Annotated in this window: 52 protein-coding genes (1 of these 52 only partly in view); 13 read left to right on the top strand and 39 right to left on the bottom strand. The window is 60.1% G+C overall.

The features are described 5' to 3' along the window. The 19 genes from ACKVY0_RS08285 to ACKVY0_RS08195 all read right to left on the bottom strand — a co-directional run. Positions 1–366, bottom strand: partial view of a polysaccharide pyruvyl transferase family protein gene (locus ACKVY0_RS08285; protein WP_409214415.1) — the beginning only. 885 nt of this gene lie to the left of the window's left edge; the window shows 366 of its 1251 coding nt (coding positions 1–366); it begins with the start codon at positions 364–366; its stop codon lies off the left edge, out of view. After that, positions 363–1745, bottom strand: a complete 1383-nt coding sequence (locus tag ACKVY0_RS08280; RefSeq protein WP_409214333.1) for a Coenzyme F420 hydrogenase/dehydrogenase, beta subunit C-terminal domain — start codon at positions 1743–1745, stop codon at positions 363–365. The genes ACKVY0_RS08285 and ACKVY0_RS08280 overlap by 4 nt, the downstream gene beginning before the upstream one ends. After that, positions 1742–3064 carry an ABC transporter ATP-binding protein gene (locus ACKVY0_RS08275; RefSeq protein ID WP_409214332.1) on the bottom strand — a complete coding sequence of 441 codons (1323 nt, stop codon included), beginning with the start codon at positions 3062–3064 and terminating at the stop codon, positions 1742–1744. Before ACKVY0_RS08275 ends, ACKVY0_RS08280 begins: the two co-directional genes overlap by 4 nt. A 6-nt stretch (positions 3065–3070) precedes the next feature. After that, complete coding sequence (locus ACKVY0_RS08270; protein WP_409214331.1) at positions 3071–3925, bottom strand: AAC(3) family N-acetyltransferase; 855 nt, start codon at positions 3923–3925, stop codon at positions 3071–3073. Further along, positions 3922–5082: an N-acetyl sugar amidotransferase gene (locus tag ACKVY0_RS08265; RefSeq protein WP_409214330.1), complete on the bottom strand. Its 1161-nt coding sequence runs from the start codon at positions 5080–5082 to the stop codon at positions 3922–3924. Before ACKVY0_RS08265 ends, ACKVY0_RS08270 begins: the two co-directional genes overlap by 4 nt. Next, a complete protein-coding gene (locus tag ACKVY0_RS08260; protein WP_409214329.1) occupies positions 5079–5846 on the bottom strand; it encodes an AglZ/HisF2 family acetamidino modification protein in 768 nt (255 codons plus the stop codon). The genes ACKVY0_RS08265 and ACKVY0_RS08260 overlap by 4 nt, the downstream gene beginning before the upstream one ends. Beyond that, entirely contained in the window at positions 5847–6470 is a 624-nt protein-coding gene (gene hisH, locus ACKVY0_RS08255; protein ID WP_409214328.1) for an imidazole glycerol phosphate synthase subunit HisH, read from the bottom strand. It abuts the gene before it with no gap. Between the two features lie 17 nt (positions 6471–6487). Further along, positions 6488–7201, bottom strand: coding sequence for a class I SAM-dependent methyltransferase (locus ACKVY0_RS08250; protein ID WP_409214327.1), 714 nt, complete (start codon positions 7199–7201; stop codon positions 6488–6490). Continuing rightward, a complete protein-coding gene (locus ACKVY0_RS08245) occupies positions 7198–8484 on the bottom strand; it encodes an ABC transporter ATP-binding protein (protein ID WP_409214326.1) in 1287 nt (428 codons plus the stop codon). Before ACKVY0_RS08245 ends, ACKVY0_RS08250 begins: the two co-directional genes overlap by 4 nt. 194 nt (positions 8485–8678) lie before the next feature. After that, entirely contained in the window at positions 8679–8933 is a 255-nt protein-coding gene (locus tag ACKVY0_RS08240) for a HEPN domain-containing protein (RefSeq protein WP_409214325.1), read from the bottom strand. Further along, entirely contained in the window at positions 8930–9307 is a 378-nt protein-coding gene (locus ACKVY0_RS08235) for a nucleotidyltransferase domain-containing protein (protein WP_409214324.1), read from the bottom strand. Before ACKVY0_RS08235 ends, ACKVY0_RS08240 begins: the two co-directional genes overlap by 4 nt. Beyond that, positions 9304–10560, bottom strand: a complete 1257-nt coding sequence (locus ACKVY0_RS08230; protein WP_409214323.1) for a hypothetical protein — start codon at positions 10558–10560, stop codon at positions 9304–9306. The genes ACKVY0_RS08235 and ACKVY0_RS08230 overlap by 4 nt, the downstream gene beginning before the upstream one ends. An 86-nt stretch (positions 10561–10646) precedes the next feature. Beyond that, the gene (locus tag ACKVY0_RS08225) at positions 10647–11474 is read right to left on the bottom strand and encodes an ABC transporter permease (RefSeq protein WP_409214322.1); all 828 of its coding nucleotides are present in this window, start codon (positions 11472–11474) and stop codon (positions 10647–10649) included. Positions 11475–11512: 38 nt separating this feature from the next. After that, on the bottom strand, positions 11513–11986 hold the full coding sequence (locus ACKVY0_RS08220; protein ID WP_409214321.1) for a hypothetical protein: 474 nt from the start codon (positions 11984–11986) through the stop codon (positions 11513–11515). After that, complete coding sequence (locus ACKVY0_RS08215) at positions 11974–12303, bottom strand: nucleotidyltransferase family protein (protein WP_409214320.1); 330 nt, start codon at positions 12301–12303, stop codon at positions 11974–11976. Before ACKVY0_RS08215 ends, ACKVY0_RS08220 begins: the two co-directional genes overlap by 13 nt. A gap of 11 nt (positions 12304–12314) precedes the next feature. Then, a complete protein-coding gene (gene rfbB, locus ACKVY0_RS08210; protein ID WP_409214319.1) occupies positions 12315–13343 on the bottom strand; it encodes a dTDP-glucose 4,6-dehydratase in 1029 nt (342 codons plus the stop codon). Continuing rightward, positions 13340–14227, bottom strand: a complete 888-nt coding sequence (gene rfbA, locus ACKVY0_RS08205) for a glucose-1-phosphate thymidylyltransferase RfbA (RefSeq protein WP_409214318.1) — start codon at positions 14225–14227, stop codon at positions 13340–13342. The genes rfbB and rfbA overlap by 4 nt, the downstream gene beginning before the upstream one ends. After that, entirely contained in the window at positions 14224–15336 is a 1113-nt protein-coding gene (locus ACKVY0_RS08200) for an SGNH/GDSL hydrolase family protein (protein WP_409214317.1), read from the bottom strand. Before ACKVY0_RS08200 ends, rfbA begins: the two co-directional genes overlap by 4 nt. 22 nt (positions 15337–15358) lie before the next feature. Then, a complete protein-coding gene (locus tag ACKVY0_RS08195; protein ID WP_409214316.1) occupies positions 15359–17098 on the bottom strand; it encodes a carbamoyltransferase in 1740 nt (579 codons plus the stop codon). A 250-nt stretch (positions 17099–17348) separates the two neighbouring features. Between ACKVY0_RS08195 and ACKVY0_RS08190 the strand changes: the two genes are divergently transcribed. Next, positions 17349–19031 carry a formylglycine-generating enzyme family protein gene (locus tag ACKVY0_RS08190; RefSeq protein ID WP_409214315.1) on the top strand — a complete coding sequence of 561 codons (1683 nt, stop codon included), beginning with the start codon at positions 17349–17351 and terminating at the stop codon, positions 19029–19031. Positions 19032–19047: 16 nt separating this feature from the next. Continuing rightward, positions 19048–20844: a tetratricopeptide repeat protein gene (locus ACKVY0_RS08185; RefSeq protein WP_409214314.1), complete on the top strand. Its 1797-nt coding sequence runs from the start codon at positions 19048–19050 to the stop codon at positions 20842–20844. A gap of 52 nt (positions 20845–20896) precedes the next feature. On the opposite strand, the gene ACKVY0_RS08180 is transcribed toward ACKVY0_RS08185, so the two are convergent. Together ACKVY0_RS08180 and ACKVY0_RS08175 are read right to left on the bottom strand one after the other, a co-directional pair. Continuing rightward, positions 20897–23929 carry a YfbK domain-containing protein gene (locus ACKVY0_RS08180; RefSeq protein ID WP_409214313.1) on the bottom strand — a complete coding sequence of 1011 codons (3033 nt, stop codon included), beginning with the start codon at positions 23927–23929 and terminating at the stop codon, positions 20897–20899. A gap of 24 nt (positions 23930–23953) precedes the next feature. After that, entirely contained in the window at positions 23954–24493 is a 540-nt protein-coding gene (locus tag ACKVY0_RS08175) for an RNA polymerase sigma factor (protein WP_409214312.1), read from the bottom strand. 383 nt (positions 24494–24876) lie between these two features. Here ACKVY0_RS08175 and ACKVY0_RS08170 point away from each other — a divergent pair, with 383 nt between their 5' ends. Beyond that, on the top strand, positions 24877–25464 hold the full coding sequence (locus tag ACKVY0_RS08170) for a sulfocyanin-like copper-binding protein (protein WP_409214311.1): 588 nt from the start codon (positions 24877–24879) through the stop codon (positions 25462–25464). Between the two features lie 76 nt (positions 25465–25540). Here the strand turns inward: ACKVY0_RS08170 and ACKVY0_RS08165 are convergent, their stop codons facing one another. Next, on the bottom strand, positions 25541–26578 hold the full coding sequence (locus ACKVY0_RS08165) for a P-loop NTPase (RefSeq protein ID WP_409214310.1): 1038 nt from the start codon (positions 26576–26578) through the stop codon (positions 25541–25543). Between the two features lie 120 nt (positions 26579–26698). Then, a complete protein-coding gene (locus ACKVY0_RS08160; RefSeq protein ID WP_409214309.1) occupies positions 26699–27712 on the bottom strand; it encodes a glutamine synthetase beta-grasp domain-containing protein in 1014 nt (337 codons plus the stop codon). Positions 27713–27872: 160 nt separating this feature from the next. Between ACKVY0_RS08160 and ACKVY0_RS08155 the strand changes: the two genes are divergently transcribed. After that, complete coding sequence (locus tag ACKVY0_RS08155) at positions 27873–28274, top strand: serine/threonine protein phosphatase (RefSeq protein ID WP_409214308.1); 402 nt, start codon at positions 27873–27875, stop codon at positions 28272–28274. Beyond that, on the top strand, positions 28271–29104 hold the full coding sequence (locus tag ACKVY0_RS08150; protein ID WP_409214307.1) for a PP2C family protein-serine/threonine phosphatase: 834 nt from the start codon (positions 28271–28273) through the stop codon (positions 29102–29104). Before ACKVY0_RS08155 ends, ACKVY0_RS08150 begins: the two co-directional genes overlap by 4 nt. A gap of 2 nt (positions 29105–29106) precedes the next feature. Here the strand turns inward: ACKVY0_RS08150 and hemW are convergent, their stop codons facing one another. Further along, a complete protein-coding gene (gene hemW / locus ACKVY0_RS08145; RefSeq protein ID WP_409214306.1) occupies positions 29107–30195 on the bottom strand; it encodes a radical SAM family heme chaperone HemW in 1089 nt (362 codons plus the stop codon). A 91-nt stretch (positions 30196–30286) separates the two neighbouring features. Here hemW and ACKVY0_RS08140 point away from each other — a divergent pair, with 91 nt between their 5' ends. Next, positions 30287–31261, top strand: coding sequence for a phytoene/squalene synthase family protein (locus tag ACKVY0_RS08140; protein ID WP_409214305.1), 975 nt, complete (start codon positions 30287–30289; stop codon positions 31259–31261). Between the two features lie 115 nt (positions 31262–31376). On the opposite strand, the gene ACKVY0_RS08135 is transcribed toward ACKVY0_RS08140, so the two are convergent. Genes ACKVY0_RS08135 through ACKVY0_RS08120 form a run of 4 tightly spaced genes read right to left on the bottom strand, consistent with a single transcriptional unit; the run spans position 31377 to position 33667 of the window. Beyond that, positions 31377–31649 carry a hypothetical protein gene (locus ACKVY0_RS08135; protein WP_409214304.1) on the bottom strand — a complete coding sequence of 91 codons (273 nt, stop codon included), beginning with the start codon at positions 31647–31649 and terminating at the stop codon, positions 31377–31379. Between the two features lie 48 nt (positions 31650–31697). Further along, positions 31698–31919, bottom strand: a complete 222-nt coding sequence (locus ACKVY0_RS08130; protein ID WP_409214303.1) for a hypothetical protein — start codon at positions 31917–31919, stop codon at positions 31698–31700. After that, positions 31916–32113, bottom strand: a complete 198-nt coding sequence (locus tag ACKVY0_RS08125) for a hypothetical protein (RefSeq protein ID WP_409214302.1) — start codon at positions 32111–32113, stop codon at positions 31916–31918. The genes ACKVY0_RS08130 and ACKVY0_RS08125 overlap by 4 nt, the downstream gene beginning before the upstream one ends. A 45-nt stretch (positions 32114–32158) precedes the next feature. Continuing rightward, positions 32159–33667 (bottom strand): efflux transporter outer membrane subunit, encoded by a 1509-nt coding sequence (locus ACKVY0_RS08120; RefSeq protein WP_409214301.1) that lies wholly within the window; start codon positions 33665–33667, stop codon positions 32159–32161. Between the two features lie 52 nt (positions 33668–33719). On the opposite strand from ACKVY0_RS08120, the gene ACKVY0_RS08115 reads away from it, so the two are divergent. Both ACKVY0_RS08115 and ACKVY0_RS08110 read left to right on the top strand, forming a co-directional pair. After that, on the top strand, positions 33720–33941 hold the full coding sequence (locus ACKVY0_RS08115; RefSeq protein ID WP_409214300.1) for a UPF0175 family protein: 222 nt from the start codon (positions 33720–33722) through the stop codon (positions 33939–33941). Next, a complete protein-coding gene (locus ACKVY0_RS08110; protein ID WP_409214299.1) occupies positions 33934–34416 on the top strand; it encodes a DUF3368 domain-containing protein in 483 nt (160 codons plus the stop codon). The genes ACKVY0_RS08115 and ACKVY0_RS08110 overlap by 8 nt, the downstream gene beginning before the upstream one ends. Position 34417: 1 nt before the next feature. Here ACKVY0_RS08110 and ACKVY0_RS08105 read toward each other — a convergent pair whose 3' ends face one another. The 5 genes from ACKVY0_RS08105 to ACKVY0_RS08085 all read right to left on the bottom strand — a co-directional run bounded on the left by ACKVY0_RS08105 (position 34418) and on the right by ACKVY0_RS08085 (position 41451). Then, positions 34418–37591: an efflux RND transporter permease subunit gene (locus ACKVY0_RS08105; RefSeq protein WP_409214298.1), complete on the bottom strand. Its 3174-nt coding sequence runs from the start codon at positions 37589–37591 to the stop codon at positions 34418–34420. 23 nt (positions 37592–37614) lie between these two features. Continuing rightward, positions 37615–38517, bottom strand: a complete 903-nt coding sequence (locus ACKVY0_RS08100; RefSeq protein WP_409214297.1) for a hypothetical protein — start codon at positions 38515–38517, stop codon at positions 37615–37617. After that, positions 38514–39560, bottom strand: a complete 1047-nt coding sequence (locus ACKVY0_RS08095; RefSeq protein ID WP_409214296.1) for a hypothetical protein — start codon at positions 39558–39560, stop codon at positions 38514–38516. Before ACKVY0_RS08095 ends, ACKVY0_RS08100 begins: the two co-directional genes overlap by 4 nt. Before the next feature lie 83 nt (positions 39561–39643). Next, entirely contained in the window at positions 39644–40789 is a 1146-nt protein-coding gene (locus ACKVY0_RS08090) for an efflux RND transporter periplasmic adaptor subunit (RefSeq protein WP_409214295.1), read from the bottom strand. 65 nt (positions 40790–40854) lie between these two features. After that, positions 40855–41451, bottom strand: coding sequence for a TetR/AcrR family transcriptional regulator (locus ACKVY0_RS08085; protein WP_409214294.1), 597 nt, complete (start codon positions 41449–41451; stop codon positions 40855–40857). Between the two features lie 240 nt (positions 41452–41691). Here ACKVY0_RS08085 and ACKVY0_RS08080 point away from each other — a divergent pair, with 240 nt between their 5' ends. Further along, a complete protein-coding gene (locus ACKVY0_RS08080) occupies positions 41692–43161 on the top strand; it encodes a sigma-54-dependent transcriptional regulator (RefSeq protein WP_409214293.1) in 1470 nt (489 codons plus the stop codon). A 9-nt stretch (positions 43162–43170) separates the two neighbouring features. Beyond that, positions 43171–43902 carry a Uma2 family endonuclease gene (locus ACKVY0_RS08075; RefSeq protein WP_409214292.1) on the top strand — a complete coding sequence of 244 codons (732 nt, stop codon included), beginning with the start codon at positions 43171–43173 and terminating at the stop codon, positions 43900–43902. Here the strand turns inward: ACKVY0_RS08075 and queC are convergent. Together queC and queF are read right to left on the bottom strand one after the other, a co-directional pair. After that, the gene (queC, locus tag ACKVY0_RS08070; protein ID WP_409214291.1) at positions 43893–44546 is read right to left on the bottom strand and encodes a 7-cyano-7-deazaguanine synthase QueC; all 654 of its coding nucleotides are present in this window, start codon (positions 44544–44546) and stop codon (positions 43893–43895) included. The genes ACKVY0_RS08075 and queC overlap by 10 nt on opposite strands. Next, the gene (gene queF / locus ACKVY0_RS08065; RefSeq protein WP_409214290.1) at positions 44543–44974 is read right to left on the bottom strand and encodes a preQ(1) synthase; all 432 of its coding nucleotides are present in this window, start codon (positions 44972–44974) and stop codon (positions 44543–44545) included. The genes queC and queF overlap by 4 nt, the downstream gene beginning before the upstream one ends. A gap of 79 nt (positions 44975–45053) precedes the next feature. Here queF and ACKVY0_RS08060 point away from each other — a divergent pair, with 79 nt between their 5' ends. After that, the gene (locus tag ACKVY0_RS08060) at positions 45054–48752 is read left to right on the top strand and encodes a DUF1553 domain-containing protein (protein WP_409214289.1); all 3699 of its coding nucleotides are present in this window, start codon (positions 45054–45056) and stop codon (positions 48750–48752) included. Positions 48753–48883: 131 nt separating this feature from the next. On the opposite strand, the gene ACKVY0_RS08055 is transcribed toward ACKVY0_RS08060, so the two are convergent. Continuing rightward, positions 48884–49366: a Uma2 family endonuclease gene (locus ACKVY0_RS08055; protein ID WP_409214288.1), complete on the bottom strand. Its 483-nt coding sequence runs from the start codon at positions 49364–49366 to the stop codon at positions 48884–48886. A 179-nt stretch (positions 49367–49545) separates the two neighbouring features. Here ACKVY0_RS08055 and ACKVY0_RS08050 point away from each other — a divergent pair, with 179 nt between their 5' ends. Further along, a complete protein-coding gene (locus ACKVY0_RS08050; protein WP_409214414.1) occupies positions 49546–50901 on the top strand; it encodes a DUF1501 domain-containing protein in 1356 nt (451 codons plus the stop codon). Between the two features lie 191 nt (positions 50902–51092). Here the strand turns inward: ACKVY0_RS08050 and ACKVY0_RS08045 are convergent, their stop codons facing one another. From ACKVY0_RS08045 to ACKVY0_RS08035, 3 genes are all read right to left on the bottom strand, one after another. Continuing rightward, positions 51093–52466, bottom strand: coding sequence for a Gfo/Idh/MocA family protein (locus ACKVY0_RS08045; RefSeq protein WP_409214287.1), 1374 nt, complete (start codon positions 52464–52466; stop codon positions 51093–51095). Between the two features lie 150 nt (positions 52467–52616). Further along, complete coding sequence (locus ACKVY0_RS08040; RefSeq protein WP_409214286.1) at positions 52617–53093, bottom strand: molybdenum cofactor biosynthesis protein B; 477 nt, start codon at positions 53091–53093, stop codon at positions 52617–52619. 51 nt (positions 53094–53144) lie between these two features. Next, positions 53145–55556, bottom strand: a complete 2412-nt coding sequence (locus ACKVY0_RS08035; RefSeq protein WP_409214285.1) for a carboxy terminal-processing peptidase — start codon at positions 55554–55556, stop codon at positions 53145–53147. A 103-nt stretch (positions 55557–55659) separates the two neighbouring features. On the opposite strand from ACKVY0_RS08035, the gene ACKVY0_RS08030 reads away from it, so the two are divergent. Then, entirely contained in the window at positions 55660–56277 is a 618-nt protein-coding gene (locus ACKVY0_RS08030) for an MBL fold metallo-hydrolase (RefSeq protein ID WP_409214284.1), read from the top strand. Positions 56278–56421 lie beyond the last annotated feature (144 nt).

Genomic DNA, 56421 nt, shown 5'->3' with positions numbered 1-56421 from the left:
ATATTCCGATCCTTCCGGCGGCCCCACATAGCCGATGGCGGTCATGTCCAGCACCACATCGCACGAACGCATGGATTGGTGCCAAGTTTTTAATTTGCGTAATCTGCGGAGTGATGAACCCAGCCCCTCCTTCAGTACCCGCCAGGGATGGAGTGAAGGCAATCCGCCATCCCAATTGTCCTCAACTACCTTGACGCCATAAGTCCGCGCCCTCTTTTGCTCAAACTGGAACTCGGGCTCCGGCGGCACGGAAAAAACAAATTCCGCCTCAGGAATCTCAGCCCGCAGCACTTTCATCAAGGAGAGCGCCAACGCGGGGCCGCCTTTGTTGCCTTGAAGACACAAGCCTGTGACAAAGAATTTCATGCTGATAGTGCGGTCGTTTTTCTGTCTTTCAGCAGCCGAAAGAGTTTCCCCGGAATCCTGAACAGCCTTCCCACCCAAGGATGATAGCGGGAGAGGTGACGCAGCAGATAGACGCTACGAAACAGCCGGTAGTTCTTGTTGCGCAGCAGCCAACGCAGCAGGCGCTCAATGCCGAATCCAGCCTGTTCCGCTAGCGTTGGAGGCGGCTCCTGCCGCGTTGTTTCCGCATAAACAAACTCAGGTGTGGCCATGCCTATGGAACGAAGATGCCTGGAAAAACGGCGCGCTGTCTGCCCCTCGACCAAATCTTCAGACTGGCTCTCGATGATGTCATTTTCTCCCGAACTTTCGAGATGAAGCGAGCCGGCAGCCTCCAGGGACCGCAGAATTTTCAATCCTGCAGGCGTGCGGGTGACGATGATGCTGAGTTTCTGCTCATGCTTGCGTGCCAGCCACGCATCCCCCACCGCCACATCACACAACACGTTGAGGTGATCCTGGCAGAGCCGGCAGCGCAAACGGTTGGCTCCAGATGAAAATGACGCGGCATAGTCCAGGCGCTCCGCCCGCCCGGCAAACACCCGGCGGTGAAATTTGTGCTCGCCTTCACCGGTGCGGATTTTCAGCAGCCCCACCTTGTCCTCGCCGCGATAGTTTGCGTCCGTGAAGTCGCCCTTGATGCCTTTGTAGGTCATAAAGGCGTGCAGTGAGTGATCTGAATACATCCAGCCGCAGATCAATCCGATCTTGAGCGCGATCTTGTCCAGCAGCGCAGGCTCGTGATCCACCGCATACTTGAGGATGCCCTCCAACTGACAGGGGGTGGAAACGAGATAGCACGGTTGATCGACGCTGCGCAGCAAGGGAATGGCATCCAGGAATCCGATGCCGTGATAAATCGAGCCTGGCACCTTGGCCAGTTCGGCCACCGAACGCAGGATGGCCGGCCCATGACCGTGTTCCTTTTTGATCAGGCAGATGACTGGAGTCGATGCGGTCAGCGCCGTCTGGATCAGCAGGCGCACGATACCGCCCGAACTGGAGACACCGTTGTCCCGGTGAGGCTGGGAATAGCCGAGAAAAACACCCGTCACCGGTCCTTGGCGCGACATGTCACTCACATTCAATCCCATGGATCGACGCGCAAGATCAGGAAGATCCACGCGGATGCTCGGACACACCGAGTCACACGGCTGCGCGGTGCATGACTGACATGCCTGCAGATCATCAATGCGCACCTCGTGGGCGGCTCGAAACTCATTGTAGGCAGGCTTGATCACTTTGGTGGGACAGACCTCCACACAGGCACCGCAGGCGATGCACAGATCATTGGTAACCACCTCAGCAATCTTCGGCTGACTTAGTGACGGCACATTCATACGATGGGGTGCTGTGCGTTCCATTCTCCTGGCAACACCACAGAATAGCCATGATTACCAACTACTCTCCCCTCAACAAAGCCGCCTGGGCCAACCGTGAGGAGGTATCCATTTTGAATCCAGTCATGCACGATCCCGCCGGAACCGATCCACACATTGAGACGGTAATCACCTGGAGTCAGCGGCAGGCGGTCAATTTTTAACTCCAGAATGGTTCTGCCTTCTCTCAATCCAAAGCTGGAATGAGTATCAACAGAATAAACCTGTAGCACCTTGTCGCCCGTCTCCGTGAAGAATCCAATCGCCACATCCACCGACATGATTTCTGGAAATGCATCCTCTCGCATGAGTTCAAATACAACCTTCACAGAATCGCCTGTGACGGGGTTTTCAGGCATGAACTTCATGTCCTGAATGAAAACTTTTCGGTCGCCGCTTCGAATGTTGCCACTGGTGAGGAATCCTGATGTCTTCTCTGCCAATGCAAGATACTCGCTCACAGTCTGACTGATGCCGCCCGAAAACGTCAGGCATCCGTTTCTGAGCAGGATTCCACTGTCGCAAAGGTTCATGACAGCACTCATGTTGTGACTGACGAACAGAACTGTGCGCCCGCCTCTGGCCACTTCGCCCATCTTGCCCAGGCACTTCTTTTGGAACTCCGCATCACCGACGGCCAGCACTTCATCGACGACGAGTATCTCCGGCTCCAGATGCGCGGCGACGGCGAAGGCGAGGCGCACATACATGCCGCTGCTGTAGCGCTTCACCGGTGTGTCGAGAAACCGCTCCACCTCGGCAAAGGCGACGATCTCGTCGAACTTGCTTTTGATCTCCGCCTTGGTCATGCCGAGGATGGCGCCGTTGAGGTAGATGTTTTCGCGGCCAGTTAGTTCGGGATGAAAACCGGTGCCGACTTCCAGCAGGCTGGCCACGCGGCCATTGAGCGTGATGCGGCCCTTCGTCGGCTCGGTGATGCGGGATAGGATTTTCAGCAGCGTGGATTTCCCCGCACCATTGCGTCCGATGATGCCGACGACCTCACCTTGGTTCACCTCGAAGGACACGTCTTTGAGCGCCCAGAAGTCCTCGGTGGCGGAGCCACCGTGAAAAGCAGAAATGGGAAATTGGGAAAGCAGAGATGGATCATGGCCTTCGGCATTCTGGATTTCTGCTTTTTGCTTTCCAAATTTCAGCTTTTCAAGAAAGCCTCCGGCTTTCCGCGCAATCACATCCCGCAGCGCGGTGTAACGCTCACGCGATTCATGGTGAATGCGGTAGCACTTGCCCAGGTTTTCGACGCGGATGATCGGAGGCATGGAGGTTCAGGAGGCGGCTGCTGCCGGGCGCGCTTCTTTCGGCACGAGAAGCCACGGATCAACGCTCATCTCCGCGATCAGGGCCTGGTGAACGGCCTGAGCGTGCGGCAGCCAGAGCAGCTCGCCGTTTCCACAAGGCTTCCGGTGTAGAAGACCTCTCTCTTCGAGCCAGGAATCCATTTCAGCGAAGCGGCGCGGCACGGTCATGTTTTGGCGCCACATGCGCATGTCACGGGTCACACCTTCCTGGGAGCGAAACCGCAGATTCACCTGTTGAGGAAAGTATAGATACGGAACGGCCGCCATGGCCTCCGCGATGTGAAACATGGTGTGCGCATTCAGCGTGACGCCATACATCAGCACGCCGACGTCCTCCCGAAGGAGTTTCTCATACGGCGTCCCGGTGCCGCATGGTGTGTCGGTGAGTTCATGGCCCTCCACCAGTTCATGGGCGAGCGTTCCGCTGGCTGCGATGGAGTGTGTGGGGTGCAGGCTGCGGACGACTCCGCTTTTGCGCCAGAAGACATCGGACACGGTTCCCACGAGGCTCGGCGTGCGCGCGGGGTCGAACACGGGGATATGCCCCCGCTCATCCGGGTAGCAGTAAGTGTGGGTTGGCGTGGCAAGGGTGCCGCCCTCAGTCCAATCACACATGGCACCGAGTACGGCCGCAACGCCTCCGCGCACCTTGCCGCAACTGGAGAGCGAGCTGTGAATCATGACAACCGGGCGGCGGTTGTCAGGCAGGGATTTCAATGTGGCGAGGATGGTCGGCTCATCCAGCACAGGACGGGCGAGCAACTGCCCGATGCGGCGTATGAGACGCTGGGATCGACTGGAAATGGAGGCGTCCAAATTCATTTCTGCCGGAGCACGATGCGCTTCCAGACACGATTGGCCCGGAGCAAAAATGGATACCACCAGGCATGTGTGCGCTTGTGGTAGGAAGGAAACTCCTCATGGCGCCTCGGGCTGGCCGTCATCATGGCCTCGAACTCGGCGGGAGAGAAATCCAGCTTCTTGGCCACATACTCACAGTCCTGCTGCTGGAGGGCGGGGGAATAGGGCGGGGACTCGAGTTTTTCCAGCGCCTCCTGCCGCGTGATCTCACCGGAGCAGATCAGCGATGACAGGTGGGAGCGGCGTTTGTCGAAGCCGAATTTTATCGGCAGGTAGCAGCCCTGGAACCAGCGGGTGTAGATGCTCTCGAAGTGCTTGCCGCCGTAGTCCTTCCAACCCAGCTCGCCTTGCAGGAATACCAGCGCGTCCTTCTTGGCGTAATCCATGTAGTCCAAAAGGTTGGTGGTTTCATGCGAGTGGCGGCACATGGTCGAGAACTCGCGAAAACTGAAGTGCGGAAAGGTCTTGATCCTGCCGCTGCCAAACTGGCGATGCACGGCGCGGATGTAACCCCAGTCCCAGTGGCCTTGAGACCAGGTCAGCGGCACATGCGTTTCTGTTCGCACATTCAGTCCGGTGATGACATGCCGCAGTCCGTGCTGCGTGGCCACCCTGTATAAGATGGCAAAGATGGCGTGATCGCTCGGTATCTCCGCGTCGGGTGTGGAGGCGAGTAGAAAGGCGCGCTGGATGTCCTTGAACTCCACCCAGTCGATGACGTGCGTGTGAAGGTCGATCCCGAGCTTGACCAAGCAGGCGGAGATGTTGCTGACGGCGATCTCCGAGTCCCAGCCGTTGTCGAGATGAACGGCGAGCGGGCGCAGGCCGAGTTCCTTGACCTTCCAGGCGACATAGGTGCTGTCCACTCCGCCGCTCACGCCGATGATGCAATCGTATGCCTTGCCCGCGCCGTCTGCCTTGATGAGCGCGGCGGTCTCCGCGAGCTTGGCGCGTCCGGCCTCACCGTCAAAGACATGCATCTTGCTGCGCGCGTCGTAGTCATGGCAGTGGTTGCACACCCCATTCTGATCGAACCGGATATCGGGATCGGATGTGTCCATCACGCAACGGGTGCATGTGTGGCGCGCCGTCTCGGTTGGAGCAGTGGCGATGCTCATGGGATCTTTTGGAATGCCATCCGCAGCTCCTCCTGGGATGGATAGTTGATCAAGACAGCACGATGCGGGCCGCGAAAAACAAAGAGACTGCCCGCCGCCGCCGCCGATGCCCCGGCCTGCGTGGCCTTCACCAGATCGTCCACGCTGCCCGCGCCGCCACACGCGATCACGGGGATGCTCACCGAACGCGACACTTTCTCGATGAGATCAAAGTCGTAGCCGCTTTGCGTGCCATCGCGGTCGATGGAGTTGATCAACAGCTCGCCTGCGCCGAGGCGCTCCACTTCGCGCGCGTGGGCGACGGGATCGATGCCGGTGTTCTTCATGCCGCATTGCTTGAATACACGCGGTCTGCGCAGCCAGTCGAGCTTCACATCCATGCCAACGATGACCGTCGAGCTGCCCAGCTCACGCGCCAGCTCGGAGACGAGCGATGGGTTGTCCACGGCCGCCGTGGTCACGGCGATTTTCTCGACGCCGAGGTGACAGAGGTGCTTTGCATGAGCGAGGCTGCGCACTCCGCCACCATACGAGATGGGCATGAATGCCTCACTCGCGAGATCGCGCACACGCGCAAAGTCCGGCTCGCGGCCCTCGGGAGTGGCGGTGATGTCGAGAAGCATGAGTTCATCGACTTCGAGGTCGTTGAAGAGCTTCACGGCGTTGATGGGATCACCCACATATTTGGGCTGGCGGAACTTCACCGTTTTGACGAGACCTTCGCCTTTGATCAGCAGACATGGGATGGCGCGGCTGCGGAACATTCAGATGAGGTTCACGAAGTTTTGCAGGAGTGCGAAGCCGAACTTGTGGCTCTTCTCCGGATGAAACTGAGTGCCCCAGATGTTGCCGCGCTGCACTGACGAGGCGAACCGATGTCCGTACTCCGTCCACGTCAGCACTTCCGAGGCGTCGTCACAGGCGAGGTGATAGGAATGCACAAAGTAGAAGCGCGGCTCGGGAGGCAGGTTCTTCAGGAGACGGTCTTCGCGAGTGGGCTCGATGTTGTCCCAGCCCATGTGCGGCACCTTGAGCGCGGACTGCTTTGCCTCGGTGTCGAATCGAAAGCGGATGGTGTCCGCCGCGATCCAGCCCAACCCCGCCATCTTGCCCTCCTCGCTCCGGCGTGTGAAAAGCTGGATGCCAAGGCAGATGCCAAGGATGGGCACGCCGCGCTTCAAGACCGCCTCATTGAGCGGTGCCTCAAGCCCGCGCTCACGAAGATTGGTCATGCCAACATCGAATGCGCCCACGCCTGGCAGGATCAGCTTCTCAGCGCGCGCGATCACATCGGGATCGCCTGAGATCAGCATCTCACCGCCTGCCTTGCGCCCCATGTTCTGGATGGACCCGAGGTTCCCAGTGCCGTAGTCAACGATGACGATCATGTTTCGCGCGCTGATCCTCAAGCTGGCAGGCGGATGAGTCCGAAGTTTATCCGACCGTCCATGAGCGTCGTCGTCTTGATGGCGCACGACGGGCATTCGCGTTCGAGAAAAACCTTCCAGCTCTCAGGGCTCCAGAAATTGATGTGCTCGTTGGAGGTGTCCTTGCGGCCATTGGGCACGGTGACAATCAGGCATCCGCCAGGAGCGACGACGCGCATGAGGTTTTGCAGCGCGATGAAGGGACGCTCAATGTGCTCGATCACTTCCGTGCAGCAGACGACATCATACTGACCGGGGATCGGCTGCGTGATGTCTTGAACGAAAAAGTGACAGCCTGGGAATTTGGCCTTCGAGTATTGCATCGCCGCGTCGGAGAAATCGCATCCGTCCATGCACTTTGGATTGCTCCAGGATTTCAATTCAGAAAGCAGATGTCCGGTGCCGCATCCCACATCGAGCAGACGTTTGCCGTCGAGCACCACGCCATTCTCGCGAACGCAGCGCGACACTTGGGAGTAAAACTCGATCCTGTAGCCCTGGTAGTATTCCTCCAGCGCCTGATGATCTCCGTAAAACGTGTCGTAAAGCTCCTTGGAGTTCTCCTCCAGCGGTGTGAGCTGGCCGGTGTTGAAGTATTTGTCGCTGCCCGAGGGCTTTCCGCCTGCGAGACGTGAAACCTTCAGGCCGAGAAGTGCGAAAGCATCCTGGACGAGTTTTTTGGGAATGCTCATGCGACAGTGGACTGAATTTGCTCTCGATGACTTTCCCATTGGTGCTCGCACAGGATGTCCCCGTGATCGCGGGGCAGCATGACCCCGGTGCCGTAAAAGTCGCCATCCTCGATCATGATGGTGAAGGCATCCTGCATCCAGTCGCAGATGTCGCCGTCCACCGCGCAGTAGAGCGCGCACACATACGCTCCGCTGCGCAGCAGCGTCTTCGGCCAGCGACACTCAAAGTACCCGCGTCTGGTCACTGCCAGCCGGCCTTGTCCGGTTGGAATGTTGGCAAACGCGGTGACGACGCCGCCAGTCTCGTTGCGCAGTTTGATGGCCACATCCACCTCGTGAATTCCTTCGGCAAAATCCGACTCGTAATGGAACTGGATGCTCGCCGGTGCTCCGCAGAGCGGCGAGGGGATTTCCCGCCCGGCGGCATCGTGCATCGAGATCGCGTGGAAATGCAGGCGCCCGTTGCCCTTGCGGTCGATGCGTTTGTCCAGTCGCGTGACGGCGAGGGAGTCAGCCGCATGCAGGTACGATTTCACCGCCGCATCCACATTGCCATCCAAGGCGATCCGGCCATCCGCGAGGACGATGCCTCGGCTGCACAGCCGCTGCACTGCCGCCATCTGATGGCTGACGAAAAGGACCGTGCGCCCGCCCTTGGCCACCTCGCCCATCTTGCCCAGGCACTTCTTTTGAAACTCCGCGTCACCAACGGCCAGCACCTCATCGACGACGAGGATCTCTGGTTCCAGATGCGCCGCGACGGCAAAGGCGAGGCGGACATACATGCCGCTGCTGTAGCGCTTCACGGGTGTGTCGAGAAACCGCTCCACTTCGGCGAAGGCGACGATCTCGTCGAACTTGCTTTTGATCTCCGCCTTGGTCATGCCGAGGATGGCGCCATTGAGGAAGATGTTCTCGCGGCCCGTCAGTTCGGGATGGAAGCCGGTGCCGACTTCCAGCAGGCTGGCGATGCGGCCATTGAGCGTGATGCGACCTTTCGTCGGTTCGGTGATGCGGGAGAGAATTTTGAGCAGCGTGGATTTCCCCGCGCCGTTGCGCCCGATGATGCCGACGACCTCGCCTTGATTGACTTCGAAAGAGACATCTTTCAGCGCCCAGAAGTCTTCTTCGGTTGATGGTTCATGGTTGATGGTTGATGGCCTGAAGAGGCGCTTGGCTTTGCGTGTGATCACATCCCGCAGGGCGGTGTAACGCTCCCGCGACTCATGATGGATGCGGTAGCATTTGCCCAGGTTTTCGACGCGGATGATGGGAGATGTCACGGTGGTGAGAAAAGCGCCGTCTGACGGCGTGGAAGGAGTCCGGATGCCTAGACCTGAAACTACGGCAGTGTTTCGCGCATGTGTTCCACCAGCTCGGTGGTTGTTTGACGGAGGCTCTGGTAATCTTGGCCCACAAGGTCGGGATCACCGCCGGGATAGTGAGATTGCAGGAAAGCCTGGGTCAGATCGTCGGCCTACTCTGCATAGGATGCAAAGCGAGCATCGAACAACTCGGCCTCGTGTATCAGACGGGACAGGTCATGTGTTCTTACAAGTGACCAGCCTTGGGAAATAAGCCAGCCTTTCAAATAGCGCTCGGCAGCATCCTGAAGCAATTCCTTCGTGGTCATTCCAGCATGGCCGTCGGCGGCGAATGCAAGGTCGCTGACATGCAGCCGCTCTCGCCCTGAGTCGAACCAGTCCTGCGGGTTGGTTTCATCCGTCTTCATAACAAGGGGATTCCCTGACGGCTGATCTCAGTATAGAAGCCTCCTGCTTTGTCGAGGCGTTCCCGGTGCCCATGAGGTGTTTCGACGATGGATTCAATTGAGAGGTTTGCACCGGAGCGACGGACGGGCCACCACGCATGGCGGATCGCTTTGGCTGCGGCGTGAGAATCCGGGTAGGGAGCGCATTCGCGCACAATGAGCAGATCGACATCGCTGTGGCGGTCTGGTTTGCCGTAAGCGTAGGAGCCGAACAGGATGATCTGCTCCGGCTGGAACTGCTCGACGAGCACGCGAAGATAGGGCAGCAACTGGCCTGCAATCAGATGCACCGGGTAGCGCGGGTCACGCAGGATGTCTTCGCTGAGGGTTTTCATGGTTTCATTTTCCCGTTTCCGCTTTGGGTTTTCCACCTGGAAAATCCTCTCGCCGTGATGACACAGGCCAGCAGCACGGCCGGGACGGTGATGAAGAGATTGAAACCCAGCACGCCGGTGACGGTGGAAAAATCGAAGATCAGCACACCCGCCAACTGGGCTGCGAGTCCCACCGGAATGATGAGCGCGGAAGATTTAACCCAGCCGCGTGCCAGCACCAGGCCCCAGATGATGCCGGAATAGCCTGCGGCCGTCAGACCGAGCGCCGCCAGCGGCAATTCCGCGCCCAGATGGCCATATTGCGGCCCCAGCAGCCATAACACCGGCCCCGGCAGCAACGTGACGAGCAGGAGGATGGCGGCGGCAAACACGGCATACAACGCGCACACCTGCAACAACTGCCGCCGCAACTGGGCGCAGTCCGTGCTGCGTGCAAAGGCCGGCCCCACAACCTGCACCAGGGGGCCGCTGGCCAGTGAAAACAACAACCCGAGCCGGCTGAGAGCGCCCACATCCGCCACCTGGGCGGCAGCGCCAAGCCAACTGATCAGCCAGAGGCTCAACTGGCCTTGCAGACAATAATACACGGTGAAGCCTGCGGTGCTGTATGCGATCCGACGGATGGCAGAGTCAAATTCACCGGTCAATGGCGGACTCTGGTCCAGTACCTGCTCTGCCTGACGTTCCACCATGGAGTAATAGAGCAACGCCGACAAGACGGCGGCGAACACCACTCCCACAAACACCGGCCCAACTGACCAGCCTGCCAGCGCAGCGATGACAAGCACGCCGACGGTGAGCAGCAGCCGCGTGCAGGACGTTGCCAGTTCTGCCAGCAGTTGCGGGCGCAAGCGGGCATGCAGCCGGTTCACATTGCCAAAAATCTGCGCCGCCGCCATCGGCCAGGCGAACAGCACGACGGCGAGTGCCGCCAGCCCGGTCACCCATGTTGGAGTGTTCAGCCGCTGCAGCAGCACCACCAACCAGGGCACCACGATGAGCACCGCGAAGCCGGTGAGCCAGCGCTGCTGCCGCCGCACCGCAGCGATCACCTGCGTGAACCTGGCGCGCTCCTGCCAGATCGGACCGCCAAGAGTGTTGGCGGCGGACGTCATGCCGGAATCAGAGAGGAGGGAAACCATGACCATCATCGAACTTACCACCGTAAACCAGGCATAGGCGGTCTCGCGCGGCAGCACCCACACGAGCAGGATGCCTGACAGCGCATTGCAGCCCTGCACCAGCGTCTGCACGCCGACGATGCCGCTGAGGAGAGGCAGCCAGCGTTGCAACCATATCTTTTCATGCATTGACCTGCATTCATCCACCTGCGGAGATTTCAAATCACGTCGGCAAAGGTTTTCTCCGTCTTGCGGAAGTACCACACGCCGAGGATGAGAAAGAACACGCTCAACGCGGTGGAGAGAATGAAGCTCTCCCAATGCAGCGTGGTCGTGCCGCAGATCGCCCAGCGGAAGCCGTCGATGATGCCCACGACCGGATTGATGGCGACGATCAAACGGCCCATGTCGCCATACCGTTCCTGGATCGCCGTGGTGCTGTAGAAGACTGGCGAGATAAACAGACCGAACTGCACGACGAACGGAATGATGTAGCGGAAGTCGCGGTACTTCACATTCAGCGCGGTGAAGAGCAGCCCCGGCCCCATGGCGCTGAGAAAGGCGAGCAGGATGAACACCGGCAGCAGCAGCAGCCGCCAGGTGGGCACCATGCCATACCAGGCCATGAGACAACCCAGGATGACCAGGGAAATGGCAAAATCCACGAAGGCCACCACCACGGCGCTGACCGGCAGGATCAGACGCGGAAAATAGATTTTCGAGATGAGGTTCGCATTGCCCACCAGGCTGGCGCTGGAATCGCTCAAGGCACTGGCAAAGAAGTACCAGGGCAGCGTGCCGGCGCAGACCATCACCGCATACGGCACACCATCAGACGGCATGTTGGCCAGCCCGCCGAAGATGCCGGCACCGATGAGGATGGTCAGCAGCGGCCGGATCACCGCCCAGGCGACGCCGATGGAAGTCTGCTTGTAGCGCACGAGGATGTCGCGCCAGGCCAGGAAGCCGAAGAGCTCGCGGAAACGCCAGAGGTCGCGCCAGTAATGCGCTTCCGTGCGTCCGGCTTCGATGATGATTTCAGTCATATTTAATGGAAAGCAGGAGGCCCGCCTGACACCAGCGGTCAGCTTTGGGCCAGCTCTGCCGTTACATGCTCGAAAAAGCGTTCGACCATGCCGGGTAGCAGGCGGGCGGCTTCACCGGCATGACGAACGACAATGGCGAGGCGATCGGCCTCGAGCACGAGATCGTAGGCGTGGGTGATGACATGACGGAAACCGCGCAGGTCACGAAGTGCGGGAAGGATTTCCGGCTGATACAGAGCGGGGCGGACACCCGGCACCTCAATGCTGAGGCGGTGAACCACCTCCGCGTGCCAGCCGCGCTCGTCGTCGATGTGGTTCTCAAAGGCCTTGGCGATGCGCAGCCCCGCCTGCTCGATGATGTTAAATACTCTGACGAGCTGATAGGCGCAGCTTTCAAGACCGCTGTCGTCGCCCTTCGACAGGCGCTGCCGGGCCGCTGCCGCCGCCTGGGAGGCGACGCGCACATCGTCCATGACCTCCGCCTGCAGCGTGATGAGCCCTATGCGATCCATGCTTCGCCCTGTGTGCTGATTTTATGCCGCAGCCGGGATTCTGGCAGATACACCACATCGACGGGCCGCTGCATGTCCTCGTCCAGCAAAGCCGTGAGGGTGTAGAGGGACATGCCGGTGGGAAGGGCGTCAATCGCGAGGTCGATGTCGGAAGCGACATTGAAACGGCCAAGCTCCAGCAGCGACCCGAACAACCAAACCCGCTGGCCCGGAAGGTGGCGGTGCAGGCTGGTCTTGAGCTGCCCGCGCGCGCGCCGCCATTCGAGCAGGCGGTCCGCCTGTCGTTGCGCATCGCGTTGTTGCAGGAGATTCAGCATGAACTCTGTATTTAACGAGGTTTTACGGCCTCAATCCAGTCCTGCTTCCCCAGGTACCAACTCACGGTTTCTCGCAGGCCGGATGCAAAATTGTGCGCGGGCGTCCAGCCGAGTTCGCGCTGGATTTTGCTGGCGTCGATGGCGTAGCGGCGATCGTGGCCGGGCCGGTCGGGGACGAAGGTGATGAGGTCACGCGAGTGGCCGCCGAGGTCGGGCTGCATTTCGTCGATGAGATCGCAGATCTGCTGCACGAGAGGGAGATTGGCCAGTTCGTTGCCGCCGCCGATGTTGTAGGTCTCGCCGGGTTTGCCGGTGGTCAAAACGGTCCACAGCGCCTGGCAGTGGTCACCGACGTAGAGCCAGTCGCGGACGTTCATGCCATCGCCATAGATGGGGATGGATTTGCGGCTCAAAATGCTCTGAATGACGACGGGGATGAGTTTTTCGGGGAATTGATACGGGCCGTAGTTGTTCGAGCAGTTCGTGATGACCGCAGGCAGGCCGTAAGTGTGGATGTAACTGCGAACCAGCATGTCGCTGGCGGCTTTGCTGGCCGAATAGGGCGAATTCGGTGCGTAGGGCGTGGTTTCGGTGAAGAAGCCGGTTTCGCCAAGGGAACCGAAGACCTCATCCGTGCTGACGTGGAGGAATCTGGATGCTCGATGCTGGATGCTGGATGCTGGATTGAGCCAATGAGCACGGCAGGCTTCGAGGAGGTGGAAGGTGCCGTTGATGTTGGTGGTGATGAAGTCGCCGGGGCCGGTGATGCTGCGATCGACATGCGATTCAGCGGCCAGATGCATGACGTGCGTGATGTCATGCTGGCGGATGACGCGAAGGACTTCGTCTTTGTCGCGCAGATCGACCTGCTCGAAGACATAGCGTGGGTGAACGCCATGGATGCCGTCGAGGTTTGCGAGGTGGCCGGCATAGGTGAGGCAGTCGAGATTGACGAGCTTAGTGATCTCAGGCTGGTCGATGACATGACGGATGAGATTGGAGCCGATGAAACCGGCACCGCCGGTGACGAGGAGATTCATGCGCCCTGGATGCCGACACGCCGCACTTCGGTGGCGACACCGCTGAGATAGTCCTGGTACTCGCAGCGCGGCATGCCGGCGACGAGCGTTTCAAACTGTTCGAGCGTGAGAAAGCCGCGATAGAGGGCTGCCTCCTCCGGGCAGCCGAGTTTGGTGCCCTGGCGTTTTTCGATGGTCTGCACATAGGCGGAGGCATCGTGCAGACTGCTGCTGGTGCCGGCGTCGAGCCAAGCCGTGCCGCGGCTGAGGCGCTGCACCTGCAGCGTGCCGCGACGCAGATATTCATGGTTCACATCGGTGATTTCTAGTTCACCACGCGACGATGGCTTCAAGCTGCGCACGATGGTGACGACGTCGTTGTCATAAAGATAGACGCCGGGCACGGCGTAGTTGCTGCGCGGCTGCGCGGGCTTTTCTTCGAGCGAGACGGCCCTGCCCTCCGCATCAAATTCAACCACGCCGTAGCGTTCGGGATCATGGACGCGATAGGCGAAGATGGTGGCACCGGATTGAAACTCGGCAAAGGCACGCGGGAAGGCGTCACCGCCGAAAAAGATGTTGTCGCCGAGGATCAAGGTGACCGGGTCGCTGCCGATGAAGTCTGCGGCGATAAGGAAGGCTTGCGCAATGCCTTCCGGCTTCGGCTGCTCGCGATATTCGATGGCGATGCCCCACTGAGAGCCATCACTGAGGAGTTGGCGGAAGCGCGGCAGATCGTGCGGCGTGGAGATGAGGCAGAACTCACGAATGCCGGAAGCGATGAGCACCGTGAGCGGGTAATAGACCATCGGCTTGTCATACACCGGCTGTAGCTGCTTCGAGGCGACCTGCGTCAGCGGATAAAGGCGGGAACCGGCGCCGCCGGCGAGAATGAGGCCCTTCATGACCGCTCAGGACGATTTTTCTCCGGGATGATCCGGGCCAAATGCTCCCGCAACCACGGCCAAGCGGCCTGCGCACATAAGGCGCTGCCCGCCTCGTTGAGATGGTGGTCCACCGGGATAAGATACCGCCCTGCATCCGTTCCAGCCGCTGCTGTCACCGGCCCGGAGAGGTCGATGAACGGCACCTTGATTGACGCAAAAAAGTCGGCGGCCTGATCAGCGAAGAGCCGGTCTGCCGGCGACCATTCCTGCGGAGCCTCCTGCTCGATCAAACCACCCACACCGATGGCAATCACCAGCAGGGCGGCACCACGTTCCTGACAGGCCCGGTTCAGACGGCGGAACACTGCCTGCACCAGCCGCACGCCTTCACGATCATCCGCTGCGGACGCGACCGCCGGTTTGGCGTCAGCCGCGCCGGTCATCAGACAGGCACGTCGGGTCAATTGAACGAGATGGGAGTGCTCCAGCAGCCACTCGTGGCCGGGAACCCCATGCACCACGGCACGCAGCCAGCCGGAGCCGCTGTTGGCGGCCGCCACCGGCTCTGCCTCGCCATCAGCGCTCAGGCGGAACAAGCCGCTGCCCTGGCTGCGCTTCACATCCGCGAAATTCAGGAATGCCACCACCACATCCGCAGACGGCAGCGCCGCGTGATCCTCAAAAAAGGCGAGGTATTGGGCCGCGCCCCAACCGCCCGTGCCTGCGTTCATGAATTCGATGCTGGCAGGGGCAAATTCTTTGGCCGCCCTGGCATGTAGCAGACCCACCAAGCTGTCCTGCTCCTCCACCAGCCAGCCGAAGGCGAATGAATCTCCAAGGCAGAGCAGCTTCACATCCGCCTCAGCAACCGCCCCGCCGCGCATATGATGCTCGTTGAAACGATAATGAACCACACGACTTCCCGACTGATGCCTGGCCGTGCCGCCGGCCTTGTTGAGGGAGTAAGGACGGCCCGCAGGCACAAACCAGGTGCCGGAAAGGTTTTGCGGAAGCACCAGCCGCACCAGCCCCTCGGCCGCCAGCAGTGAAACCGCAGTCACTAGCAGCAGCGCCACGGGCATGGTCGTAGCGCGGGCTTTCTTGCTGTGCGGAGGGTTTTTCGACATCAGAGGCAGCAGGCCACGCGAACTAGCGCGTCACCATCCAGTCGTTGAGCACGAGCACATCCATTTTCGTGCGCAGGAAGCAGTCGAGAGCCTCCTGCGGCTGGCAAACAACGGGTTCGTTTTCGTTGAAGCTGGTGTTGAGGACGATGGGGACGCCGGTGATCTCGCGATAAGCGCTGATGAGGCGGTGGTAGCGCGGATTGGTCTCCTTATGCACGGTTTGCAGGCGGCCGGAGCCATCGACGTGGGTGGTGGCGGGGATTTGCGGGCGTTTGTCCTCACGCACTTGGAACACTTCCATCATGAAGGGCACATCGTCGTCCTGCTCGAACCATTCGCTCACATGCTCGCGCAGAATCGAAGGTGCAAAGGGGCGGAAGGACTCACGGCGCTTGATCTTGAGGTTGAGAATGTCCTTCATGTCGGCACGGCGCGGATCACCAAGGATGGAGCGGTTGCCCAAGGCACGCGGCCCCCATTCCATGCGGCCTTGGAACCAGCCGATGACCTTGCCTTCGGTGATGGCGGTGGCGGTGGTCTGGCACAATTCGCCCTCGTCATCAAAGTGACGCACAGTGCAGTTTTCAGCCTGGATGTCTGCCGCACGCGCCTCAAGCAGCACCTTGATCTCGGCGTCGCTCGTCTGCGGGCCAACATAGGCGTGATCCATGACGAATTTTTCGCGATGCAACTGCCGCGAGACGACGAACGCCGAACCGATGGCACCACCAGCATCACCGGCGGCGGCGGGGAGGTACATCTGCTTGAAGGGCGAGTTGAGATAAACCTTGCCGTTGGCGACAGAATTCATCGCACAGCCGCCGGAGAGGGCGAGGTTGGGGCACTGGTATTTCGCGTGCAGTGACTGCAGCATCGCGAAGAAGGCCTCTTCATACATGGCCTGGGCACTGCGGGCGAGATCGCGATGTTTTTGCTCCAACGCGGCGCCTTTTTCACGTTGCGGGCCAAACAGGGCCTCCATCGGTTCCTTCTTATAGAGCGTGCCGACTTCAGGAGTGCAGTTGTCCCAGGTGTAATGCACGTCATCGGTGTGATGGCGAAAGTATTTCAAGTTCAGCTTGAACGTGCCGTCCGGCTGCACCTGCACGAGTTCGCGCATCTCCTTGAGATACTTCGGTTCGCCATAGGGTGCGAGACCCATCACTTTGTACTCGTCGCCGAAATAAGGGAAGCCGATGAACTGCGTGATGACGGAGTAAAAAATGCCCAGCGAGTGCGGAAAATAAACACGGCCATCGATCTGGATGTCATTCCCCTTCCCCATGCCCCAGGCGGAGCTGGCAAAGTCGCCAAAGCCATCGACCGAAAGGCACACCGCTTCATCAAAGTCGGAAACCAGAAAGCTCGAAGCCAGATGCGCGAGGTGATGCTCGATGCGATGCACCTGCGCCCGCAGTTTTTCACCGGGAAACGCCGCCTGCACGGCATCCTCGAAGCTGCCGGCACGCTTGATGTTGCCGAGGCGTTTGAGGATCAGACTGAGGCTCGGGCGCTTGCGCAGGACGTAGAGTGCACGACGCAGGTTATTGACCTTGGGATTGCGGTTGATGGCGATGTGATCGACATCGCCGAGGCTGATGCCCGCGTCGGCAAGGCACCACTGCATGGCCTCGGTGGGCAGGCCGGACCAGTGTTTGATGCGGCGGAAGCGTTCTTCCTCGGCGGCGGCGATGAGCTGGCCATCTTTGACCAGGGCAGCGGCAGAGTCGCCGTGGTAGGCGTTGAGTCCGAGGACGATCATGCTTCAAAAAGAATGCGGACAAGCTGCCGCCATTGGTCGCTCACAGGGCGGCCAGGGGGTCATTGCCGAGGTTGGAACGGCATTTTTCAAAAAGGAGGGCGACTCTATCACTCTCATTCAGAGCGCAAAGGATAAACTTCCATGCCGTGTTAACATTTTGACACCCCTCTTTGCTGTCACTGTAACGAAACAGGCGCGACTTGGCTTTTTTCGGATGAACTTCCTCCTTTCTCCATATACCAAGTGCGGCATGCGTCCTTTCAAGCCTAGCCAAGCCGCTCTTTTGTTCTGTCTGTCTGCATGCTTCGTCGCCAGCGCACAGAATGTTTCCCCGACAGGGGGGGATGAGCCGGCCAAACCACATGTCAGCACTCTGGGCGCACGCTTCGTGATTGTACCGGGCATCACGGTACAGGTGGCTGCGCGAGAAACGCGGCTCTCCGAATGGAACGAATTTCTGCGGCAGAAAAAACATCCGTGGTCCTACCAGGCGCACTTTGAGCAGACGCCGGAGCATCCGGTGGTGGGCGTCAATCTTCAGGACGCCGTGGCCTTTTGCAACTGGCTCACCGAAACCGAGCGTGAAAAGCAACTGATCAACAGCTCCCAGGCCTACCGGCTGCCGACCCCGGACGAATGGGACGCCGCCGTGGGCCTGGCTCGTGGCCGCAAGAAAGTCGCCCTCACCGCTGAAGATCGTATGCTTGATGACCGCATCTACCCGTGGGGCCAGGAGTGGCCGCCGCCCTCCAAGACCGCCAACTTCGCCGATGGTGAGATCCCTGGATACAGCGATGGCTATGCCTACACCGCTCCGGTGGGCAGTTTTGCCCCTTCAGCAGAAGGTATTTACGATTTGGCGGGCAATGTCTGGGAGTGGACTCAACCCATGGAGATTCGCGCTCAGCCGAATGGAATTCTACGCGGCGGATCCTGGGCCTACTTCCGCGCGGAATGCCTCACTTCCGGCTACCAGTACGCCGTGCCGGTGGATCTGCGCGCCCCGACCACCGGCTTTCGCTGTGTGTTTGAGGACAAGCGCCGCACCGCCAGCCTGCTGGCCGCCACCGACGCCGAGCAAAAACGTGAGTTAGAAGACCGCATGAAAACGATGGCTGAGAGCCGCAAGGTGGACACCGCCGCCATCGAGGAAGTGCGCAAAAAAATGCAAAGCAAAGGAGGGGACGACACCCTGCCCGACCCTGCCAGCTTGAAACCGGCGATAGCCGATGGCGGCACTTTCCTCAATGCACTGGGCATGCGCTTTGTCCCGCTACAGGAGAAAGGCGGCCCCCTCATCTGCGCTACCGAGACCCGTGTGCGCGATTACGAGATCTGGCTGCATGACACGGGACGTACTTGGAGCAAAAAACCCTCCTTCCTCCTTGGTGGCAGTCACCCTGCCGCTGGGGTTTCCTGGGAGGATGCCGCCGCCTTCTGCGCCTGGCTGACGGAGCGTGACCGTGCCAGCAAGCTCATCCCCACCACCGCCGCCTACCGTCTGCCACGCGACCTCGAATGGAGTTTGGCCGTCGGCTTGAAAAATGAGCAGGGGGCCGATCCCGCCGCACGACACCTCGGCGACAAAACTCACTATCCTTGGACGCCCAAAGCGGATGACTGGAAACCGCCGGCTCTCGCGGCGAATCTGGACGCCACCAAGATTCCGGGCACCGCCGACAGCTATTCCTACACCGCGCCCGTGGACAGCGCGAGACCCAACGCCCTCGGCCTCTTCGAACTGGGCGGCAACGTCTCCGAATGGTGCGAGGACACCTGGCCAGGAGCGCCCGAGGAGCGCGTGATTCGAGGCGGCAGTTGGCTGGCTTACGACAAAGACGCGCTGCTCACCTCGGCCCGTAGTCACGCGCTGAAAAATTCCACCCGTGCCGATCTGGGCTTCCGCTGCGTCCTCGACTTCCAGGTGCCTTGATCCGGCAATCACGGCCATGAGCACTCCGCCCCAGAGCAAGCGCAGGCGCAAGCATCTCAGTCCGTCACGACCTGAGACCGTCGAGCAGCGTGCCGCACGCTCGCGGCAGGAGCAGCGCACGCTGATCCTGTTCGTCGCCGCCATGCTGGTCTTCGGCATCGGCTGCTGGCTCGCTTTCCCACACGTCACCCAATTCGCCAGACAATGGCTGGGCCGCCGCCATCTGCCGGAACTGCGGCGACACATCAAGGATGAAAACTGGCAGCAGGCGGCGGCGGCCATGCGCGAGGCCAAACGCTGGGTGCCCAATGATCCCGATGTCAACCGGGCCTGCTTGGAATTCATCACCACCGTCAGCGGTGATCCACGCACCACCATCGGCCTCATCCGGCAGTTACAGGAAATGGGCGCCGCCACCTCTGATGATCTGGCATTGCTGGGGAAAATGCACGCCAAGCTCGGTGAGACCGCCAAGGCCAGGGAAATCTACGCTCAGCTGCCGCTGGCGGCACACCAGCAACCGCACAGCTTGGAGCTTCAGGCCGAGCTACTGAAAGCCGATGGTCACTACGAACGCGCCACTGAAGTCCAACGCGAAGCGTTGAAGAGTAGCCCGGTTGATGCGGCCAGCCTGCGACAACTCGCCGCCATTGATACCTCCAGCAGCGATCCCTCACGCCGCAGCGCCATGCGTGAGCGTCTCTGGCAGATCGCACGCTCCGACAGCCCCTTGTTGCTCACCGCTATCGAGTTGCTGGCCATGACCAAGGAACTCACCGTGCCACAGGCCGAAGAATTGTTCCAGATCATCGAGGCATCGCCCCTCGCCAGCGCCAGACGTGAAACCGCCAGATTCATCCTGCTTTCCGCCCGGATGCGCCTCAGTCCGCAGTTGCGCGCCGACATCATCGACCAGGAAGTCGTGCGGTGGAAAAATCGGCCGCCAGCACAAACCACGCCGCTCGTAGCCTGGCTGGCGGAGGAACACGAGAACGCACGCCTCCTGCGGATGGTTTCAGCCCAGGCTGCCGCACTCTACACCGATCTCCTGCCTCACTATGTCAACGCCCTGCGTGGCGAAGGGAAATGGCAGGATCTCAACACCCTCCTCACCAAGGGCGGCATTGATTCCGCCTATCCAGCGCAAAAAATCCGTCTCTGGCAGGTCGAGGCACAGTTCCATCTGCATGCCGATCCCAGCCACGCACGCCAGACGCTGGCACGCATTTTTGAAGAGGCCGGACGCGGAGATGACCCCGCCACAACTCTTCAAGCGGGAAACCTCGCCGAACAGCTCAACCAGTGGGATCTGGCGGAACAATGCTACCAGGCCATCGCCAGCAAGCATTCGCGCACCCAGCCGGCCATGCTCGCCAAGGTTTATCAAATGGCCGATTATCAGCATGACGGTCCCGGCATGCTCAAGACCTGCACCCGTCTGCTGGCCTTGCAGCCTGAAAGCACCGTTCGCCTGACTCAAAAATTATACCTCCAGTTGCTGCTCGGCATCGACCTCGAAACGGCCCAGCAGGAATTGCTGGGCATCTCCCAGCCCGACGATGCTTCGCACATAGACCGTCTCAACCTGCTGCGTGCCCTCGCCGCTTACCGCCAGGGACAGCTTGATCTGGTTCGCACGGCGCTCCCCGGCGTTGCCAAACCGGCTTCTCTCGCCGCAGGTGAACGCGCCGTGTATGCCGCGCTCTTGAAACTGACCGGCGGCGATGCTGGCACGGTCTTCCGCCTCGTCGAACGCATTCCGCCGCCCCTGCTGCTGCCGGAAGAAAAAACCTTCCTGCAACGGGCGCTCTGATCCCGTGCTCAGCCCAACTGAACTCAAACAGGTCTTTTTCGGCCTTCATTCGTCATTGGCCTTTCAGCCCCCGCGCCTTGTCGATGAGCTGTAAAAACTCACCGCGATAGCCCAGCTTGTCGGTGCCTTTGCCGTCGATGCCGAGTTTGCGCACCGTTTCCCAGCTCAAATTGCCCTTGTAGCCCGAATCACGCAGCAGCAGGCCGAAACCGGCGACGGCAGCGCTGAATTTGAACTCCTCGCTGCTCGCAGTGAGCGTTTTCCCCTCATCCTTCACCGGCACTTCGATCAAACGGCTCGTCATGCCCTCGGGTTCCTTGTAGCGCAGCTTCACAGTCATCACTTCACCGTTCTTCGCCGCATCGGCGAGTTTCACCGGCGCTGCGGCGGCAGTTTGATACTTCAAACCATCCACCAGCGGCCGCGGCTCGGCTCCCGGCGGCAGATTGGCGGGCACAACCTCATACAAGGCCACCACGCTGTGTCCCGCGCCGATCTCACCGGCGTCCTTGGCGTCATTATTAAAATCTTCCTTCGCCAGCAGCCGGTTTTCATAGCCAATGAGCCGATAACTCCGCACCGCCGCCGGATTGAACTCGACCTGGATCTTCACATCCTTCGCGATGGTGATGAGCGTGCCGCTCATCTGCTCCACGAGCACCTTGCGCGCTTCGCTGAGGCTGTCGATGTAGGCGTAGTTGCCGTTGCCCTTGTCAGCCAGCGTTTCCATCGTGCGATCCTTCAAGTTGCCGCTGCCAAAGCCCAGCACGCTGAGGAAGACGCCGCTCTTGGCCTTCTGCGTGATGAGTTTCTCCAGTTCCTTCGGTGAACTGACGCCGACGTTGAAATCGCCATCCGTGCAGAGGATCACCCGATTGACGCCGCCCTTGATGAAACAGCTCACGGCTTGCTCATAGGCCAGTTGAATGCCCGCGCTGCCATGCGTGCTGCCGCCGGCCTTGAGCCGGTCGATGGCGGCGATGATCTCGCCTTTCTTCTCGCCGCTCGTCGGTGGCAGCACGAGGCCGCTGCTGCCCGCATAGGCCACCATCGTCACGCGATCCCCTTCCCCGAGCTGTTCCGTGAGCATGCGCAGCGACTGCTGCACCAGCGGCAGCTTCAGCGGCTCATCCATCGAGCCGGAAACATCCACGAGGAACACCAGATTGCTCGCCTTGCGGTCCTTGTCCATCTCACGGCCTTTAATCGCGATGCGCGTCAGCCGATGCTCCGGCTGCCACGGACACGGTGCCATCTCCACCCGCACGCCGAAGGGTTCCTTCGCCGCCGCCGCCGGTCCTTCCTCCGAGGTGGGGAAATAATTGACCAGCTCCTCAATCCGCACCGCATCCGGCGGCGGGGCCATGTTCTGGTTCAGGAAGCGCCGCACGTTCGCATACGACGCGGTATCCACATCAATCGACAACGTCGAAAGCGGCTCCCGCGCCACCTCCTTGAGTTCGTTCTCGATGATGCGCGTGTAGGTTTCGTTGGAGGGCTGTGCAGGCGTGGTCTTCGCCTTCTCATCTTTTTGCTCGGCCCGGCCGCCAACGATGCGAGCCTGGTCGCGGGAAACAGACGTTCCGGCACCGTTATAGTAGAGCGCATCATCATTGGTTACCGCGTTTCCAAAAACAACGCTGACGAAAGACCCGCTGCCGATCCCCGACCCGCTGACCACCCCGCCTACGTCCAAGCCATTCACGGCACCATTGGTAACGGTAAGAGCACCAAGGGTCTCGTTCTTGCCATTCAAATCCAGCGTGGCACCTGGAGCTGCCATTGGCATAGGCGCCGTGTTGGAAACAGCCAGGGTTCCAGCTCTGACCGTCGTGCCACCAGTGTAAGTATTGGCACCGCTCAATCTAAGTGTGCCGCCGCTCAGCGTCAGCTTGCCAGCGCCGTCCTTGGTCAGGTCGCCCGAGCCTGCAACCGTGCCGGAAGCATCAACCGTCTGCGCCAGAGGCGCAAATCCATCGAATTCCACCACTCCTCCCGCGAGTTGCAACGCAGCAGGAGTCGCTGGCGTGGAAGCGCTGGTGGTGAGGGTTCCGCCATTGAGCGTCATCGCACCTGTGCCAGCCGCTGCAACGGCACCCGACCCGGCATCAATGCCACTGGCGGTTCTCACCAGAGACGTCCGGCTTGTGGGCGCAGCAGTGGCGCGAAGGGTTCCTGTATTAACCGTCAGGTCACCGGCAAACTGGTTCGTGCTACCACCTAACGTCAGCGTGCCTGCTCCCGTCTTGTTCAAACCACCCGAGCCAGAAATCGCACCACCAAACGTAGTGGACGTGTTGGGAGCAATCGACAATGCCGACACCGGACCTGACGCAGGCGATGACGTATTGCTCACGATCAGCCCTGGCAGTGGGGCGGCAGGCGCTGCCGTCGCGGCTGTGAGTGAACTGAAGGTAAGTCCATAAGCACGCTGATCCTCGATCTTCTTGAGTTCCACGACATCACTCGCGCTCAGCGTCCCCATGCTCTTGTTCAAAGCCAGCGGCATGGGTGTCTCGGTGGGTTGAGATTCTGTTGCAGGTGCTGGCACTGCGGTGACGAGACGATCAAGCGCCAGCGCTTCCTTCTTCACCTCATTTTTCCCCGGCTTCGCAGGCGAAAGGGTCTGACTACGTCTCGCTGTTTCAATCTTGTCCTTCTCGACCGCAACATCGCCTCGGCCCACAGGCAGAACTTTGTATTTCGTTTCTTCTGCCTGCACGATTTGAGGTGTCGCACGCTGCGGCCCAAGCGCATGCCACGTCCACAGGCCGCCGAGCGCGATGGATGCCGCCATTGCCAGCTTCACCACGCTGCTAAAGCGCCATTTTGTTGGTAGTTCGGGCTTCAGCTCGTCTGAATGCACCACCGCATTCAACGGCTGCGTCTTCAAGCGCTCTCGCTGTGCGTCCGTGAGCGCGAGCGATTCATCGCGCAGTTCAGCCAGCAGGAAGTGGCAGAAGTCTTTCGTGTCCTCGGCGGCCTGCTTGGCCTTGGGATTGTCGCGCAGCGCGGCTTCGAACTGCTGGCGTTCGTCGGCGCTGGCTTCATTGAGCGCCCAGGCGGTGATTTGTTCCGGTTTCATGGTCAAAAGGGGGGTTTTAGGGTTTCAAGCCATCGCGTGTTTCAGTTTCACGGGCTGCGGCTGCTCATGGGCCTGCCATTTGGTTTTCAACGCGGCGACGCCGTGATGGATGAGGTAGCCGACGTTGCCGATGCTGGTTTTCATCGCCGCGCTGATCTGCTGGTAGTCGAGTCCGGCGATGAACTTCAGCCGCACGGCCTCACGCTGACGCGTGGGCAGGGTTTCGATGAGTTCGCGCAGAGCGGTGGCGGTTTCGCGCTTCTCCATCGCTTCATGCGGCGAGGGATCGGCGGAGGCTTCGAGATCAAGAGTTTCCGTTTCCATGACGATGAGGCGTTGATGTTTGCGATGATGGTCGAGGGCACGATTGCGGCAGACGGTGAAGAGCCAGGGAGCCAGCCGCTCTGCATCCAGAGTGGCGAGATGCTGACTGAGCTTCACAAACACGTCCTGCACGATGTCGCGTGCATCTTCCAGGTCGCCCGTGTAACCGTGCGCGTAGCGGATGAGGGGCCGCTCGTAGCGCTGCAGGGTTTCCAGGAAAAGATCGTGCGGTTCGCTCATGAGGTGGTGTTCGGCAGGCTTCACGGCTGAGTTCGCAGCATCTTGGGAGAAATTTTTCCAAAAGGCGAGATTCATCGTCACGCAAGAAACTGAAAATGCCAAAGCCGTGTCCCCTCACCCCAACCCTCTATCATGGAGCCACGACGCCCAAGGCGGGGAGAGGGAGAAACACGCTCATGACACCACCAAACGAATCTCCTCTCCCCGCCCCAGGCAATGCTGCTCTCGAAATTTTCTTCGGGGAGAGGTTGGGTGAGGGGCCACCCTTCATTGCAGATGCTCGACTGCGTCAATTTTCCAAAAGGCGAGATTCATCGTTCCATGGGCGAGAGTTCGATCCTCCATTGCGCGTTCTTCGCTACCTGCTTTCATCCACGTTCACCATGACCCGCCGCCTGCTCCTCACCTCGTTACTCACTTCACCGCTTGCCCTTGCCCAACAGCCCACAGCGCCTGCGGATCACGCCCATGCCGTGGAGATTCCCGGACTGAAAAAGGAACTGTTCGCCGGTATTACCGAAGCGGACTTCATGAAACTCGGCGACAAGCCGAAGACGGTGAAGCTCGTGCTCGTCGCCACCTTCTCCGCCGCGAATTACGGCATGAACTTCAACGGCTACTCCCACGGCAAGGCCATCTTCACCATCCCGAAGGACTGGAACGTCGAAGTGACCTTCATCAATCCCAGTCCCATCCCCCACAGCGCCATCGTTGTGGAGAAAGACATGACCAAGAAGCTACAGATGGGCGAACCGTACTTCGACGGTGCCGGTGTGCCGAAGCCGGAAGTCGGTCTGTCGATGACGAAGGCGGAATTCAAGTTCGTGGCCGATGAAGCCGGTGAATTCGCCCTCGCCTGCGGCTTTCCCGCCCATGCGATCAACGGCCACTGGCTCGCGCTGAACATCAGCGACACCGCCAAAGCGCCGACACTGCAACTTGGCGACAAACCGGCGGTGGAGGCAAAGTAGCCACGCTCGCCAGAGCGTGGATGACGTGTGTTTGCGAAAGCCACTTCCGCGTTCGGGCGAACGCGGCTACATGCAGCTACTTCAGCTTCGCCGCGATCTCGCGAAACACCTTCGACGCCGCCGACTTCGCCGGATCTTCGAGCGCGATGGGGTGACCTTCATCGCCGCTCTCACGCACGTCCATTTCGATGGGAATCTGGCCCAGCAGCGGCACGCCGAGGCGTTTGGCCTCATGTTCGCCGCCGCCTTTGCCAAAAATATGATACACCTTGCCGTCGCTTGGGCAGAGGAAGTAGCTCATGTTCTCGATGATGCCGAGGATCGGCACATTGACCTTCTGAAACATCGCCACTGCCTTGCGCGCGTCGATCAAGGCGACCTCCTGCGGCGTGGTGACGATCACCACCCCATCAAGGGCGACGGTCTGCACGATGGTAAGCTGGATGTCACCGGTTCCCGGCGGCAGATCGAGCACGAGCACATCGAGATCATTCCAGGCGCTCTGCCGCAGGAACTGCTGCGTGTAACGCGTGGCGATGGGGCCGCGCACGATCACCGGAGAAGCATCTTCGAGCAGGAATCCCATCGACATAAGCTGCAGGCCGTATTTTTCGATGGGCACAATCTGCTGCTCGTCGTTTTGATACGGCCGCTCATCCGTGCCGAACATGTGCGCGATGCTGGGACCGTACAAATCGCAGTCGCACAGGCCGACACGCAATCCGCTTTGACTCAAAGCGACCGCTAAATTCGACGCAACGGTGCTCTTGCCCACGCCGCCTTTGCCCGAGGCCACGGCGATGACTTTTTTCACGCCCGGGATGCTCGACTTGCCGAGCTTGTCCGCAGCCGTGGTGCCAGCACCGGGCGGATCCTTGATGTCGAAGTTCAGCTTCACCTCGCCAATGCCGGGAACCTTCTTCAGCACATCCATCGCCTGCTCATGGACCAGGCGCGGAATGTTCGGATCACGCGTGGCGACGGAGATTTCGATGGTCACATTGGCACCCTCAATCTGGATGCCCTTCACGAGACCAAACGACACAATATCGCGGCTGAAACCAGGGTAGCGGACGTTGCCAAGGGCGGTGCGGATGTCTTGTTCGGTGGGCATGGGGATTTGGATACGAATCCACCTAGCAGGACGGCACCGGTATTGCAAACGATGCCGCGAGAACAAAAAACGCCGCCTGTCTCCAGGCGGCGCTTCGTGAGGGATGACTGCGGTGACGGCTTATTTCGGCACTTCGCTGATCGTCTTGAGAATACGGGAGGTGATCTGGTAAGGATTGCCTTGGCTGTTCGGACGACGGTCTTCCAGGTAGCCCTTCCAGCCGTTGTTCTTGAAGCTGTGCGGCACGCGCACGGAAGCGCCGCGGTCAGCGATGCCCCAGGAGAACTTGTCGATGCTCTGGGTCTCATGCAGGCCGGTGAGGCGCATGTGATTGTCCGGACCATAGACGGCGATGTGCTCCATGCAGTTCTTCTCGAACTGCGCCATGAGGGCGAGGAAGTAAGCTTCGCCGCCGACTTCGCGCATGTGCTTGGTGGAGAAGTTGGCGTGCATGCCAGAACCGTTCCAGTCGGTGGCACCGAGCGGCTTGCAGTGGTATTCGACGTCCACGCAATACTTCTCGCACAGGCGGTTCAGGATGTAACGGGCGACCCACATCTGGTCGGCGCAGCTCTTGGAGCCTTTGCCGAAGATCTGGAATTCCCACTGACCCTTGGCCACTTCGGCGTTGATGCCTTCATGGTTGATGCCGGCATCAAGGCAGATGTCGAGATGCTCCTCGACGATCTGACGGGCGATGTCGCCGACGTTCTTGTAGCCGACGCCGGTGTAATAGGGGCCCTGAGGAGCTGGATAGCCGTTCTCGGGGAAACCGAGGGGGCGACCGTCCTGATAGAGGAAGTATTCCTGCTCAAAGCCGAACCAAGCGTCCGGATCATCAAGGATCGTGGCGCGGTCGTTGGAGGCGTGGGGGGTGCCGTCGGCGTTATAGACTTCGCACATGACGAGCACGCCATTCTTGCGGGTGCTGTCAGGGAACACGGCTACGGGCTTCAGCACGCAGTCAGAGCTGCCGCCGGGGGCCTGTTGGGTGGAAGAGCCGTCAAAGCCCCAATTGGGCAGTTCTTCCAGCTTCGGAAAGCTGGCATAGTCTTTGAGCTGCGTCTTGCTGCGGAGGTTGCGGACCGGCTCGTAGCCGTCCAACCAGAGGTATTCGAGTTTGTATTTGGCCATGGTTGCGTGTGTGTGGTTCTTGCCTTCCAAACAGGGCGATAAACCTCCCCGGGCGTCGGCGAGGCGCAAAAGAGCACGCCCCATGCCAGATGCTAGATGAATTTTTGCCCACTTGCCAGGATCGCGCCCCGCACGAAATATCCGCACCCCCAGATCCCTGATGCATGAAGCCAAAAACACTGTGCGCGCCCTCGTCCGTATCGGCTACGACGGCCGCGTACATAAATACTTCCGTGGCAGCAATGCCGCAGAGCGTTTCGCCAACGAAGTGCGCGTGCTGCGCACGCTGGAAGAACGCGGCTGCGCTTATGTCCCCCGTGTTTTAGAAGCTCACGAAGACCAACTCTATCTCGTCACCACCAATTGCGGCTCCCTCGTCGAGCGCATCAGCGAAGCGAAGCTGAAGTATCTCTTCGGCACTCTGGAACGCGACTTCGGCGTCCGCCACGATGATCCTTTCACCCGCAATGTCACGTATCGCCATAGCGATGGCCGCTTCTGCCTCATCGACTTCGAACTCGCCACCATCCTCGACGCCCCGCCCAAACCGCCCGCTCCATGAGCGATCCCAACCAATCACCACCACAACTCGTACGCTGGTCCGGCATGACACATCCGGGCCACGTACGCAAAAACAACGAGGACACCTTCCTCGCACTCAATTTCGATGCCCGCGAACTGCGCTATCTCGGCAAAATCGGTGAGGCCACGCTCGACACCGGCGACTTCGTCTTCGCCGTCAGCGACGGCATGGGCGGCGCGAAATCCGGTGAATTCGCCAGCAAGATCGCAGTGGAGAAAATCACCCAATTGCTGCCCAAGAGCTTTAAACAATCCGCCCAGCAGCTCACCGCCGGTCATGGCGATGTCTTGACCGAATTGTTCCATCTCATCCACGCCGAGCTGCTCCATCTCGGCCGCTGCTATGACGAATGCCGGGGCATGGGAGCCACCCTGAGTCTCGGCTGGTTCACACCGGGCTGGCTGCACTTCGCCCACATCGGCGACAGCCGCATCTACTGGCTCCCGAAGGGCGGCAAGATGAAGCAGCTCACCGACGACCATTCGCACGTCGGCTGGCTGCAACGTCACGGCCAGCTCAACGAACGCCAGGTGCGCACGCACCCACGCCGCAGCATCCTCATGCAGGTGCTCGGGGCGGGACGCCAGGGACTCGACCCTCAAATCGGCTCCGTGGGCTGTGTGAGTGGCGACCGCTTTCTCTTTTGCACCGACGGCGTCATCGACGGCATCTGGGATCATGCGTTGGCCGACATGCTCGCCGCCAACGAGCCGCCAGCAGGCAAATCATATGCCCAATGGTTCGTGGAGCACGCCGTCGCCGAATCCGGTAAAGACAACGCCAGCGCGGTGGTCGTGGATCTCATTTAACGTCACCCCATCAACGCCACCGCGATCGGATCCACCAACGGTTTGCCATCCCGCGTGAGTCGCACATGGTTCGCATCAAAGTTCAGCAGCCCCTGCTCACGCAGCGTGTCCAGCATGCGGCGTGACTCGGGGGTGATCAATGACAGCGGCAAACCACGCGCTGTGCGCAATTCCAGACCGAAGCGCTCGGTGCGCCGATGCTCCGGCGTGAGTTCTTCGACTTCCACCGCCGTGTCTTCGCCTGCGAGCGTCATCTGCATGTAGCGCGGCGTGTCCTTCACGTTGTGCCAGCGTTTGCCAGCGACGGTCGAGAACGCACCCGGACCGAGTCCCAGATAGTCCGCGCCGAGCCAGTAGGCTTCGTTGTGAACCGAGCGATGGCCCGGTTTCGCATAGTTCGAGATCTCGTAGTGCTCAAAACCACCCGCTTCGAGCAGATCGATGCCCAGATGGAAAAAATCGGCATCACGACCTTCATCCTCGCGGAACTCCCCTGCCCTGAGCCGACGGAAAAAGTCCGTGTCCTCCTCGTAGTTGAGGTTGTAGGCCGAAATGTGGTTCGGCTTCAGTGCAATCGAGTGCTCCAGCGTGTTGCGCCAAGTCTCGATGCTCTGCCCCGGAATCGAAAACATCAGATCGAGGCTTAAACTCGGAAAACCCGCCGCGCGCAGTACCTGCCACGTCTCCTCAGCCTCTGCTGGCGCATGATCGCGCCCCAGCGTCTTCAGCGTCGCATCATCCCAGGCCTGAATGCCCAGCGAAACACGCGTCACGCCCAACTCTCGCATCAACGCGGCCTTTGAGGTCGTCACGGTGCGCGGATTCGCCTCCATGGTGAATTCAGCGACCTCCGACATGTCCACCCGTTCGCGCAAACCACGCAGCAAGCGCTCCAGATGCACATCACTCAGCATCGTCGGCGTCCCACCGCCGAAAAAAATCGTCTTCGGCTTCAGCGGCTGTTTTTCAGCCTCCTTCAGCAGCGCATCCACAAACGCCACCATGTCCGTCCCGCCCGGCGTGTGCTTGTGAAAGCTGCAATACGGGCAGATGCGGTGGCAGAACGGGATGTGGACGTAGAGGTGATGCACTGGATGCTAGATACTGGTGACTAGAGGCTGGATGTCGATGCTAGCAGAGATTGCTTGATCAAGCATCCAGCATCCAGCATCTAGCCACCAGATGTCCGACGAAACCCACCACGAACGCGAACTCGGCGGCCAGTTGCTGGCGGCGGTGTCCCGCTCGTTCTACCTCACACTCAAAGCGCTGCCCAAAGAGCTGCGCGAGCCCATTTCCCTCGCCTACTTGCTGGCGCGCAGCGCGGACACCATCGCCGACACCGCCAGCGTGAGTGCTGAAGTGCGCCTCAACTGCCTCGAACGCTACCGCGCTCTCGTACGTGGCGATTCCGCCGTCCAATCGCTCGCCAACACCCTGCGTGAACAGTTTTGCCCGCAGCAGTCCGACGACGCCGAGCGCCGCCTCATGGAAAAATTTGCCGATGGCATCGCCTGGCTGCGCACGATGCAGCCCACACCGCTGGCAGCCATCCAAAGCGTGCTGGAACACATCATCGACGGCCAGATGCTCGACATCCGCCGCTTCCCGTCCGACGGCCAGCTTCGCAACCTTGCCAGCGCCGAAGAGCTGGATCAATACACTTGGCTCGTCGCCGGTTGTGTCGGCGAATTCTGGACCCAGCTCTGCGCCACCGAACTACCCGCCTCACTCGATCCCGCCATCACCACCACACAGATGCAAGAATGGGGCGCACGCATGGGCAAAGGCCTGCAACTCCTCAACATCCTCCGCGACATCGGCGAAGACACGCGCGATGGCCGCTGCTACCTGCCTTGCCAACCCGTAGAAATCCCAACCGAGTGGCGCAAGTGGCTGCAAACCTGCACCGAGCACCTCGAATGCGGCCTGCGCTACGTCCAGCACGTCACCCACGGCAAACTCCGCTACGCCACTGCCCTGCCCCTGCTCCTCGGCATTCAAACCGTCGCCAAGATGCGCTCCGCCACGTGGGACAAGGTTCAGCAAGGCATCAAAATCTCGCGCCTCGATGTCGCGAGCATCCTCGCTCAAGCCGCCATCGCATGCCGCAGCGCGGAGGCGATGGAGAAGCTGTATCGGAAGCTGGCGGCCTGATCGCGCCCATCAGGAGTGTTAGCCTGCATTTTTCACACTCGATCTGTGACGGCGAGGCGTTGTAGCGCGGAATTCCGATTCCGCGACGGCACCGACTCGGTATCGGAATACCGAGCTACAAAACGAAGGGGATGCAGTCGGTGAGAGACCAGTCCTTGTCGGGGCGGGTGGAAAAGAGCTGGAGGCCGCGCAGATAGATGTCGTCGCTGAATTTGATGATGACCGTGCTTGGATCCTGCTCCAGGTCATTGAGAAGGATGGTGACCTGCTTGCGCAGAGTCGTTCCGCCGAGGACGTTTGCCACTTCCGTCAGAACCCAACGCGTCGTCACATAGATGTCATCGTTCTCAGTAATGTACTGCCTCACACGCTGTGTGGAGCTGTACATCGCGATCCAGCAGGGCAATGTAAAACCAGGCGTCCGCGAAGCGCGAAGTCATGGCAGCACTTTCTTGGGCGTTCCGTAGAGATAGTGGTCATGATTGCAGGCCAGATCACCGAGAGCGCTGCCCGCGACGCCAATGATGTGCTCAAAGCGCGATGCAAAGTCTTCTTGTTTCTTCGGCTGCGGCAGGATCAAAACCTCTGTTTCATCCTCCAGATGAACTCCCTCCGGCAGCTTGATCGTGTCGGTGATAGCGGTGGCGGTGATGCTCATGGCGAGAAAACAAACGATTCACCCTGCCGGTCAATGTCCGTGTCGCGCACCACACTTCTGCCCCCACTCTCGGAGCACACGGGTCTGGTCAACGATATTCCAAGGTGCCGCTCCACCTGCTGATAGAACTGCTCGGTAGTCAGACGCGGCTGCTTCAGGCGTGCGGCCTTGATGGTGCCAGGAATGTAGCTCATACACGGCGGATGGTGGCACGATTCGCCTGCGGTGCAAGACAGGGTTCAGCCGCGCTTGAACCAGCCCTTCACCTTCGAGAAGAAGCCGGGCTTGTCCTGATCCGTGTTCTTCGCAGCAGGATCAGGCGTCATCGCAGGCACCGCCGTCGGCATCTTCTGATCCCAGCCGCCGCCCAACGCCTTGATCAAACTCACCGACGCGATCAATCGCTGTCCGGCGATCTGAGCGGTGGCACGCTGTGTTGCCAGCGTGGTGCGGTTGGCCTCGATCACATCGAGATACGGGCTCGTTCCGGCCTCGTAGCGGGTCTTGGCGAGTTGCGCGGCCTTTTCAGCACTGGCGCGGGCGCGTTGCTGGGAACCGGCCTGCGTGCTGAGATTGCGAATCGAGGACAAGCTGCTCTCGACATCAGCCAAAGCAGCGAGAAAGGCCTGACGGTAGCCGGCGAGCGCTTCGTCGTGCGCGGCCTTAGATTTGGTAAGGTTCCAGCGGTTCTTGTTTCCTGAGAACAATGGCACACTGATGCTTGGCCCCATGGTCCACAGAAGCGAAGTGGGTTCGAAGAGAATGTCGATGTCGCCGCTTTGAAAGCCGCCGCGTCCCATCAGCTTCACGCTCGGGAAAAAGTACGATTTGGCGACACCAATGCGTGCGGTGGCAGCCTGAAGCGCACGCTCGGCCTGCGAGATGTCGGGACGACGCTCCAGCAAATCGCTCGGCATGCCCGCTGGCACGCTGGGGGGCGAGGAAAGCGTTCCTGTCGATGCAGGCACACGAAAACTCGACGCGCTGGTGCCAATCAAGATGGCGAGCACATTTTCAAGCTGATCGCGCTGCGCTTGCAGCGATGAAATCTCGGCTTCTGCCGTCGCGACCTCCGTTTCCGCCTGCGCTTGTTCCAATTCGCTGCCCGCACCAGCCTGCACACGCGCACCAGCAATTTTGAGCGCCTCATTGCGCCAGCCGACGGCCTCACGCACGATGCGCATCTCGTTGTCGAGCGTGCGCAGTTTGAAGTAGTTCACGGCGACTTCGGCCTGAATGCCGAGCAGCACGTTGTGCATGGCATCCGCTGCCGCTGCGGCATCCGCACGGGTGCTTTCGCTCTGACGACGAAGCTTGCCCCACAGATCGAGTTCCCAACTGAATTCGAGCGGTGCGTTGTAAGCCGGGCCATTGTAGCTCAAACCATTCAATGGAAATGCCGAAGGCATGTTCTCCGACGTGCGCTGGCGCTCCGCCGTCAGCGGCAGGCTGAGCGTCGGGAAAAAGTCCGAGCGCGACATGCGGGCGGCGGCACGCGCCTGATCAAAGCGTGCAATCGCGCCCTTGAGCTGCTGATTGTTCGCCGTGGCGGCGACCATGAGGTTGTTGAGTCGCGAATCGTTGAAAACCTTCCACCATTCGCCCTTCGATAGATGTGCGGAAGGAGAGGCCGCGCGCCAGGTCACGCCTTTGAACTGCGGCGGTGTCGCTGTGGCCGGACGATCGTAATTGGGGCCGACTTGAGCGACGGCAGCCGATGTGAGAAACAGGAAAAGCAAGGTGCGCATGGTGTGAAAATCAGTTGTTGGCAAAAAAGGCGGTTTTGGGCATCTTAGTCGCATGAAGATCGAAATCGACGTCCCTGCGGGGGCCTCCCGTAAAAGCCTCCTGGAAGAACTGGCCTGCGCCATGTTCCAGAAGGACGCTTTGAGCTTTGGACAGGCCAGAGAACTTGCAGGCATGGGTTTCTTCGAGTTTCAGAAAGCTCTGGCTGACCGGCAGATCTCCCGGTACACGCCCGAAATGCTCGAACAGGACATGACCTATGTTCGTGGTGAGTGACACGTCCGTGATCAGCAATCTGGCGATTGTCGGGCTGCTACGCGTGCTGAAACACCAGTGCATCTCAGTGACCATCCCCCAGGCTGTGGAACGGGAACTCCTGGCTTTGGATCGCGCAGATGCTCTGACTGCCATCCAATCCGCGCTGCGAGAAGGCTGGCTGCAGGTGTCCCTGCTAAGTGTGGATGAAGCTGAATTTGCATCCACACTCAAGCTCGATCCTGGCGAATCAGAGGCCATTGCGCTCGCCAAGGCGCGTGGTGCCACTTTGCTTTGCATGGATGAACGACGTGGCCGGGCCAAGGCACTCGATCTTGGCCTGCCATTGGTGGGAATCATGGGTCTGCTCCTGCGCGAAAAGAAAGTTGGCAGGCTTGAGGCGGTGAAGCCGCATCTGATCGCCTTGATCGAGCAGTCGAATTTTTTCATGTCCGCATCTCTGATGAGCGAGGTTTTGGAACTGGCGGGCGAATGACTCATGCCACGACGGGTTCAGCGGTGATATCTATGGCAGGCATCGCTTTCTTCTGCCGTCCGAGTTTCATGACGAGCACATAAAACACCGGCGTGAAGAACAGGCCGAGGAAGGTCACGCCGATCATGCCGGCGAAGACGGCGGTGCCCATGGCACGGCGCATTTCGGCACCGGCACCGGTGGAGACGACGAGAGGATACACACCGGCGATGAAGGCAATGGAGGTCATCAAAATGGGGCGCAGACGCAGGCGGCAGGCTTCGAGCGCGGCTTCAAAGGGGCTGAGGCCGTGATCAAACTTCTCCTTGGCGAATTCGACGATGAGGATGGCGTTTTTGCACGCGAGTCCGATCAAGACGATGAAACCGATCTGCGTGAAGATGTTGTTGTCGCCATTTGTGAGATAGACGCCCGCCAACGCGAATAGCAGGCACAACGGCACAATCAAAATGATGGCGAGCGGCAGGCGCAGACTTTCGTATTGCGCGGCAAGCACCATGAAGACGAGCAGGATGCACAGCGGGTAGATGTAGATGGCGGTGTTGCCCGCGATGATCTTTTGGTAGGTGAGATCCGTCCACTCGAACTCAAAACCGCCAGGCAGCGCATCTTTGGCGAGACCGGCGATGAGTTCCTCGGCCTGGCCGGAGCTGAGCGGTGGCAGCGGTGCACCGTTGAGGTCGGCGGCGAGGTAGCCGTTGTAATGCGTGACGCGATCCGGGCCGAAGCCCTCGTTGACTTTCACAAGCGAACCGATGGACACCATGTCTCCGGCGGCGTTGCGGGTTTTGAGGCGCGTAATGTCGTTCGCGTCGTCACGGAACTGCGGCTCGGCCTGCGCGACGACCTGATAGGTGCGGCCAAAGCGGTTGAAATCGTTCACATAAAGACTGCCGAGGTTGATCTGCAGTGTCTCGAACAGATTCGCGAGCGGCACGCCCTGCATCTTGGCTTTTTCACGATCCACGTCGGCTTCGAGCTGCGGGACGTTCACGGTGTAGCCGGAATAGACCTGCGTGAGTTTGCCACTGCCATACGCCGCGCCGACGAGCTGCTGCGTGGCCTGATACAGCGCCGCGTAGCCTTGATTGCCGCGATCCTCGACCATGAGCTTGAATCCGCCGGTGGTGCCGATGCCGTTGACGGGCGGAGGCGGGAACATCATGACCATGGCGTCCTGGATGGCCATGAATTTGCCGTTGAGCGCACCGGCGATGGCACCGCCGCTCAACTCGGGCGTGGTGCGTTTTTCGAACTCATCGAGGCTGACGAACACGATGCCGGCGTTCGGGCTGATGGTGAAGCCCTGAATCGAGAGGCCGGGGAACGCGATGGCGTCCTTCACGCCAGGATGATCCATGGCGATCTGCGACATGCGGCGCATCACGTCGTCGGTGCGATCAAGCGATGAACCTTCGGGCAATTGCGCGAAGCCGACGAGGTATTGTTTGTCCTGACCGGGCACGAAGCCTTGGGGCACGATTTCAAAGCCTTTCCATGTCGCCCACACGAGTCCGCCGTAGATGACGAGCGCGACGAAGCTGAAGCGGATGATGCGTTTCACGAGACCGACATACACATTCGACGACCATTCGAAGAAACGATTGAAGGGCCGGAAAAACCAGCCAAACAGCGCGTCAATGATGCGGGAGATGATGTCCTTCTTCGCGTGATGATCCTTCAGCAGCAAGGCGGAGAGCGCGGGGCTGAGCGTGAGCGAATTGATGGCTGAGATCACCGTCGAGATGGCGATGGTGACGGCGAACTGCTTGTAAAACTGGCCGCTGAGGCCGCTGATGAAGGCGGTAGGGATGAAGACGGCGCAGAGCACGAGCGCGGTCGCCACGATGGGGCCGGTGACCTCCTTCATGGCCTGCTGCGTGGCCGCCATGGGCTTGAGCCCGTTGCGGATGTTGCGCTCGACATTCTCGACGACCACGATGGCATCATCGACGACGATGCCGATGGCAAGCACGATGCCGAACAGCGACAAATTGTTGATCGAGAAGCCCAGCGCGTGCATCACTGCGAAGGTTCCCACCAGCGACACGGGCACGGCGGCCAGCGGGATGATGGAGGCGCGCCAGGTTTGCAGGAAGATCATCACGACGAGCACGACGAGCAACAACGCCTCGATCAGCGTGTGGATGACGGCGTCGATGGATTTCTGGACAAACACCGTCGGGTCGTAAGCGATGGCGTAATCGACACCCTCTGGCATTTTGGCCTTCAGCTCGGTCATGCGGGCACGCACGGCCTGCGAGACGGCGAGAGAGTTCGCACCCGGAAGCTGGAACACGCCCATGCCGACGGCGCGTTTATTATTGAGCAGGCTGCGCAGCGAATAATCGCCCGATCCCATTTCTGCTCGGGCGACATCACGCAGGCGGAGCTTTTCGCCATGCGGGCCGGTTTTGACGATGATCTGATTGAACTCCTCCTCGCTGATGAGGCGGCCTTTGGCATTCACGGTCAGTTCAAATGCCGCGTCTTTGACCGGCTGCTGGCCGATGGTGCCGGCTGCGACCTGGATGTTCTGCTCGCGGATGGCGTTCACGATGTCGCCCGAGGTCAGCCCACGTGCGGCGGCTTTGTCGGGATCAATCCACACGCGCATCGCGTAGTCACCACCGCCGAAGATATTGACCTGGCCCACGCCGGCGAGACGCGACAGCTCGTCCTTCACGTTGAGTGTGGCGTAGTTGCGCAGGTAGATCTCATCGTAGCGGTCGTTCGGCGAGAGCAGATGCACGACGAGCGTCATGTTCGGCGAGGACTTCACCGTGGTGACGCCAAAGCGCCGCACTTCCTCCGGCAGCTTCGGCAACACCTGCGAGACACGGTTCTGCACCTGCACCTGCGCCAGATCGAGCTCCGTGCCGATCTTGAACGTGACGGTGAGTGTCATCACGCCGTTCGCCGTGCTCTGCGACGACATGTAGAGCATGTTTTCGATGCCATTGAGAATCTGCTCAATGGGCGAAGCGACGGTCTCAGCGATGGTTTTCGGATTCGCGCCGGGATACGTCGCGGTGACGATCACCGTGGGCGGTGCGACCTCGGGATACTCCGAAATCGGCAACTGGAAGAGCGAGATCGCGCCGAGGATGAAGATGAGCAGCGACAGCACGCCCGCGAAGATGGGACGCGTGATGAAGAAAGAGGAAAAATTCATGGGGAAATGGCGAATGCCGAAGGTTATGCGGCGGCGAGGGCTTCGAGGTCGGTGATGACGAAGGTGATGACTTGCTGAGCCACGGTGCGGAGAGCAGTGGCATTCACGGGCTGGCTGGCGAGGAGTCCGCGATTGGCGATGTCGGCGGCTTGCTGGAGATCGACGGGGCTGGCGAGCAGAGCGCGGATGCCATCGCCCGCGTGCTGAGCGAGGTTCTTCCACTGATGTGGGAAGCGATTTTGCAGAGCTTTCAGCCACTCAGGTGCCCATGATTCGAGGCCAGTCTCAGCGCTGAGTGAGGCGATGGCGAGAGCGCGACCGAGGTCTTTATTACTGCGTTTGTCGTTGGTGCTCTCGATGAGGTCAGGCCTGATGAATGGATGCTCTAGCAGATTTGCCAAGGCCATCATGGAGGGCAGCGCACAGCGGATGCCGAAGCTGCTGGCCTTGGCACCAAAGGTAGCGATGCCGGTGAAGCGGAAGCTGGGCAGGGCATAATGCTGGCCGTTCGTGAGCGGCAGCCGGGTCCAAACGCGGCCGGTCTGCTCCTCGGAGGCAGGCTCGGTCAAAAGCTCGATGAACCACTCACCGCCTCCTGGTGGATAAAGCCGCACGGCTGGCAGTTTGTCCGCCGAGTCCGTGTCGTGCCCTGGGCCGGTGATTTGACCCGTAAAATGCGGCTGCCAGCAAGCGGCGAGGAGTTTTTCGGCGACAGCGCGGCCTTTCTCCACGGCGCTGAGATGGGGGGAAAGGACGCAGTCGATGTCCTTGGTGCGGACGCCGACTGCGGCATCTTTTTCAAAGAGCCAGTAGGCTGCGGCGAGGCTGCCGATGATGACGATGTTTGGATGCACGTCCGACGGGACAACGGCAGCGAGCTCAGCGAGTGCCTGTTGCGGCGAGACGATGTGAGTTTCAGGCTTCATGATCTAGCAGGTCGGAGGCTATGGAGGTGGGCGAGGAACTGGCGGGCCTGCATTTCCAGCCTGCCCTCATGCAGATCGAGCAGGCACTCGACGGGGTCTGCCCAGGCCAGACCGCCTTCGCGTGAGGTGAAAAGGGACTCGGCATGACTCACGGCATGAACGACCACGGTGGCTGGCAGCAAAGGGTCGGTGACGAGTTTCAAAGCCGGGTCGAGTTGCTGGATGAAGTCCACATTTAAATGCTTCCCAGGGCTGTGGAGCGAGAGATCGAGGCGAGGCGAACCAACAAGATCGAGCGCCGGGAAGTAATGCCTAGCTCCGAGCACGCCGCCGAGCGCCAAACCGGGTGGAGCGAGCTTTTCCAGCCTTCGCAGATGGGCCTCGATGCTGCGTGGCTGCGCGGACTCATCGCGAAAACGCATCGTGGAGCGTGCTCGGGAGGAGTTCGCGATCATCCGCATGAATTCCTCCTCCGGGAACCAGCGTAGCCTGACGCGACGATCCGAAGAGCGCTCGATCAACCCGCCGAGTGACTGGAGGGCCCTCGCCACGGCGGGGTAATGACAGCCCGCCGTGCGTGCCAGCCAGTCAGCGGTCACAGGTTCGTCCGTGGTCAACCATCGCTGGATGAGCAGTTTCAGGATGACGAAAGCGTAATCCGTCCGGCTACCGCCTGCCCTGCCGCGCTCGGCTTCCACGACTCCCGTGAGCATCTGCCAGGTGTCGCTGTCGATATCTGCCGGGATGCTGGTCAGTTCATGATTCTGCATCATGCAGATCGCCAACCTCTGGCTGACCTCCGGGCGCAGCACGGCGGAGATGCGGGTCCATTCATCGCGAACACGATTTTTGGCGATGGCTGAGTCGGCTAGCACCACATAGCCACGGAGGGCCGGATCAGCACTCATCGGAAAGGCGACCTGCATGACGCTGCTGCGAATCGCCCGAATGCCATCGACGCCAAACTTCACCTCAACCAGGGCATCGCCCACACGGGCATCAACCTCAGCTCGTTCGGTGATTTTGCGTTTCGTGGTCTTCATGGGTGGTCTTGAGCTAACTTGCAGGATTAACATTAAACCGGCAAGTTAATGTTAAACAGGCAACTCGATATTAAAGTCGCACTTCACTTATCGGCGGTTTCCTTCGGCTTCTCGGCTTCCACCGGCGCGACCGGCATTCCAGGCTGCGGCAGACGTGCCTGGCCGTTCACGATGATCTTGTCGCCGAATTTGAGGCCGCTGCGGATGATGCGTTTGCCATCGATCACGGGACCGATGACCACTGGCTTATAGACACTGATGTTCTTGTCATCCACGCCAAGCACATACTTGTTCGCCTGGTCGGTGAGAATGCTTTTTTCATCGACCAGCAGCGCAGCGTATTTGCCAGTCATCGGCAGGCGAATACGAGCGAACAGGCCGGGTGTGAGAACGCCGTCGGTGTTCGCAAACTCCGCACGAAGCACCATGCTGCCGGTGCCAGCATCGAGGCGATTGTCGAAGGACTCGATGTGGCCGTGATGCGGGAAGCCGGTTTCATTCGAGAGCTGGAGTTCCACGGGCATGCGGCCTTTTCCATTCGTGAAGGTCTTCTTGTCGCGTTGAAGCGCCTGGAGCTTGAGCAGGCTGTTTTCGTCGATGTCCGCATACACATAGACGGGATCGACGGTCACGATGGTCGTGAGCAGTGTCGTACCCGCCGTGACGAAGTTGCCCGTGGTCGTGATCGCTCGACTGATGCGGCCGCTGATCGGCGCTTTGACCGAGCTGTGCTCGAATTCGATCTCGGCGCTGTGTTCGGTGGCCTTGGCGGCTTCCAATCCGGCCTGCGCCTGCAAATTCATCGACTCACGCGCCTCCGCCTGCTCGGGGGCGATGGCTTTGGCGGTGAGCAGCGCTTTCACGCGATCAAATTCACGCTTCATCTCCTGCGCATTGGCCTCGGCACGCTGCACCTCGGCCTTGGCGGCACGCAGTTTCGTTTCAAACGGGCGCTGGTCGATGGTGAACAGCACGTCGCCCTTTTTCACCAGCGCTCCGGCCTGGAAATGCACTTCCGTGATGTAGCCGGACACGCGGGGCTTCAAATCGACCAGCTCCACCGGCTCGACGCGCCCAGTGAACTCCTCCCACTCGACGAGTTCCTTCTGCTCGACCGGTGCGAGCGTCACCGGTGCCGGAGGCATCTGACCGCCACCGTGACCGCCCTCAGGCGGTTTGCCACAGGCGGCGAGGAGCAGGACGAATGGGAGGAGGGTTTGAGGTTTCACGAGGCGCGTTGGTTTGGGTGAAAGTTGACCAGTTGGTTTAAAATGAGGGCAAAAGAGAGGCAGAATCAGGACTTCACGCCCAAAATGAGCCGGGCACCGGCTTCCATCGAATCGAGGTGCGTGAGATCGTTCCAGATGCGGGCCTGCGCGAGGAGGCCCTCGCCATAGGCAAACAGGATTCGTGCCAGCGCAGGTGCGTCAGGAGCCTGGATTACACCCTGGGCATGTGCATCGCGAATCGCTGACTCGTAATAGCACACAAACTGGCTCAAAATGTCCTGCAGCTTCTGCCGCAGCTTTTCATCCACCGTGCTGACCTCAGCGCCGAGCGTGTGGATCGGGCAGCCGAGTACGCGGCCGTGTTTCGCCTGCAATTCTCTCTGTTCGTCGGTGAAATCACGAAAGCACCGCCAGATGCGCTCTAACGGTGGCACGACCGGCGAAAACATCTCGTCGAGCTTCTTGCGGTGCTCCGTCCAGCCATGGTCGATGGCCGTGACCGCCAACTCGGTTTTGGACTCAAAAAAGTGGTAGAAACTGCCCTTCTTCACCCCGGCCCGCTCGCAAATCTGGTCCACCGACGTGCTGCCGTAGCTGCCCGTCCAGATCAATTCGAGCACGGCTTCGATCAGGCGTTCTTTGGCGGTGGAGGTGCGACCCATGAAGGCCTCTAAAGCGTTTACTAGACGTTCAGTCAACAATTCTTTCTGATTTGAGGCAAGCCTTGGAGGCATTCGTTTTACCGCAGAGGGGCAAAGAGGCAAAGGGCGCAGAGTTTTGCATCTGAATCTCTGCCCGCTCTGCTCCTCTGCATCTCTGCGGCAAGGCCGTTCTTGGTCATCCATTCGTCATTCTGATTTCGACATTCGTCATTTCCTCTTACCTGTGCCATTCCTTCACTCATGAATGACCAAGCCACTGTCCTCATCGTCGATGACGAAAAGCACACCCGCGACGGCCTGCGCCTGTCGTTGGAGGATGAGTTCGACTGCTACGTCGCCGCCAACGCCGCCGAGGCGATGGAATACCTGAGCAACGACCGCATCGACGTCATGCTCACTGACCTCCGTCTCGGCGAGGACAACGGCATGAAGCTCCTCGACTCCGCCTTGGCACTGCCGAAGCCACCCGTGTGCATCATGATGACCGCCTACGGCAGCGTGGACACCGCTGTGGAGGCCATGCGCCGTGGGGCTTATCACTTCGTCACCAAGCCGCTGAACCTGGATGAAGTGGAACTGCTCATCAAACGAGCGCTCCGCAGCCGCACCCTCGAAAGCGAAAACATTGCTCTCAAGCAGCAGGTCGAACGCAAATTCTCCATCGAAGGCATCCTCGGCCAGTCCGAGGTGATGAAGCCGATCATCGAAACGATCCAGCAGGTTGCCCCTTCCCGCGCCACCGTCTTGATCGAAGGCGAAAGCGGCACCGGCAAGGAACTTGTCGCCCGCGCCATTCACAATCTCAGCGGAAGGCCGAAAGCGAACATCGTCTCCGTCCACTGCGCTGCCCTCTCGCCGCAGATCCTCGAAAGCGAGCTGTTCGGCCACGAAAAAGGTGCCTTCACGGGTGCCCAAGAACGCCGCATCGGCCGCTTCGAACAGGCGAACGGCGGCACGCTCTTCCTTGATGAAATTGGCGAGATCGACGCCTCCACGCAGGTGAAGCTGCTCCGCGCCCTCGGCGAGCAGACCATCGAACGCGTCGGCAGCAGCAAGCCGATCCAGATCGACGTCCGCGTCATTGCCGCCACGAACCGCGACCTCGCGAAGATGGTCGAGGACGGCAAATTCCGCGAAGACCTCTACTGGCGGTTGCGCGTCGTCACGCTCCAACTGCCGCCGCTGCGGGACCGAAAGAGCGACATCGCGGTGCTGGCCGAACATTTCCTCAAGGAACTCGCCAAGGCCAACGGCAAGGCCTACAAGCCGCTCGGCGAAGATGCCATGCCCGCGCTGATGAAATACGACTGGCCCGGCAACATCCGCGAACTCCGCGCCGCCATCGAACACGGCGTCGTCATGAGCAATAGCAACCGCGTGATGCTCAAACACCTGCCGTCCTACCTGCTCAATCCTCATGGCCTCGGCATCGGCCTGCGTGTTCCATCGTTGAATCAGGCCAAAACCGCCGCAGCACCCGCCGATCCTGCGATCAAGCCCAAGAGCGACCTCGACATCACCGAAGTCGAACACCAGCTCATTCTCCAAGCCCTCCAGCGCAGCGGCAATAACCGCACCGTCGCCGCCGAGATGCTCGGCATGAGCCGCCGCACCCTTCAGCGCAAGCTCAAGGACTTGAACATGGTCCGCACCCACCGCAGGCGCACGACACCGAACGCCAGCATCGACAAACCAGACGCCGGAGCGTAATCTCTCGCCATGCCGCCAGCAGTCCTCGAAGCCCCCAAGCCGCAGCAGCGCGTCTTCCCAGACGAGATTCCGCCGCTGGAAAACGGCGACCATCTTGCCGCCGCCGAATTCCTGCGCCGCTACGAAGCGATGCCGGAGGTGAAGAAGGCCGAACTCATCCAAGGCGTGGTTTATCTTATGGCATCCCCAGTCCGCATCGATCTACACGGCGACCCTGACAGTTTGGCCCAAGGCTGGCTGTTCACCTACGCCGCCCATACCCGTGGTGTGAAAAGCAGCACCAATGCCACGAATCGTCTCGGACCGGACGACATCCCCCAGCCCGACGGCATGCTGCGCCTCCTGCCGCAGTATGGCGGGCAGGCGAAGGTGGACGCCAAAGGCTATCTCTGCGGTGCCGCCGAACTCGTGGTCGAAGTGGCCGCCAGCAGCGCGTCCGTGGACACCCGTGAAAAATTCACCACCTACCGCCGTGCCCGCGTGCAGGAATACCTCGTCTGGCGCACGCGTGATCAGGCCGTGGACTGGTGGGTCATGGAGGATGACGAGTACCTTCGTCTTGAACCTGATGCGGACGGCATTTTGCGCAGCCGCACGTTCCCCGGCCTCTGGTTGAACGTGCCCGCCCTCATCGCCGAGGACAGCGGCGCGCTGCTTGCCACCCTGCAGCAAGGTCTTGCTTCAGAAGCGCATCAGGCGTTCAACGCCGCTCTTGCCGCCAAGGCGGCTGCTCAGTCGTAAACCGTTGGATCATCCAATCCTGCGAGCGCAAACGCCTCGATGCGCTCCACGCACGTCCCGCACTTCCCGCAGTGCAAATCGCCGCCTTTGTAGCACGACCACGTCTTGCCGTAATCGACTCCCAGCGCCGCGCCGAGCTTCGCGATGCCCGCTTTGTCGAGATGGATGAACGGGCGCAGCAGTTCGATGCGCGCATACGTCCCCTCGCGCATCGCGGCGGCCATGCCCTGCATGAACGGCTCGCGGCAGTCGGGGTAGATCGTGTGATCACCCGCATGCGCCGCGATCACCAGCGCTTCAGCCTCACGACTCTCCGCAATCCCACACGCGATGGCGAGCATGATGCCGTTGCGAAACGGCACCACCGTCTTCTTCATCGTTACATCGGTATAATGGCCATCCGGCACTTCGCCGCCTGACTTGAGCAAGTCGGAGGCGAACAGCCGGTTCACGAAGTCGAGGTCGATGATGTCATGCCTCACATCCGCTTGCGCGCAATGCCACGCCGCCAGCGGAATCTCGCGGTGATTGTGCTTCGCACCGTAATCAAAGCTCACCGCACCGACGACCTCGTGTTCCTGCCGCGCCCAGTACAGCGCGGTCACGGAATCCATCCCGCCTGAGAGCAGCACCAGTGTTTTCATTCCGGCAGTCGCAGCGTTTCGTCGATGTCCGGATGCCGCGCCTCGCAGGTGAGCTGAATGCCCCCGCGCGCGCCAAATTTACCACGCACCACAACTTGCTTCGGTGCGCAGGCTTTGACGATGTCATCGAGCACGCGATTGACGATCGCCTCATTGAACGAGGCGTGATTGCGATACGAGGCGAGGTAGAACTTGAGCGACTTCGTCTCGATGCACGTGGCTTCAGGAATGTAGAGGATTTCAAGATGCGCCGAGTCCGGCTGGCCCGTCACGGGGCAGATGGAGCTGAACTCCGGCGCACTGAGATGAATGCGGTAATTGCGTCCGGGCGTGCGGTTCGGGAACGTCTCCAGCACCGCCACATCGGGCGACGCTGGCAGGCGGTTTTCGGATCTTCCGAGCAGTGTGAGGTCTGTTTCCTGGCTCATGTGGCCGGAGAATGGCCGTGGCCTGACAGATTGCAATCGTGCGATAGCTTCACGCGACCAGCCGCGTCTATTTTCATCCATGTTTCGCCCCATTCTTGCCACGCTGCTCACCGCGCCGCTGCTCCATGCCACGCCCGCGCAGATCGAGTTCTTCGAATCGAAGATCCGCCCCATCCTCGCGCAGGAGTGCTACGAATGCCACAGCGCCGCCACGAAGAAGAAGGGCGGCCTGCTGCTCGACTCCCGTGCCGGCTGGCAGGCCGGTGGTGAGTCCGGTGATGTCATCAAGCCCGGCAATCCAGACGCATCACTGCTGATTCAAACCATCAAGCACGAGCACGAAGATCTCAAGATGCCCAAAGCCGGTGCCAAGCTCGACGACCAGGTCATCGCCGACTTCGAGCAATGGATTCGCGACGGTGCCGCCGATCCACGCGATGTGGCTCCGTCCAAGGAGCAAGTCGCCAAAGAGACCGACTGGAAAGCCATCCTCGAACGCCGCAAGCAGTGGTGGGCGTTTCAAAAGATAAAAGCTGAAAACTCAAAGCTGAAAACCATCGATGACTACCTCGACGCCGAGCTTGCCAGACAAAAGATCCATCCCGCTCCGTCCGCTGATGAGCAGACGCTTCGCCGTCGCGTGAGCTACGTCCTCACCGGTCTTCCACCCCATGAGTCCAATAGGTCGTATAAGACCTATTCGTCCTATTTAGACAGCTTGTTAAACTCCCCCGCCTTCGGCGAAAAATGGGCCCGCCACTTCATGGACTGGGTGCGCTACGCCGAGTCCTACGGCTCTGAGGGAGACCCCGCCATCCCCTACGCTTACCGTTACCGCGACTACCTCATCCGCGCCTTCAATGACGACGTGCCCTATCCGCAACTCGTCCAAGAAGCCATCGCCGGTGATCTGCTGCCAAAGCCGCGCCTCAACAACGGCCTCAACGAAAGCGCCATCGGTATCGCTCAACTCCGCATGGTGCTCCACGGCTTCTCACCGGTCGATTCGCTCGATGAAATGGTCACCTTCACCGACAACCAGATCGACACCGTCACCAAGGCATTCCAGGCCCTCACCGTCTCCTGTGCACGCTGTCACAACCACAAGTTCGACGCCATCTCACAGGCCGACTTCTACGCCCTCTACGGCATCTTCACCAGCACCCACCCCGCCGTCATCGACGTGAACGCCCCTGGCACCGGTGACGCCATCCGCGCTGAACTCACCAAGCTCAAAGAGCAGATCAAAGCCACCCTCATCAAAAACTGGCTCACCACCCAAAAAGATCCGTCCAATCAGACCGATCAGACCGATCCTTCCCCAAAACCCGCCTTCATCTTCCACGGCCTCCCTCACTCAAAGCCAGGCGAATTCGCCATCACCGACGGTGGTCTCCGCATTTACCCCAGCGGCTATTTCTCCGATCTCATCTCCACGCAGGACCGCGCCGTGCTCTTCACGGATCGCTTCAAAAATCCCGGAGGCACGCTGTGGTTCCGCGTCGCTGGAAACGGCGGTGTGAAGGCCAAATACGTCGTCCAAAACTACCCGCGCACCGGCACCATCCACAAAGCCATCGAACTCAAAGACACCAAGGACGAGCAGCTCGGCTGGCGCTCGCTTGATCTCGAATTCTGGAAGGACGACGAGATCTTCCTGCAACTCACCACCGCCGCAGACATGCCTGCGGAGTTCAAAGATGGCCGCTCCTGGTTCGCCCTCACCGACGCCGTCATCACGAAGGACAAAACACCGCCTGCTGTAGCGCGGAATTCCCATTCCGCGACGCCCCGTCAGCTCTTGGAGGCCTGGAAGTCCAACACCCTCACCGGCTCCCAAGCCGAGGCCCTCAACGCCCTCGTCCAATCCAACAAGCTCTCCACCAAACCCGCCGCCGACCTCCTCAAACGCTACCGCGACCTCGAAGCCACTCTCCCCGCGCCCACCCGCGTCCCTGGCGTGATCGAAGCCGATGCCAAAGACGCCGCCCTCTTCGTTCGTGGCGATCACAAACAGCCCGCCGAGATCGTCCCACGCCGATTCCTTGATGCGCTCGATCCCACGCCCTTCAAGACCAGCGGCAGCGGTCGCCTCGAACTCGCCGAGCGCATGGCGGACATGAAGCACAACCCGCTTACCGCACGCGTCATCGTGAACCGTCTTTGGCATCACGTCTTCGGCCGCGGCATCGTTGCCAGCACCGACAACTTCGGCAAGCTCGGCGATCTGCCCACGCACCCTGAGTTGCTCGACTTCCTCGCCCAGCGCTTCATCGACAGCGGCGGCTCGATCAAGGCGATGCTGAAGCTCATGGTGTCATCGAAGGCGTTTCAAAGAAGTGCTCAGTGCTCAGTGCTTAGTGCTCAGAAGGACCCGGAGAACAAGCTGCTGAGCCATTGGAGCATTCGCAGGCTCGAAGCGGAGGCGATTCGAGATTCCATCCTCACTTTGTCCGGCAAGCTCGATCCCACGCTTTATGGCGAATCCGTTGGCAACGGCGATCCACGCCGCAGCATCTACGTCAAAGTCATCCGCAACTCGCTCGATCCCTTCCTCACCACTTTCGACTCGCCCGTTCCCTTCAGCACGCGCGGCAAACGCGACACCACCAACGTCCCCGCGCAATCACTCACCTTGCTCAATGACGCCCGCGTCATCGACTGGTCGCGCAGTTGGGCCATTCGAATGATCAACGACGACAAAAATCGCACCGACGATCTCCGCATTCGCCAAATGTTCCGCCAAGCCTACTCCCGCGACGCCAGCGACGACGAAGTGAAGCAAAGCCTCGCCTACCTCGCCACCCTTCAGCAGGAAAGCAGCGTGCAAGCCCGCGAACTCGCCCTGCAGGAGGGAAAAGTCACCGCCTTAAACCACCAGATCACCGCCATCCTCGATCCTGCGCGCACCAAACTGCTCGCAGGCCGCCCATCCGTCCCATCTGTCCTATCCGTCCCATCTCCACTCGCCGAATGGACCTTCGATCACGACGCCAAAGACACCCAAGGCCGCCTCAACCTCGAACTCGTCGGCACCGCCCGAGTCGAAAACGGCGCGCTCATTGTCGATGGCAAATCCATGGCCAAATCCGGCTCCTTGCCGAAAAAACTCACCGCCAAGACCCTCGAAGCATGGGTCATGCTCGACAACCTCACCCAGCGCGGCGGCGGCGTGTTTACCGTGCAGGGCAAAGACGGCGTGCTCTTCGATTCCATCGTCTTTGCCGAAAAAACGCCCGCGCATTGGGTCGCTGGCAGCAACTTCTTCGAGCGCAGCGAACTCTTCGAAGGCCCCGCCGAAACCGAAGCCGCCACACGTCCCGTCCACATCGCCATCGTCTATCAGCCCGATGGCACCATCAGCGGCTACCGCGATGGCAAACCCTACGGTCGCACCTACCGCAAAGCCCCCGCCGCCGTCTTTGAAACCGAAGCCAGCCAAGTCCTCCTCGGCTGCCGCCACGGCTCTCCTTCCGGCAACAAAGGCCTCAGCGGTCGCATCTTCCGCGCCCGCCTCTACGACCGCGCTATGACGCCCGAAGAAATCGCCAAGACCGCCCGCATCGAATCCAGCACTATATCCGAAGCCGACATCCTCGCTACACTTTCAACCGATCAGCGCACTCAACTCACACGCCTTCAATCGCAACGCGATCTCCTCGCCAAGACACTCGAATCCACTCGCAGTACCGCCGCTGGCACGGACCCTGTGCTTCAAGCCTGGGCAAGCCTCGCGCAATCACTGATCAACCTGAAGGAGTTCATCTACCTTCGATGAAAGCACTCCCAAACATCGCGCCAGCGTCCTGGAGTGCGCCGGACCTCCGGCGCTTTCGAATGTCCCTAGGCCTCCGCAAAGCTCCAGAGGGCTGGAGCACTCCAAGACGCTCACGCGCACACGAGGGAACCTCACCACTCAAACTTCACCGGAAAGTCCGGGCAGAGCTTCGAGTTCGTCACCTCGGGCACATCATGCCTGTAGAAGGTCATTTTCCCGTCTTCGTCACAGAACCAGACTTCCTCGGCTCCACGGGCAAAGTAGAGCTGCATCTTGCCCATCATCTCGACAACGCTGTTGGAATAGGAACGGACTTCGACACAAATCTCCGGCGAGATGGGCATCGTGAACGCACGACGATGCGGTGCCAATCGCTCCTTCGATACCCAGGCCACGTCAGGGACTTTGATGCCGTCACTGGTTTCCACCGCACATTCCGTGATGACACGACCACTAGGCAACATCTCCGCCAATTTTCGGGCGATGTCCGACTGATAACCCCCGTGCCAGTTCGATGCAGGACTCATGACGATTTGGTTATAGCGGTTCGTTTCAATCTTATAGGGCAAATCCCGCAAGGTCGGGTCTTCACAGATGTCTTTCCAGGTGCGCATGGGGTAATGATGCCTCTCGGACCGGTTTTCCGCAACATTCAATTACCCCGCTCATGAACGCCGCATCCGCCTCTCGTAGATTCGACTGGCAGTCGAATCCGAATCACCTAGCGGCTTCGATTGCCAATCGAAGCTACAGCCGCCGCCTCCTCCTCTCCCGCGCTTCCACCGGCTTCGGCATGGCCGCTCTTGCTGGTCTCATGCAGGAAGAATCCCAGGCCGCACTCGTGAATCGAGCCAAGCGTTTCGCGCCGAAGGCACGCAGCGTCATCTTCCTCTACATGAGCGGCGGGGCGTCGCATGTCGATTCGTTCGATCACAAGCCGATGCTCAAGAAGTTCGAGGGCAAACCGATGCCGGGAGCCGTCAAAAAGACGCAGTTCAACAACAACGGCACTGTCCAGCCTTCGCACTGGGACTTCAAACGCTACGGGCAGTCGGGCCTTGAAGTGAGCGATCTCTTCCCGCAGATCGGCGGCGTGGCGGATGACCTCTGCATGATCCGCAGCATGACCGCGAAGTTCAGCGAGCATGCGCAGGGGAATTTCTTCATGCACACCGGCTTTCCCTTCCTCGGCTTCCCCAGTGCCGGAGCTTGGACGAGTTACGGCCTCGGCACCGAGTCACGCGATCTCCCCGGCTACGTCGTGCTGCAAAGCGGCGGCGCAGCGACTCCACATGGCGGCGTGGGACTGTTCAGCAACGGCTTCCTGCCCGCGCAGCATCAGGCCAGCGTCGTGAAAGCCGATGAAGCCGAAGCCGTCACCAACATCCGTCCGCGTCAGCCGCAGGACATGCAGAGGCGACAACTCGACTTCATCGGCGCGATGGACAAACGCTTCGCCAGCACCACGCAGCACGACATGCACGTCGAGGCCGCCATTTCGAACTACGAGATGGCCTGGCGCATGCAATCCGCCGTGCCCGACCTCTGCGACATCTCCGGCGAAACCGAGGCGACGAAGAAACTCTACGGCCTCGACGATCCCGAGCCGAAAAAAGCCGCCTACGCACGCCAGTGCCTGCTTGCGCGTCGTTTAGTCGAACGCGGTGTGCGCTTCATCGAACTCAGCACGCTCGCCTACAACCTCGGCGGCGGCAACGGAGCCAATCCATGGGACCACCACGGTGCTATCAAAGAAGGCCACGGCAAGATGGCCAACCAGATCGACCAACCCATCGCCGCGCTCATCAAAGACCTTCGCTCACGCGGCCTGCTCGACAGCACCCTGCTCGTCTGGGCTGGCGAATTCGGCCGCACGCCCTTCGCGCAAGGCAACAACGGCCGCGACCACAACCCCTACGGCTTCACCGTCTGGATGGCCGGTGGCGGCATCAAAGGCGGTCACGTTTACGGCTCCACCGATGAATTCGGCTACAACGCCACCGAAAACGTCTGCACCGTCTATGACATGTGGGCCACCGTGCTCCATCAAATGGGCATCGACCACGAACAACTGACCTACCGCTTCAGCGGCCGCGACCTGCGGCTCACCGATGTGCATGGGAATGTACTGGGCGATGTGATCGCGTAGCCACTCTCGCCAGAGAGTGGATCTGGCGTGCTTGGGTGAACGTTGCTCCATCTTCTGGCGAAGATGGCTACGCTTCGAGCTTCCACGGGCCGCGATACTCGCGACCGAGGAGCTTACAGAGTAGCCGCTCTCGCCAGAGAGTGGATTTGGCGTGCTTGGGTGAACGTTCCTCCATCTTCTGGCGAAGATGGCTACGCTTCGAGCTTCCACGGGCCGCGATACTCGCGACCGAGCAGCTTGCTGGCGTCAGCATCACCGATGATTTCTTCTTTGACCGGATCCCATTTGATAGATCGGCCAGTCAGGAAGGAAATGAGGGCGAGATGACCGGGCGTGGCGCTGCGGTGGGCGGTTTCGACGGGCGTGACAGTAGGTTGGCGGCTTTTCACGCAGTCCAGGAAGTTGCGGTGATGGCCCTTGGTCTCGTAGAGACGTGTCTTGATCACATCGTCGCCGAGTTTCGGTGCAGTGGCGGCCTCGATGACTTTGGCGTCCGGCTTGTCGCTCTCACGTTTCTTGATGACCTTCTTCAATTCGGGATTCGATGAATCGTAGCTGCCACGGTTCACATGCACCCAGCCGTCGGTGCCGATCCATTTGGTGCCCATGGCAATGTCTGCGTGACCACCGGCGATGGTCATAGTGATGTCGCCAGCATACTTGGCTTCGGCACGATACTTGGTGGCGGTGTTCCAGATGTCGGTGCGCGGCGGCATGTCCACCTGGCTGGGGTTCACTTCAATCGGGCCGCTGCTGTCCATGTCCATGCCCCAATGGGCGATGTCGCAATGGTGGCCGATCCAGTCGAGGAGCTGGCCGCCGCCGATGTTGTAGTCCCAGCGCCAGTTTTTGTGAATGCGGCACTCGATGTAGTCCTGCATCGTCGCCGGGCCGATCCACATCTCGTAATCGAGTTCGGCGGGCGGTGGTGTCACTGAACGCTTGTCTTTCGTGCCGGCGAAGTCGTTGTGACCGCTAGGCAGGCCGACATGCACTTCCTTGAGCTTGCCAATGAGGCCGTTGCGCACAATTTCGGCCCCAATACGGAAGTTGTTCTCGCTGCGCTGCCAGGAGCCGGTCTGCCAGATGCGGCCGTGCTTCTGCACGGCTTTCACGATGGCCTGCTGCTCGGCGATGGTACGTGCGAGCGGCTTTTCACCGTAAATGTCCTTGCCGTTCTTTGCCGCTTCGATGGCGGTGAGCGCGTGCCAGTTGTCCGGCAGGGCGAGCATGACGGTGTCGATGTCCTTGCGGGCCATGACCTCGCGGTAGTCGTGGTAGCCTTTGCAATCCGTGTTCTTGTAGGCACCATTGATGGTGTTGAGGGCTTTTTTGAGATTGCCTTGGTGGATATCGCAGGCGGCGACGATCTGGCAGTCCTGTTCCTGGAGGAATTTGGCGGTGTTGCCTGGCCCCATCATGCCCCAGCCGAAGACGGCCATGGTGATCTTGTTGGAAGGAGCATTCTGACCGAGCACGCTGGCCGGAATGATGGTCGGAAAACCGATGGCGGCGGCGGACTTCGTGAGGAACTGACGACGGGAGGAAACAGGGATGCGTTTCATGGTGGTGGTTTGGCTGATGAATGTGTTTTAATCGAAAGATAGGCTGCAAGTCCAGCGCAAACAAAGCGGAGTGATGGAGTACTGGAGTTTTGGAGGGAAGCTCTCAACACCCATTTCTCCATTCCTCCCCCCTCCATGGTCTTTTCCGCCTCAGCAACTCGTCGGCACTCGTTGCGCGAGTTTGACGGTATGAGGGATGGCACCAAGGACAAATCCGAGGCAATCGACGGCACCCAGGGGCTTGCCGGGCAGAGCAATGACGAGGCTGCGGTCCACGATGGCGGCCAGGCAGCGGGAGAGGATGGCGTTGGGCGTGAGGGCGAGCGACTTCATGCGCATGAGTTCGCCAAAGCCGGGAATCTCGACGCGCATGATGGCACGAATGGCCTCGGGGGTGACATCGCGCTCGGCGACGCCAGTGCCGCCGGTGGTGAGGATGAGGCCGCAGCCTTGAGCGCTGAAGGAACGGATGGCGTCCTGGATGCGCATCAGTTCATCGGGCACGATGGCCTCGGCACTGACGCTCCAGCCATAACCTTCGGCGGCTTCACGCAACGCGGGGCCGCCGAGATCGTCATAGACACCCTGACTGGCACGGTCGGAGACGGTGATGATGCCGACTTGCATGCAGAAGACGCTGCCAGTTCAAATTGAAGGCGATCCTAGCAACCTGGTTGCTTATTGGGCCTGGGGCTTGGCGGAGACCTGGGTTTTCTCTTCGGTCTTGGCGGCCGTGGTGGGCGCATGGTCAAGTTCGACGAGATCGCGGAGGATGTGGATGGTCTCCAGTTTCACGGGTTCGACGCCGTAGGGGAATTTGGAGCCGTCGTTGGAATTGTCATCATCCTTGGCGGCGGTGCGCATGCCAGAGTTCATTTCCTTAGTGAAGGCGGAGTCGGGCACGAGGTCGGGCTTGTCCACGTTGTCGAGCGTCAGATGATAAGTCATAAAGCCAGCGGCCTTGATGCGGTCGGCGGTTTCTTTGGTGCGCTGTTCGCGTTCGTCGTTCTGCTTGTCGCGACGGACTTCGGTGTCCATGCGCTCTTTCTCACGGTCCTGGAGGTTCAGGGTGACGATGTTGCGGTCGATTTTTTCTTTGAGGCGCTTGGATTCGTCCACGACGTACTGGAACTCAGGATTGGCGGCGATGCGGCTTTTCACACGGGAGTTGATTTCCTCAATGGGGAACGGGTCTTTGCGGAACAGCGGGTATTTGCGCGGCGGGATGGTGTCGTAAGGCAGCGGGTTTTCGGCGGCGGATTCGCCGATGTCGAGGACATCGCGGATCGAGGGGAGGGGGATGTCTGCCTCAACGCCTTTGAGCTGGGTGGAACCGCCGGCGATGCGGTAGAACTTCTGAATGGTGACCTTGAGGTCTCCGGCGTTCTTTTTGTCGCTGAAGAAAGGCATGTAGCGCTCAACGGGCAGGATGGTCTGCACGGTGCCTTTGCCGAAGCTGGACTTGTCACCAACGATGAGGGCGCGGCGATAGTCCTGGAGGGCAGCGGCCAGAATTTCGGAGGCGGAAGCGCTGGCCTTGTTGGTGAGGACTATCATGGGGCCGTCATAAACGGGCTTTTCGTTTTCGCAGTCGCGCCAGGAGATGCTGCCGCGCCAATCTTTGGCCTGCACGACGGGACCAGCGGGAACAAAGAGACCGGTGAGCTTGATGGCTTCATCCAGAGAGCCGCCGCCGTTGTCGCGCAGGTCGAGGACGAGGCCGTCGATCTTTTCCTTCATGAGGCGGCGGAGCAGGCGCTCCACGTCCACCGTGGTGCTGACCGCGCCGTTGTCCATGTCAGCGTAGAAGTTGGAGAGATTGATCCAGCCTACTTTGAGAGTCTTGCCGAGATCAGGCGGGGTGACGAGGAGTTCGGCATTGGCGAGCTTTTCTTTGAGCGGCACCTGATCGCGCACGATGGCGATGACTTTGTTGCCAGAAGGATCGTCGGCGGGAACGATCTTGATGCGGACGGTGGTGCCCTTCTCGCCGCGGATCATATCGACGATCTTCTGCAGCTTGAGGTACTTCACATCGACAAATTCTTCTTCGCCCTGGGCGACGGCGATGATGCGGTCGTTGAGCTTGAGGATGCCCTGCTTGTCGGCCGGGCCACCGACGACGATGCCCTGAATCTCTGCGCCGTCGTCCTTCTGGCCGAGCAGTGCGCCGATGCCGACGAGCTGGTGCGACATGTGGATTTTGAAGTTGTCGGCCTCGTCGGTGCTCATGTACTCGGTGTGCGGGTCATACGCGGTGGCGAGGCTGGAAAGGAAGTAGTTCACGACATCCTTGCTGTCGTTTTCCTCGATGCTTTCGAGCAGGCGCTCGTAGTCTTTGAGGACACGTTCTTTGGGCGTCATGTCCTTCTCGTCTTTTTCCTTCTTGGCATCGGTTTTGGCGATGACTTTCGGAGCGTCAGGGGCGGCGGCCTTCTCAGGAGCGGTGACCTTCGGTGCCTCCACCACCGCCGGCGTTGCGCCGCTGGCTTCTGGCTTGGAATTAGACGCAGATGCATCCGCTTTTTTAGCGGCGGCTTTCTCGGCCTTCTTCTTTTCATCACGCACACGCGCTTCATCGACGAGGCGTTCGGCGAGGAGGTTGTCCTCAATGATGTCGAGCCAGATCTGGTCCTGCGCGGCTTTGTCTTTCGGCCACGGGGCTTTGTCGCGCTTGATTTCGATACTGCGCTTGGAGTCGAAGGTGAACTTCTCGTTCTCGATGGCCTTTTTGATGAAGGCGACACGGTCTTTCACACGCTCCTTATAGATGTCGTAGATTTCCAGAGCGGGGCTGATGTTCCGCATCAGCACATGGTCATCAAGCGTGGTGTCGTACTTGTCCTTGAAGCCCGTCACATCCTGCTCGGTGAAGAAGATGTGCTTGAAGTCGAGCATGTTCAGATAGTTGTGCAGCATGGTACCGGACACCTTGTCGTCGAAGTCCTGCTTCGAGTAATGGTGGTTCTGCAGCATGTAGGCCACGTGCATGGCGACCTGGCCGAAATTCGTCTCCGCTTGCGCCGAGGGAATGAGTAGCGCGAGGGCGGAGGCCGCTGCCGCGACGGGGGTGAGAAGGAATCGATTCATGGGGGTGTCCTGAACTATAACGAGCCTCGCGGCCACATTTGCTTGGAGATTTTGCCTTTTCCGAGTTGAAAAGTCCAACGCTTTCCCGTCTTTCGCAGTTCCCATGCCTGAAATCCTCACCTATACCGGCGGCATCGCCGCCACGAACGGTTACCTGCTCCAACTGCCCGGTGGCCACGTGCTGGTGGATGCGCCCGATGGCATCGCAGGCTGGCTCAAGCAACAAAACCTGCGCGTCGATGTGCTTTTCCTTACCCACCAGCATTTCGACCATGTTCTGGATGCCGCTGCGGTCAAAGCGCAGCACGGCTGTCGTATCTACGCCTTTGCGCCCTTTTCACGCGATCTGACCCTGGAGCGACTCTACGGGGCGATGACAGGCAGTGCCTTCTCCGTGCCAGAATTTGAGGTCGATGAAGTGCTCGAAGGCAAGGACACGCTGGATACCGTCGGCGAAACGTGGCGGCTCTACCATGTGCCCGGCCATTCGCCAGACAGCGTGTGCTTTCATCTTGAAACGCAAAACCTGCTCTTCGGCGGCGACGTGCTGTTTCTCGACGGGATTGGCCGCACCGACTTCCCCGGCGGCTCCACGCAGCAGCTTCTCAGCGGCATCGAAACGAAGCTGTTCCCCCTTCCCGACGCCACCCGTGTCTTCCCGGGCCACGGTGACGACACGACTATTGGCCGCGAACGGCTGGAGAATCCGTTCCTCTCCTGAAATTCGTCATTCGACATTCAATGTCGTTAAGTTAAGGCAGAGGCAAGACAAAGGGATTGAAAAGCCGGGATGATGGGCCAGATAGAGAAGCGCTGGAAGCCTTGATTTCAGGGGATTCGAGCGACTATAACCACCATGGACCTC

The organism is Prosthecobacter sp., from assembly GCF_046154365.1.
GTDB lineage: Bacteria > Verrucomicrobiota > Verrucomicrobiia > Verrucomicrobiales > Verrucomicrobiaceae > Prosthecobacter.
Note: the sequence above shows the minus strand (reverse complement) of the source record. Positions and strands in the feature narration are given on the sequence as shown.

What these genes read in the sequence shown, in the direction of transcription:
- ACKVY0_RS08195 (WP_409214316.1), bottom strand. Translation starts at nt 17,098, where the DNA reads ATGATCGTCCTCGGACTCAACGCCTACCACGGCGACTCTGCCGCTGCC.
- ACKVY0_RS08060 (WP_409214289.1), top strand. Translation starts at nt 45,054, where the DNA reads ATGTTTCGCCCCATTCTTGCCACGCTGCTCACCGCGCCGCTGCTCCAT.
- ACKVY0_RS08190 (WP_409214315.1), top strand. Translation starts at nt 17,349, where the DNA reads ATGCGTCCTTTCAAGCCTAGCCAAGCCGCTCTTTTGTTCTGTCTGTCT.
- ACKVY0_RS08080 (WP_409214293.1), top strand. Translation starts at nt 41,692, where the DNA reads ATGAATGACCAAGCCACTGTCCTCATCGTCGATGACGAAAAGCACACC.
- ACKVY0_RS08030 (WP_409214284.1), top strand. Translation starts at nt 55,660, where the DNA reads ATGCCTGAAATCCTCACCTATACCGGCGGCATCGCCGCCACGAACGGT.
- ACKVY0_RS08045 (WP_409214287.1), bottom strand. Translation starts at nt 52,466, where the DNA reads ATGAAACGCATCCCTGTTTCCTCCCGTCGTCAGTTCCTCACGAAGTCC.
- ACKVY0_RS08200 (WP_409214317.1), bottom strand. Translation starts at nt 15,336, where the DNA reads ATGTCGAAAAACCCTCCGCACAGCAAGAAAGCCCGCGCTACGACCATG.
- ACKVY0_RS08085 (WP_409214294.1), bottom strand. Translation starts at nt 41,451, where the DNA reads ATGGGTCGCACCTCCACCGCCAAAGAACGCCTGATCGAAGCCGTGCTC.
- ACKVY0_RS08220 (WP_409214321.1), bottom strand. Translation starts at nt 11,986, where the DNA reads ATGGATCGCATAGGGCTCATCACGCTGCAGGCGGAGGTCATGGACGAT.
- hisH (WP_409214328.1), bottom strand. Translation starts at nt 6,470, where the DNA reads ATGATCGTCATCGTTGACTACGGCACTGGGAACCTCGGGTCCATCCAG.
- ACKVY0_RS08160 (WP_409214309.1), bottom strand. Translation starts at nt 27,712, where the DNA reads ATGGCCAAATACAAACTCGAATACCTCTGGTTGGACGGCTACGAGCCG.
- ACKVY0_RS08135 (WP_409214304.1), bottom strand. Translation starts at nt 31,649, where the DNA reads ATGTACAGCTCCACACAGCGTGTGAGGCAGTACATTACTGAGAACGAT.
- rfbA (WP_409214318.1), bottom strand. Translation starts at nt 14,227, where the DNA reads ATGAAGGGCCTCATTCTCGCCGGCGGCGCCGGTTCCCGCCTTTATCCG.
- ACKVY0_RS08075 (WP_409214292.1), top strand. Translation starts at nt 43,171, where the DNA reads ATGCCGCCAGCAGTCCTCGAAGCCCCCAAGCCGCAGCAGCGCGTCTTC.
- ACKVY0_RS08270 (WP_409214331.1), bottom strand. Translation starts at nt 3,925, where the DNA reads ATGAATTTGGACGCCTCCATTTCCAGTCGATCCCAGCGTCTCATACGC.
- ACKVY0_RS08175 (WP_409214312.1), bottom strand. Translation starts at nt 24,493, where the DNA reads ATGAGCGAACCGCACGATCTTTTCCTGGAAACCCTGCAGCGCTACGAG.
- ACKVY0_RS08170 (WP_409214311.1), top strand. Translation starts at nt 24,877, where the DNA reads ATGACCCGCCGCCTGCTCCTCACCTCGTTACTCACTTCACCGCTTGCC.
- ACKVY0_RS08125 (WP_409214302.1), bottom strand. Translation starts at nt 32,113, where the DNA reads ATGAGCTACATTCCTGGCACCATCAAGGCCGCACGCCTGAAGCAGCCG.
- ACKVY0_RS08105 (WP_409214298.1), bottom strand. Translation starts at nt 37,591, where the DNA reads ATGAATTTTTCCTCTTTCTTCATCACGCGTCCCATCTTCGCGGGCGTG.
- ACKVY0_RS08280 (WP_409214333.1), bottom strand. Translation starts at nt 1,745, where the DNA reads ATGAATGTGCCGTCACTAAGTCAGCCGAAGATTGCTGAGGTGGTTACC.
- ACKVY0_RS08040 (WP_409214286.1), bottom strand. Translation starts at nt 53,093, where the DNA reads ATGCAAGTCGGCATCATCACCGTCTCCGACCGTGCCAGTCAGGGTGTC.
- queF (WP_409214290.1), bottom strand. Translation starts at nt 44,974, where the DNA reads ATGAGCCAGGAAACAGACCTCACACTGCTCGGAAGATCCGAAAACCGC.
- ACKVY0_RS08235 (WP_409214324.1), bottom strand. Translation starts at nt 9,307, where the DNA reads ATGAAAACCCTCAGCGAAGACATCCTGCGTGACCCGCGCTACCCGGTG.
- ACKVY0_RS08100 (WP_409214297.1), bottom strand. Translation starts at nt 38,517, where the DNA reads ATGAAGCCTGAAACTCACATCGTCTCGCCGCAACAGGCACTCGCTGAG.
- ACKVY0_RS08240 (WP_409214325.1), bottom strand. Translation starts at nt 8,933, where the DNA reads ATGAAGACGGATGAAACCAACCCGCAGGACTGGTTCGACTCAGGGCGA.
- ACKVY0_RS08155 (WP_409214308.1), top strand. Translation starts at nt 27,873, where the DNA reads ATGCATGAAGCCAAAAACACTGTGCGCGCCCTCGTCCGTATCGGCTAC.
- ACKVY0_RS08140 (WP_409214305.1), top strand. Translation starts at nt 30,287, where the DNA reads ATGTCCGACGAAACCCACCACGAACGCGAACTCGGCGGCCAGTTGCTG.
- ACKVY0_RS08165 (WP_409214310.1), bottom strand. Translation starts at nt 26,578, where the DNA reads ATGCCCACCGAACAAGACATCCGCACCGCCCTTGGCAACGTCCGCTAC.
- ACKVY0_RS08035 (WP_409214285.1), bottom strand. Translation starts at nt 55,556, where the DNA reads ATGAATCGATTCCTTCTCACCCCCGTCGCGGCAGCGGCCTCCGCCCTC.
- ACKVY0_RS08180 (WP_409214313.1), bottom strand. Translation starts at nt 23,929, where the DNA reads ATGAAACCGGAACAAATCACCGCCTGGGCGCTCAATGAAGCCAGCGCC.
- ACKVY0_RS08150 (WP_409214307.1), top strand. Translation starts at nt 28,271, where the DNA reads ATGAGCGATCCCAACCAATCACCACCACAACTCGTACGCTGGTCCGGC.
- ACKVY0_RS08130 (WP_409214303.1), bottom strand. Translation starts at nt 31,919, where the DNA reads ATGAGCATCACCGCCACCGCTATCACCGACACGATCAAGCTGCCGGAG.
- rfbB (WP_409214319.1), bottom strand. Translation starts at nt 13,343, where the DNA reads ATGAATCTCCTCGTCACCGGCGGTGCCGGTTTCATCGGCTCCAATCTC.
- ACKVY0_RS08095 (WP_409214296.1), bottom strand. Translation starts at nt 39,560, where the DNA reads ATGAAGACCACGAAACGCAAAATCACCGAACGAGCTGAGGTTGATGCC.
- ACKVY0_RS08265 (WP_409214330.1), bottom strand. Translation starts at nt 5,082, where the DNA reads ATGAGCATCGCCACTGCTCCAACCGAGACGGCGCGCCACACATGCACC.
- ACKVY0_RS08260 (WP_409214329.1), bottom strand. Translation starts at nt 5,846, where the DNA reads ATGTTCCGCAGCCGCGCCATCCCATGTCTGCTGATCAAAGGCGAAGGT.
- ACKVY0_RS08050 (WP_409214414.1), top strand. Translation starts at nt 49,546, where the DNA reads ATGGCCGCTCTTGCTGGTCTCATGCAGGAAGAATCCCAGGCCGCACTC.
- ACKVY0_RS08120 (WP_409214301.1), bottom strand. Translation starts at nt 33,667, where the DNA reads ATGCGCACCTTGCTTTTCCTGTTTCTCACATCGGCTGCCGTCGCTCAA.
- ACKVY0_RS08225 (WP_409214322.1), bottom strand. Translation starts at nt 11,474, where the DNA reads ATGACTGAAATCATCATCGAAGCCGGACGCACGGAAGCGCATTACTGG.
- ACKVY0_RS08215 (WP_409214320.1), bottom strand. Translation starts at nt 12,303, where the DNA reads ATGCTGAATCTCCTGCAACAACGCGATGCGCAACGACAGGCGGACCGC.
- ACKVY0_RS08055 (WP_409214288.1), bottom strand. Translation starts at nt 49,366, where the DNA reads ATGCGCACCTGGAAAGACATCTGTGAAGACCCGACCTTGCGGGATTTG.
- ACKVY0_RS08250 (WP_409214327.1), bottom strand. Translation starts at nt 7,201, where the DNA reads ATGAGCATTCCCAAAAAACTCGTCCAGGATGCTTTCGCACTTCTCGGC.
- ACKVY0_RS08275 (WP_409214332.1), bottom strand. Translation starts at nt 3,064, where the DNA reads ATGCCTCCGATCATCCGCGTCGAAAACCTGGGCAAGTGCTACCGCATT.
- queC (WP_409214291.1), bottom strand. Translation starts at nt 44,546, where the DNA reads ATGAAAACACTGGTGCTGCTCTCAGGCGGGATGGATTCCGTGACCGCG.
- ACKVY0_RS08185 (WP_409214314.1), top strand. Translation starts at nt 19,048, where the DNA reads ATGAGCACTCCGCCCCAGAGCAAGCGCAGGCGCAAGCATCTCAGTCCG.
- ACKVY0_RS08115 (WP_409214300.1), top strand. Translation starts at nt 33,720, where the DNA reads ATGAAGATCGAAATCGACGTCCCTGCGGGGGCCTCCCGTAAAAGCCTC.